Source organism: Sphingomonas sp. NFR15 (assembly GCF_900103265.1).
Taxonomy (GTDB): Bacteria; Pseudomonadota; Alphaproteobacteria; order Sphingomonadales; family Sphingomonadaceae; genus Sphingomonas; species Sphingomonas pollutisoli.
The window spans coordinates 229688-286001 of sequence record NZ_FMWX01000001.1 but is presented as its reverse complement, the minus strand read 5'-3'; the positions used below and the strand labels follow the sequence as shown (position 1 = coordinate 286001).

At 67.1% G+C, this 56314-nt stretch carries 53 protein-coding genes (2 of these 53 cut by a window edge); 26 read left to right on the top strand and 27 right to left on the bottom strand.

From position 1 onward, the window contains the following. The 7 genes from BLS81_RS01260 to BLS81_RS01230 all read right to left on the bottom strand — a co-directional run. On the bottom strand, window positions 1–700 hold the 5' portion of the coding sequence (locus tag BLS81_RS01260) for a glucokinase (protein ID WP_093221674.1). Its footprint begins 269 nt before the window's first position; only the first 700 of its 969 coding nucleotides appear in the window; it begins with the start codon at window positions 698–700; the stop codon falls past the left edge of the window. Further along, window positions 700–2514 carry a phosphogluconate dehydratase gene (edd, locus tag BLS81_RS01255; protein ID WP_093219719.1) on the bottom strand — a complete coding sequence of 605 codons (1815 nt, stop codon included), beginning with the start codon at window positions 2512–2514 and terminating at the stop codon, window positions 700–702. The genes BLS81_RS01260 and edd overlap by 1 nt, the downstream gene beginning before the upstream one ends. 212 nt (window positions 2515–2726) lie before the next feature. Next, window positions 2727–3434 (bottom strand): 6-phosphogluconolactonase, encoded by a 708-nt coding sequence (gene pgl / locus BLS81_RS01250; RefSeq protein ID WP_093219716.1) that lies wholly within the window; start codon window positions 3432–3434, stop codon window positions 2727–2729. A 108-nt stretch (window positions 3435–3542) separates the two neighbouring features. Continuing rightward, complete coding sequence (gene zwf, locus BLS81_RS01245; protein ID WP_093219714.1) at window positions 3543–5012, bottom strand: glucose-6-phosphate dehydrogenase; 1470 nt, start codon at window positions 5010–5012, stop codon at window positions 3543–3545. Between the two features lie 46 nt (window positions 5013–5058). Beyond that, entirely contained in the window at window positions 5059–5988 is a 930-nt protein-coding gene (gene argC, locus BLS81_RS01240) for an N-acetyl-gamma-glutamyl-phosphate reductase (RefSeq protein WP_093219711.1), read from the bottom strand. Then, window positions 5985–6224: an SH3 domain-containing protein gene (locus tag BLS81_RS01235; protein ID WP_256326015.1), complete on the bottom strand. Its 240-nt coding sequence runs from the start codon at window positions 6222–6224 to the stop codon at window positions 5985–5987. The genes argC and BLS81_RS01235 overlap by 4 nt, the downstream gene beginning before the upstream one ends. A 37-nt stretch (window positions 6225–6261) precedes the next feature. Then, window positions 6262–6618, bottom strand: a complete 357-nt coding sequence (locus BLS81_RS01230; protein WP_093221669.1) for a MarR family transcriptional regulator — start codon at window positions 6616–6618, stop codon at window positions 6262–6264. 226 nt (window positions 6619–6844) lie between these two features. On the opposite strand from BLS81_RS01230, the gene secG reads away from it, so the two are divergent. Continuing rightward, complete coding sequence (gene secG, locus BLS81_RS01225; RefSeq protein WP_093221666.1) at window positions 6845–7243, top strand: preprotein translocase subunit SecG; 399 nt, start codon at window positions 6845–6847, stop codon at window positions 7241–7243. A 105-nt stretch (window positions 7244–7348) separates the two neighbouring features. Continuing rightward, the gene (locus BLS81_RS01220; protein ID WP_093219709.1) at window positions 7349–8983 is read left to right on the top strand and encodes a CTP synthase; all 1635 of its coding nucleotides are present in this window, start codon (window positions 7349–7351) and stop codon (window positions 8981–8983) included. 85 nt (window positions 8984–9068) lie between these two features. Here the strand turns inward: BLS81_RS01220 and BLS81_RS01215 are convergent, their stop codons facing one another. Together BLS81_RS01215 and BLS81_RS01210 are read right to left on the bottom strand one after the other, a co-directional pair. After that, window positions 9069–10454: an RNB domain-containing ribonuclease gene (locus BLS81_RS01215; RefSeq protein WP_093219706.1), complete on the bottom strand. Its 1386-nt coding sequence runs from the start codon at window positions 10452–10454 to the stop codon at window positions 9069–9071. Window positions 10455–10577: 123 nt separating this feature from the next. Further along, the gene (locus BLS81_RS01210) at window positions 10578–11051 is read right to left on the bottom strand and encodes an Hsp20 family protein (protein WP_093221664.1); all 474 of its coding nucleotides are present in this window, start codon (window positions 11049–11051) and stop codon (window positions 10578–10580) included. A 259-nt stretch (window positions 11052–11310) separates the two neighbouring features. On the opposite strand from BLS81_RS01210, the gene BLS81_RS01205 reads away from it, so the two are divergent. From BLS81_RS01205 to dnaE, 6 genes are all read left to right on the top strand, one after another. Next, window positions 11311–13752, top strand: a complete 2442-nt coding sequence (locus BLS81_RS01205; RefSeq protein ID WP_093219703.1) for a TonB-dependent receptor — start codon at window positions 11311–11313, stop codon at window positions 13750–13752. A gap of 507 nt (window positions 13753–14259) precedes the next feature. Next, complete coding sequence (locus tag BLS81_RS01200) at window positions 14260–15510, top strand: lipoprotein-releasing ABC transporter permease subunit (protein ID WP_093219701.1); 1251 nt, start codon at window positions 14260–14262, stop codon at window positions 15508–15510. Continuing rightward, the gene (locus BLS81_RS01195) at window positions 15503–16177 is read left to right on the top strand and encodes an ABC transporter ATP-binding protein (RefSeq protein ID WP_093219698.1); all 675 of its coding nucleotides are present in this window, start codon (window positions 15503–15505) and stop codon (window positions 16175–16177) included. Before BLS81_RS01200 ends, BLS81_RS01195 begins: the two co-directional genes overlap by 8 nt. Continuing rightward, window positions 16174–16767, top strand: a complete 594-nt coding sequence (locus BLS81_RS01190; RefSeq protein WP_093219697.1) for a GNAT family N-acetyltransferase — start codon at window positions 16174–16176, stop codon at window positions 16765–16767. Before BLS81_RS01195 ends, BLS81_RS01190 begins: the two co-directional genes overlap by 4 nt. Next, window positions 16764–17243, top strand: coding sequence for a glutathione peroxidase (locus tag BLS81_RS01185; RefSeq protein ID WP_093219694.1), 480 nt, complete (start codon window positions 16764–16766; stop codon window positions 17241–17243). Before BLS81_RS01190 ends, BLS81_RS01185 begins: the two co-directional genes overlap by 4 nt. A gap of 201 nt (window positions 17244–17444) precedes the next feature. Then, complete coding sequence (dnaE, locus tag BLS81_RS01180) at window positions 17445–20927, top strand: DNA polymerase III subunit alpha (RefSeq protein ID WP_093219692.1); 3483 nt, start codon at window positions 17445–17447, stop codon at window positions 20925–20927. Between the two features lie 55 nt (window positions 20928–20982). Here dnaE and BLS81_RS01175 read toward each other — a convergent pair whose 3' ends face one another. Beyond that, window positions 20983–21561 (bottom strand): FMN-dependent NADH-azoreductase, encoded by a 579-nt coding sequence (locus tag BLS81_RS01175; RefSeq protein ID WP_093219689.1) that lies wholly within the window; start codon window positions 21559–21561, stop codon window positions 20983–20985. A 95-nt stretch (window positions 21562–21656) separates the two neighbouring features. Between BLS81_RS01175 and BLS81_RS01170 the strand changes: the two genes are divergently transcribed. Continuing rightward, on the top strand, window positions 21657–22034 hold the full coding sequence (locus BLS81_RS01170) for a winged helix-turn-helix transcriptional regulator (RefSeq protein ID WP_093219688.1): 378 nt from the start codon (window positions 21657–21659) through the stop codon (window positions 22032–22034). A gap of 7 nt (window positions 22035–22041) precedes the next feature. Here BLS81_RS01170 and BLS81_RS01165 read toward each other — a convergent pair whose 3' ends face one another. Further along, entirely contained in the window at window positions 22042–23112 is a 1071-nt protein-coding gene (locus tag BLS81_RS01165; protein WP_093219685.1) for a PA0069 family radical SAM protein, read from the bottom strand. A 51-nt stretch (window positions 23113–23163) separates the two neighbouring features. Between BLS81_RS01165 and BLS81_RS01160 the strand changes: the two genes are divergently transcribed. From BLS81_RS01160 to BLS81_RS01120, 9 genes are all read left to right on the top strand, one after another. Continuing rightward, window positions 23164–23499 (top strand): VOC family protein, encoded by a 336-nt coding sequence (locus tag BLS81_RS01160; protein WP_093221661.1) that lies wholly within the window; start codon window positions 23164–23166, stop codon window positions 23497–23499. Between the two features lie 105 nt (window positions 23500–23604). Next, on the top strand, window positions 23605–24327 hold the full coding sequence (ccmC, locus tag BLS81_RS01155; protein ID WP_093219684.1) for a heme ABC transporter permease CcmC: 723 nt from the start codon (window positions 23605–23607) through the stop codon (window positions 24325–24327). Window positions 24328–24427: 100 nt separating this feature from the next. Beyond that, entirely contained in the window at window positions 24428–24862 is a 435-nt protein-coding gene (gene ccmE / locus BLS81_RS01150) for a cytochrome c maturation protein CcmE (RefSeq protein ID WP_093219682.1), read from the top strand. Window positions 24863–24977: 115 nt separating this feature from the next. Then, window positions 24978–26939, top strand: coding sequence for a heme lyase CcmF/NrfE family subunit (locus BLS81_RS01145; RefSeq protein ID WP_093219680.1), 1962 nt, complete (start codon window positions 24978–24980; stop codon window positions 26937–26939). After that, window positions 26936–27463, top strand: coding sequence for a redoxin family protein (locus tag BLS81_RS01140; protein WP_093219677.1), 528 nt, complete (start codon window positions 26936–26938; stop codon window positions 27461–27463). Before BLS81_RS01145 ends, BLS81_RS01140 begins: the two co-directional genes overlap by 4 nt. Next, the gene (locus BLS81_RS01135) at window positions 27460–27867 is read left to right on the top strand and encodes a cytochrome c-type biogenesis protein (protein WP_093219674.1); all 408 of its coding nucleotides are present in this window, start codon (window positions 27460–27462) and stop codon (window positions 27865–27867) included. The genes BLS81_RS01140 and BLS81_RS01135 overlap by 4 nt, the downstream gene beginning before the upstream one ends. Then, window positions 27867–28490: a tetratricopeptide repeat protein gene (locus BLS81_RS01130; RefSeq protein ID WP_093221659.1), complete on the top strand. Its 624-nt coding sequence runs from the start codon at window positions 27867–27869 to the stop codon at window positions 28488–28490. Before BLS81_RS01135 ends, BLS81_RS01130 begins: the two co-directional genes overlap by 1 nt. A gap of 25 nt (window positions 28491–28515) precedes the next feature. Then, window positions 28516–29880, top strand: a complete 1365-nt coding sequence (locus BLS81_RS01125; RefSeq protein ID WP_093219672.1) for a cryptochrome/photolyase family protein — start codon at window positions 28516–28518, stop codon at window positions 29878–29880. Window positions 29881–29922: 42 nt separating this feature from the next. After that, entirely contained in the window at window positions 29923–31215 is a 1293-nt protein-coding gene (locus BLS81_RS01120; RefSeq protein ID WP_093219669.1) for an SAM-dependent methyltransferase, read from the top strand. Between the two features lie 73 nt (window positions 31216–31288). On the opposite strand, the gene BLS81_RS01115 is transcribed toward BLS81_RS01120, so the two are convergent. Both BLS81_RS01115 and purF read right to left on the bottom strand, forming a co-directional pair. Then, window positions 31289–31999 (bottom strand): SDR family NAD(P)-dependent oxidoreductase, encoded by a 711-nt coding sequence (locus BLS81_RS01115; RefSeq protein WP_093219667.1) that lies wholly within the window; start codon window positions 31997–31999, stop codon window positions 31289–31291. Between the two features lie 104 nt (window positions 32000–32103). Next, window positions 32104–33582: an amidophosphoribosyltransferase gene (gene purF, locus BLS81_RS01110; RefSeq protein ID WP_093219664.1), complete on the bottom strand. Its 1479-nt coding sequence runs from the start codon at window positions 33580–33582 to the stop codon at window positions 32104–32106. A 235-nt stretch (window positions 33583–33817) separates the two neighbouring features. Between purF and hisI the strand changes: the two genes are divergently transcribed. Next, window positions 33818–34180, top strand: coding sequence for a phosphoribosyl-AMP cyclohydrolase (gene hisI / locus BLS81_RS01105; protein WP_093219662.1), 363 nt, complete (start codon window positions 33818–33820; stop codon window positions 34178–34180). Further along, window positions 34177–34683 carry a hypothetical protein gene (locus BLS81_RS01100; protein WP_093219660.1) on the top strand — a complete coding sequence of 169 codons (507 nt, stop codon included), beginning with the start codon at window positions 34177–34179 and terminating at the stop codon, window positions 34681–34683. Before hisI ends, BLS81_RS01100 begins: the two co-directional genes overlap by 4 nt. A gap of 65 nt (window positions 34684–34748) precedes the next feature. Here BLS81_RS01100 and BLS81_RS01095 read toward each other — a convergent pair whose 3' ends face one another. The 3 genes from BLS81_RS01095 to BLS81_RS01085 all read right to left on the bottom strand — a co-directional run bounded on the left by BLS81_RS01095 (window position 34749) and on the right by BLS81_RS01085 (window position 38599). Further along, complete coding sequence (locus BLS81_RS01095; protein WP_093221656.1) at window positions 34749–36029, bottom strand: cell wall hydrolase; 1281 nt, start codon at window positions 36027–36029, stop codon at window positions 34749–34751. A 351-nt stretch (window positions 36030–36380) separates the two neighbouring features. Continuing rightward, window positions 36381–37301, bottom strand: a complete 921-nt coding sequence (gene cysK, locus BLS81_RS01090; RefSeq protein ID WP_093219657.1) for a cysteine synthase A — start codon at window positions 37299–37301, stop codon at window positions 36381–36383. Next, entirely contained in the window at window positions 37298–38599 is a 1302-nt protein-coding gene (locus tag BLS81_RS01085) for an MFS transporter (protein WP_093219655.1), read from the bottom strand. Before BLS81_RS01085 ends, cysK begins: the two co-directional genes overlap by 4 nt. A gap of 153 nt (window positions 38600–38752) precedes the next feature. Here BLS81_RS01085 and pdhA point away from each other — a divergent pair, with 153 nt between their 5' ends. Further along, window positions 38753–39799: a pyruvate dehydrogenase (acetyl-transferring) E1 component subunit alpha gene (pdhA, locus tag BLS81_RS01080; RefSeq protein WP_093219652.1), complete on the top strand. Its 1047-nt coding sequence runs from the start codon at window positions 38753–38755 to the stop codon at window positions 39797–39799. A gap of 1 nt (window position 39800) precedes the next feature. Further along, on the top strand, window positions 39801–41213 hold the full coding sequence (locus BLS81_RS01075; RefSeq protein WP_093219649.1) for a pyruvate dehydrogenase complex E1 component subunit beta: 1413 nt from the start codon (window positions 39801–39803) through the stop codon (window positions 41211–41213). A 47-nt stretch (window positions 41214–41260) separates the two neighbouring features. Here BLS81_RS01075 and BLS81_RS01070 read toward each other — a convergent pair whose 3' ends face one another. The 3 genes from BLS81_RS01070 to BLS81_RS01060 are packed head-to-tail and all read right to left on the bottom strand — an operon-like array spanning window position 41261 to window position 44582. Beyond that, window positions 41261–41998 (bottom strand): TadE/TadG family type IV pilus assembly protein, encoded by a 738-nt coding sequence (locus BLS81_RS01070; RefSeq protein WP_093219647.1) that lies wholly within the window; start codon window positions 41996–41998, stop codon window positions 41261–41263. 2 nt (window positions 41999–42000) lie between these two features. Further along, a complete protein-coding gene (locus tag BLS81_RS01065; protein ID WP_093219644.1) occupies window positions 42001–42621 on the bottom strand; it encodes a TadE/TadG family type IV pilus assembly protein in 621 nt (206 codons plus the stop codon). Beyond that, window positions 42618–44582 carry a TadE/TadG family type IV pilus assembly protein gene (locus BLS81_RS01060; protein WP_256326014.1) on the bottom strand — a complete coding sequence of 655 codons (1965 nt, stop codon included), beginning with the start codon at window positions 44580–44582 and terminating at the stop codon, window positions 42618–42620. The genes BLS81_RS01065 and BLS81_RS01060 overlap by 4 nt, the downstream gene beginning before the upstream one ends. A gap of 127 nt (window positions 44583–44709) precedes the next feature. Here BLS81_RS01060 and BLS81_RS01055 point away from each other — a divergent pair, with 127 nt between their 5' ends. The 3 genes from BLS81_RS01055 (at window position 44710) to BLS81_RS01045 (ending at window position 46848) form a co-directional block, all read left to right on the top strand. Then, window positions 44710–45372, top strand: coding sequence for a squalene/phytoene synthase family protein (locus BLS81_RS01055; protein WP_093219641.1), 663 nt, complete (start codon window positions 44710–44712; stop codon window positions 45370–45372). Window positions 45373–45435: 63 nt separating this feature from the next. After that, window positions 45436–45915, top strand: coding sequence for an EF-hand domain-containing protein (locus BLS81_RS01050; protein ID WP_093219639.1), 480 nt, complete (start codon window positions 45436–45438; stop codon window positions 45913–45915). Between the two features lie 90 nt (window positions 45916–46005). After that, on the top strand, window positions 46006–46848 hold the full coding sequence (locus tag BLS81_RS01045) for a PhzF family phenazine biosynthesis protein (RefSeq protein WP_093219636.1): 843 nt from the start codon (window positions 46006–46008) through the stop codon (window positions 46846–46848). Between the two features lie 2 nt (window positions 46849–46850). On the opposite strand, the gene trmFO is transcribed toward BLS81_RS01045, so the two are convergent. The 8 genes from trmFO to yaaA form a co-directional block, all read right to left on the bottom strand. After that, a complete protein-coding gene (gene trmFO / locus BLS81_RS01040; RefSeq protein WP_093219634.1) occupies window positions 46851–48170 on the bottom strand; it encodes a methylenetetrahydrofolate--tRNA-(uracil(54)-C(5))-methyltransferase (FADH(2)-oxidizing) TrmFO in 1320 nt (439 codons plus the stop codon). A 53-nt stretch (window positions 48171–48223) separates the two neighbouring features. Beyond that, window positions 48224–49057, bottom strand: a complete 834-nt coding sequence (locus BLS81_RS01035; protein ID WP_093219631.1) for a fatty acid desaturase — start codon at window positions 49055–49057, stop codon at window positions 48224–48226. Window positions 49058–49134: 77 nt separating this feature from the next. Then, the gene (locus BLS81_RS01030; RefSeq protein WP_093219629.1) at window positions 49135–49674 is read right to left on the bottom strand and encodes a GbsR/MarR family transcriptional regulator; all 540 of its coding nucleotides are present in this window, start codon (window positions 49672–49674) and stop codon (window positions 49135–49137) included. 187 nt (window positions 49675–49861) lie between these two features. Continuing rightward, entirely contained in the window at window positions 49862–50215 is a 354-nt protein-coding gene (locus BLS81_RS01025; protein WP_093219626.1) for a DUF952 domain-containing protein, read from the bottom strand. Next, window positions 50212–52977 (bottom strand): DNA gyrase subunit A, encoded by a 2766-nt coding sequence (gene gyrA, locus BLS81_RS01020; RefSeq protein WP_093219624.1) that lies wholly within the window; start codon window positions 52975–52977, stop codon window positions 50212–50214. Before gyrA ends, BLS81_RS01025 begins: the two co-directional genes overlap by 4 nt. 164 nt (window positions 52978–53141) lie before the next feature. Further along, on the bottom strand, window positions 53142–53381 hold the full coding sequence (locus BLS81_RS01015) for a hypothetical protein (protein WP_093221651.1): 240 nt from the start codon (window positions 53379–53381) through the stop codon (window positions 53142–53144). Between the two features lie 95 nt (window positions 53382–53476). Beyond that, a complete protein-coding gene (locus tag BLS81_RS01010; RefSeq protein ID WP_093219620.1) occupies window positions 53477–54172 on the bottom strand; it encodes an SDR family NAD(P)-dependent oxidoreductase in 696 nt (231 codons plus the stop codon). Continuing rightward, window positions 54169–54921 (bottom strand): peroxide stress protein YaaA, encoded by a 753-nt coding sequence (gene yaaA, locus BLS81_RS01005; RefSeq protein ID WP_093219614.1) that lies wholly within the window; start codon window positions 54919–54921, stop codon window positions 54169–54171. The genes BLS81_RS01010 and yaaA overlap by 4 nt, the downstream gene beginning before the upstream one ends. Before the next feature lie 175 nt (window positions 54922–55096). Here yaaA and BLS81_RS01000 point away from each other — a divergent pair, with 175 nt between their 5' ends. Further along, window positions 55097–56314, top strand: the 5' portion of a protein-coding gene (locus BLS81_RS01000) for a tetratricopeptide repeat protein (protein WP_093219611.1). 93 nt of this gene lie beyond the right edge of the window; only the first 1218 of its 1311 coding nucleotides appear in the window; it begins with the start codon at window positions 55097–55099; the stop codon falls past the right edge of the window.

Sequence of the window (56314 nt, the reverse complement as noted above, 5' to 3'; positions counted from 1 at the left end):
CTAGGCTGTCGCTGCCCTCAAGCGCCATTTGCCAGATCGCCTTGTCGTCGAGCCGCGGCACCGGACGCCCGTCGATCTCGGCGAGCGTCTCGTAGATCGCGACGATGCCGGGGCCGGACACGACTCGCTCCGAGGAGACTCGGCCGTGCAGCGCGCGCAGCCGCTTGAGCAAGGCATCCTCGAAACTGTCGAGCGGCGGGAAGTCGCTGTGGCCGCCTTCGGTTTCCAGCACGTGATAGCCGCGCTTCTCGCGCAACACCTGAGCTACACCGAGGCCCGTGCCGGGGCCGACGATCGAGATGATGCCATGATCGGGGAGCGGCACGTCAGGGCCGGTGATATGCTCGAACATGTCTGGGCCGACCTGCGCAACGGCATGGCCGACCGCGCCGAAATCGTTGACCAGCACGAACTCATCGACTTCGAGCCGCTCCTTCACCAGTCCGCGCCGAATGATCCACGGGTTGTTGGTGAGCTTGATGAGATCGCCATCCACCGGCGAGGCGACCGCGATCGCGGCGGCGCGCGGCATCGGTCGGTCCAGCGTCTTGCCAAACGCCTGCCACGCGGTCTGGAGCGAGGCGTGCTCGGCGGTCTTGAGCGTCACCGGTTCGCCGAGCGAGGCCACGTGACCGCCCTCGACCTCGGCAATGGCAAAGCGGGCATGCGTGCCCCCGATATCGACAGCGACGACCTGCATCATTCCATCCCTGCCAGCACGGCGCACGCGCCCTTTTCCGCCTCGTTGGCGAGGCCACGGAACATACCGAACAGCTCGCGCCCCATCCCCGTCGCCGGCGGCGGTCCCGCGACCGGCACGCGCGCGGCCCATTCGGCGGGATCGACCATCGCGACCAGCTCGTTGGTCTCCGCCGACATCCGCACCACGTCGCCGTCGCGCAGCAAGGCGAGCGGACCGCCGCCGAGCGCCTCGGGCGAACAGTGGATCGCGGCGGGCACCTTGCCGCTCGCGCCCGACATCCGCCCGTCCGTCACCAGCGCGACGCGGTAGCCGCGGTTCTGGAGCACGCCCAGCGTCGGCGTCAGCTTGTGGAGTTCGGGCATGCCGTTGGCGCGCGGGCCCTGGAAGCGCACCACGACCACGACATCGCGGTCGAGCTCGCCGGCCTGGAACGCCGCCTGCACCTCGGCCTGGGTCTGAAAGATCCGGCACGGCGCCTCGATCGTCCAGCGGTCGCGCTCGACCGCCGACACCTTGATGCACCCGCGACCCAGATTACCGGTGAGGATGCGGAACCCGCCTTCGTCCGAGAAGGGAGTCGCGGCCGGGCGCAGGATCGTCTCGTCGCCGCTCGCGCCGGGATCTTCCCAGACGAGACCATCGCCGGCCACGACCGGACGCTTGCCGTAGTCGGTCATGTCGCCGTGGCCGATCGTGAGCAGATCGCGGTGGAGCAATCCGGCGTCGGCGAGTTCGCGGATTACGAACGGCATCCCGCCGGCGTCCTCGAACCCGTTCACGTCGGCCGCGCCGTTGGGATAGACGCGCGCGATCAGCGGTACGCTGCGCGACAGGCGATCGAAATCTTCCCAGTCGATCACGATCCCCGCCGAGGCGGCGATGGCGGGCAGGTGGATCAGATGGTTGGTCGATCCGCCGGTGGCGAGCAGTCCGATCGCGGCGTTGACGATCGCCTTCTCATCGACGCACAGCCCGATCGGGCGATAGTCGTCGCCATCCCAGCCGATCTCGGCGAGCCGGTGGACGGCGGCGCGAGTCAGTTCCTGGCGGAGTTTGGTGCCGGGATTGGCGAAGGCCGCGCCGGGGATGTGGAGACCCATCATCTCCATCATCATCTGGTTCGAATTGGCGGTGCCGTAGAAGGTGCAGGTGCCCTTCGAATGATAGGCGGCGATCTCGGCATCGAGCAGGTCGTCGCGGCCGACCTTGCCCTCGGCGAAGGCTTCGCGCACCGCCGCCTTCTGCTTGTTGGGGATGCCGGTCGGCATCGGGCCGCCGGGGATCAGCACCATCGGCAGATGGCCGAAGCGCAGCGCGCCGATCAGCAGGCCCGGCACGATCTTGTCACAGATGCCGAGCAGCGCCGCGCCTTCGAACAAGCCGTGGCTCAGCGCGATCGCGGTCGAGAGCGCGATCGTGTCGCGGCTGAACAGCGACAGCTCCATCCCGGCATAGCCCTGGGTCACGCCGTCGCACATCGCCGGCACGCCGCCCGCCACCTGCGCGGTCGCGCCCGCCTCGCGCGCCCACACCTTCATCTGCTCGGGATAGCGATAATAGGTCGCATGCGCCGAGAGCATGTCGTTGTACGAGGTGACGATGCCGATATTCATCGCCTTGGCGGTTCGCATCGTGTCGCGATCCTCCTCGGTGCCGGCATAGCCGTGCGCGAGGTTGGCGCAGCTCAGCGCAGGGCGAGCGATATGCTGGTCGCGCTCTCGTCGGATCAGTTCGAGATACGCGTCACGCGTGGGCCTCGAACGACTGATGATCCGGTCGGTAACGGCCGCGATCTCGGGATGGAGCGTCATGGTTTGGTTCCCTTGAGGCGGGTAGGGAGAGGCAGCCCTTATCGCCTTTCGCCTGTGCGAAGGACAAGGGGGAGCTGTCGGTTATACGCTTGTACTGAATACGGCGTTCTTACCCATCCGTTCGCACTGAGCGAAGTCGAAGTGCGTGCCCCAAACGGGCCGCTTGCGACACGTCCTTCGACTTCGCTCAGGACGAACGGGCGTATATCAGATCAGGGCGCCCAGTGGATGTCGGCGGGCAGCTCGGCATCGGCGAGCACGCGTCCGATCGGATAGGTCGAGGCCGGCCCCTGTTTGATCGCGGTCTCGATCACCTTGCGCTTGGCGTCGCCGGTCACCGCGAGCATCAGCGCGCGCGCCGAGGTGATCGCCGACAGGCTGAGCGTTACGCGCGGCACCGGTGCCTCGGCGGGCAGCGGATCGGGCATCACGCCGAGCGCGCGGCGCTCCTTGGGGCCGTTGACCGCCTCGTCGTAATCGGGTCCGGGGAAAATCGACGCGGTGTGCCCGTCGGCGCCGACGCCGAGCAGGCACAGATCGAGCGGCCAGTGCAGATCGCCGAGCCGCGCGTCGGCGGCCTTGCCCGCCGCTTTGTAATCCTTCGCCGCTTCGCTGATGAGCGGGATGACGCGCGCGCCCTTCGGGATGAAGATTTTGCCGATCGCGGTGACGTTCGACAGCGGATCACCCAGCGGCACGATCCGGTCGTCGCCCGGCACGATCGTCACGCGCTTCCAGTCGAGCTTGGTGGCCGCGAGCTTCTCGTAGATCGGCATCGGGGTCTTGCCGCCGGCGAGCGCGATGACGGCACCGCCGCGCGCGTCGATCGCGCTCTCGATGATGAAGGCGATGTCGCCGGCGACGGCAGCGGCCATTTCGGCTGCGTCGTCATAGTCCCACCATTCGACTTCGTCGGTCATGTCTTTGTCCTTAAATCTGAATTCCGTTCGTCCCGAGCGTAGTCGAGGGACAATGCCCGGACTACAGGTGCCTCGACTTTGCTCGGCACGAACGGGGAGGAAATCGGTTCAATCGTCCTGCCAGGTGACCCCGTCGCGCTCGGTGAGCGCGATCGCCGCGCTCGGGCCCCAGCTTCCCGACGGGTAGCTCTTGGGCTTGGTGTCGTTGGCGGTCCAGCCGGCGCGGATCGCGTCGATCCATTCCCATTGCGCCTCGACCTCGTCGCGGCGCACGAACAGCGTCTGATCGCCCTCGATCAGGTCGAGCCACAGCCGCTCGTACGCGATGCGGCGCGGCTTGCCTGCGAAGGCGGCATCGAGGCTGAGGTTGAGCGGCAGTTCGCGCAGCCGGATGCCCTCGCGGTCGAGGCCGGGTTCCTTGGCCATCATGAGGATCTGGATATATTCCTCGGGTTGCAGGCGAATGATCAGTGCGTTGGGCTGGAGCAGTCCGCCACGGTTGCGGAACATCGAGTGCGGCACCGGCTTGAACTGGATCGCGATCTCGCTCCGACGGGTCGCCATGCGCTTGCCGGTACGCAGGTAAAAGGGCACGCCCTGCCAGCGCCAATTGTCGACATGCGCCTTGATCGCGACGAAGGTCTCGGTGGTGGAGGGCTTGCCGAGTTCGTCGATATAGCCCTTGACGATCTCACCCTTGACCGCGCCCGAGCCATATTGGCCGGTGACGGTGTGCGAGGGCACGTCCTCGGGCGCGATCGGGCGCAGCGAGCGGAACACTTTGGCCTTTTCGTCGCGGATCGCGGCGCCGTCGAACTTTGCGGGCGCCTCCATCGCGACGAGCGCGAGCAACTGGAGCATGTGGTTGGCGACCATGTCGCGAAGCGCGCCCGCCCCGTCATAATAGGATGCGCGATCCTCCAGCCCGACCGTCTCGGCGATGGTGATCTGGATGTTGTCGATGCCTTGCGCGTTCCAGATCGGCTCGAAGAACGAATTGCCGAAGCGCAGCGCCATGATGTTCTGGACGGTCTCCTTGCCCAGATAATGGTCGATGCGGAACGTGCGATCCTCGCTGAACGCGGTGGCGACCGTGTCGTTGATCTCGCGGCTGGAGGCGAGATCGTAGCCGAGCGGCTTTTCAAGCCCGATCCGCACCGTCTCGCCGGCGAGGCCGGCCGAGGCGAGGCCCTTGATGACCGGCTCGAACAGCGAAGGCGCGGTCGACAGGAAGATGGCGAGCCCGCCCGACACGTCGCCGACCTTCTCGGCGAGCGTCTTGTAGCCCTCGACGTCCGATGCGTCGTGCGGCTGATAGCCGAGCCGGCGGAGGAAGCTCTTGATCTTGTCGGCGTCCTTGCGGTCGGCGGGCAGGAACTGGTTGAGCGCCTTCTCGGCGAACGCCTGATAGTCCGCGTCATCATGCTCGGCGCGCGCGGTGCCGGTGATGGTCAGCGCCTCCGGGAGCAAGCCGTCGGCGTGCAGCCCGTAGAGCGACGGCAGCAGCATGCGCTGGGCGAGATCGCCCGTCGCCCCGAAAAGCAGAAGCTTGCCGACTGGCTGGCGAGTTCCCGGCATTAAGACGATCTCCCTTGTCCGCGTGGCGAAACGAATCGGTGGCCGCTTAAAGCGTCAGCCCGGCGACCGGGTCTAGCCCCGCCATCAAATTGAGGTTCTGCACGGCGGCGCCGGCGGCGCCCTTGCCGAGATTGTCGAGCGTCGCGATCAGCCGCGCCTGGCCGGTCTCGGCATTGCCGCAGACGCGCAGCGTGAGCCGGTCAGTGCCGGCATCGTCCTCGATCGCGACGGTCGCGGCATCGCCATCGACGACGCGGACGATCGGCGAGGTCTTGTACGCCTCGCGCAACGCGGCCTCGCACGCGGCGAGCGATGGGCGGCGCGGGAAGATGTGGAGCGGCAGCGGCACTTCGACGAGCATGCCGCGATAGGTGTTGACCACCGCGGGGGTGAAGATCGGCGGATGCTCGACGCGCGCGTGCTTCTGCATCTCGCCGACGTGCTTGTGCGCGAGCGCGAGCGCATACGCGCGCGCGGCGGGGGCCTGCGCGCCGCTCTCATACTCGGCGATCATCGCCTTGCCGCCGCCCGAATAGCCCGACAGCGCGTTGACGGTCAGCGGCCAGTCGGCGGGGATGAGGCCCGCGCGGACGAGCGGCCGGACGAGCGCGAGGAAGCCGGTCGGGTAGCAGCCGGGGTTGCTTACGCGAGGCGCGGAGGCGACCGCATCGGCCGCGCCGGGTTCGAGTTCGGGGAAGCCGTAGGTCCAGCCTTCCGCCGTGCGGAACGCGGTCGATGCGTCGATCACGCGGGTGCGATCGTTTTCGATCAGCGACACCGCCTCGCGCGAGGCCGCATCGGGCAGGCACAGGATGACGAAGTCGGCGGCGTTCAGCGCCTCGGCACGCGCTCTGGCGTCCTTGCGGCGTTCGTCGTCGAGGACGATCTGCTCGATATCGGCACGCCCGGCGAGCCGCTCGCGGATTTCCAGCCCGGTCGTGCCGGCCGCGCCGTCGATGAAAACGCGTGTGCTCATGACGAAGCCCTCACCAATGCGGTCTCATCGAGATATCCGACCAGTCCGCAGCCGGGCGCCTTGCCCCAGGCGTTGCCGCCGGCGAGTTCGAACACTTCGAACACGTCGCCGGGCACCAGCCCGGTCCGGACGTCCGAATCGCTCTCGCGCGCCGCGCGGAGCGCGGTCGCGCGGCTGACCACCATCAGCACCGGCGCCGCATAATGCGGCGCGAACACGCGGTCCGCCAGCCGCACGTCGGCGAGATCGCGGCGTACCGCGTTGAAACGGGGATCAATCTCGACCGAGTGCCCCAGCAGCGCGAAGCTCCGGCGTGGGGCTGCGGCGGGGTGTTGGCTGCTCTGTATCGCCGATAAACTGGCCGAACTCTTCAAGAAAATCTGCCCCCTCGGACGTTTGCGCGATGAAGATATTGCGCTTGTCGGTATCGTCGCGCTGGCGCCGCAGATAGCCGAGGGACCCAAGTCTATTCAAGGCGCGCGTGACGACCGGCTTGGAAACGTTCAGAACGCGCGCCAGCCCGCGCACCGTATGCGGCCCGGGCGTGAGATATACGAACAGGAGAAGCGCCATCTGCCGGTTGGTGAGATCGGGCTCGCCCGACCTGACATAATCGACCAGCGCTTGCATCCAGCTATCGAGCGAACGATTGAACACAGAGGCCACGGCGAGTCTTTCTGTTAAGCAACTCGACATCCCGCGGTCCGGGATGCTCGCGAGTTGTAACGATCCGCATTCGCTCTGGTTTCAGACCGCTCCCGAAATGTCCTGCGCCGGCGCCACGGCGGTTGATCGACGGTGATTGCGCGCCTATGTGCGCCGCTTGAATTTCCCCGCAGGGTAGCCCGATTTCATGCTGTTCCAGTTCCTCCTCGTCGTTCACGCCATCATCGCCGCCATGCTGGTGGGGGTGATTCTCGTGCAGAAGTCCGAAGGCGGCGGTCTGGGCATGGGGGGCAGCCCGTCCGGGCTGATGTCGGCGCGCGGCGCGGCGGACTTCCTCACCCGCGCGACGACGGTGCTGGCGACGCTGTTCGTGGCGCTCAGCATCGGCCTCGCCGTGCTGGCGGCGCGCGGCCACACCGCCAAGATCGACACGACGCTGGCGACGGGCAAGCCGGCGGCACCGGCGGCGCAATTGCCGGTACCCCAGGCGCCGGCCGATGACGCGGCGCCCTTCTCCTCGGCGGCCAAGCAGGCGATCGGCAATGACGCCGCGCCGGCGGGCAACAACAGCGTTCCGCTCGCCCGGTAAGCGGAACCGCATCGCGCGGGGGCCGGCGGCTCCCGCTTTTCTTTGATGGTCGCCGGAGTCGCGCGCTTGTCGCGCCACGGCGTTTGACGTTAGGCGTTTCCTCCCATGGCGCGGTTCATTTTCATCACCGGCGGCGTGGTTTCCTCGCTCGGCAAGGGTCTCATGGCGGCGAGCCTCGCCGCATTGCTGCAAGCGCGCGGCTATCGCGTGCGAATCCGCAAGTTCGATCCGTATCTGAACGTCGATCCCGGCACGATGTCGCCCTATCAGCACGGCGAAGTCTATGTGACAGACGACGGTGCCGAGACCGATCTCGATCTGGGCCATTATGAACGTTTCACCGGCGTCGCCTCGCGCCAGTCGGATAACGTCACCTCGGGCCGGATCTATCAGCAGATCATCACGCGCGAACGGCGCGGCGATTATCTCGGCGCGACGGTGCAGGTGATCCCGCACGTCACCGATGCGATCAAGGAGTTCGCGCAGGCCGAGACCGACGATCTCGATTTCGTGCTCTGCGAGATCGGCGGCACGGTTGGCGATATCGAATCGCTGCCGTTCATCGAGGCGCTGCGCCAGCTCAAGAACGATCTAGGGCGCGGCAATTCGATCAGCATCCATGTGACCTTGGTGCCGTACATCGCCGCGGCGGGCGAGTTGAAGACCAAGCCGACCCAGCATTCGGTGCGCGAACTCGCTGCTCTCGGCGTCCAGCCCGACGTCCTGGTGTGCCGCTGCGAACAGCCGCTGCCCGAGAGCGACCGTGCCAAGATCGCGTTGTTCTGCAACGTGCCCAAGGAGGCCGTGATCCCGGCGCTCGACGCGAGGAGCATCTACGCCGTGCCGGTGCAATATCACGAGGAGGGGCTGGACAGCGCGGTCCTCAACGCCTTCGGGATCGCGCCCGGCGCCGCGCCCGATCTGTCGCGCTGGACCGATATCATGGACCGGCTCACCAACCCGGAGGGGGAGGTGACGATCGGCGTGGTTGGCAAATATGTCGGCCTCCAGGACGCGTACAAGTCGCTCAACGAGGCGCTGGTGCATGGCGGCATCGCCAATCGCGTCAAGGTCAACGTCCAGTGGATCGACGCCGAACTGTTCGAGGCTGCGGACAGCGACATCGCCGCCAAGCTCGAACCGATGCACGCGATCCTCGTTCCCGGCGCGTTCGGGTCGCGCGGTGCCGAGGGCAAGATCGCCAGCGTCCGCTTCGCGCGCGAGCGGCGCGTGCCGTATCTCGGCATCTGCTTCGGCATGCAGATGGCCTGCGTGGAAGGCGCGCGCGATCTCGCCGGCATCGCCGAGGCGAGTTCGACCGAATTCGGCCCGACCAGCGAGCCGGTCGTCGGCATGATCACCGAATGGATGAGCGAAGCCGGTATCGAGAAGCGCGAGGAAGGCGGCGATCTCGGCGGGACGATGCGGCTCGGCGCATATGAGGCCAAGCTCGACGGCAACAGCGTCGTCGCCTCGATTTACGGCAGCGAGTCGATCTCCGAGCGCCATCGCCACCGCTACGAGGTCAACACCGCCTACCGCGAGGCGCTGGAAAAGGGCGGGCTCGTGTTCAGCGGCATGTCGCCCGACGGGATGCTTCCCGAGATCGTCGAGCGGCCCGACCATCCATGGTTCGTAGGCGTGCAGTTCCACCCGGAACTGAAGAGCAAGCCGTTCGATCCGCATCCGTTGTTCAAGAGCTTCATCGAAGCGGCGGTGCGGCAGAGCCGCCTGGTCTGAGGTCCGTGGAAGCGCGCGCTGGCCGAGGCCCGCGTCGCGTGATCGGGCCTTCGCCCGTGCGGCCGCCGATGCCCCTGACGGGCGATCAGCCGATCCGCTCGAACGTCACGCTGCGCTTGTCGACGTCGACCGTGCTCAACCGCACCCGCACCGCATCGCCGGGGGCGACGCCCGTCGCGGGCACCCGCACCACCACCGGCGCCTCGCACAACTGGATGCGCGCGCCCCGATCATTGGCATCGGTGACGACCGCGTCGAAGCGCTCGCCGATATCGCTCGACAGCATCACCGCCTCGGCCAGATCGATTACCGCACGGTCGATGTCGCCGCCGCGCGCTTCGGCCTTGGCCATCACCTTGGGCAATGTCTCGAACGCGGCGGCGACGGTATCCGGCACCGGCCGGCCGTTGGCGATGGCGAGGGTCGCCTCCACCACATAGCGATCCGCCAGGCGGCGCAGCGGCGCGGTGACGTGGGCGTAGGTCGCCGCCATCGCCGCATGCCAAGGCTTCACCCCGTCGCGATATGGTGTGTAGCTCGCGCCCTGACCGGCGCGGCGGATCGCGAGCATGAACGCCGCCTCGTGCGGATCGGCGGCATCCAGCGTGCGCGCGTAATCGTCGAGCGATTGCGCATCGGGCCAATAGAGCCGGTAAGCGCGCGCGGTGTTGCGGAGCCGGGCGATGGCGCGTGCGTCGGGCACGGCCATCACGCGGAACAGCCCCGTATGGTGCGAGACCAACGTATCGGCGACGGCCATGTTGGTGGCGAGCGAGAGCGCGGCGTTTTGGTCCTCGGCGGCGAGGCGCGGACGGAAGGCGAGTTGGTATGCGCCGCCGCCGGCCGCGCTCACTTCCTGGTCTGGCGGATCGCCACGAGCGGCGCCCCGCGCGGTCTCGGCGGCCGCGATCCGGCGCGACAGTTCGGTGAAGCCTGTTGGCAGGTCGGCTTCGCTCACGCTGTCATAGGCGAGTTTGGCACGGCTGCGGATCAGTGCGCGCTCGGCACCGTCGAGCGTGACCGCGCCATCGCCCGCGACGCGTACCGTGAAGATCACCGCGGGGCGTGGGCCGTCCGGCAGCAGGCTCGCGGCACCCTGGCTCAGAACCGGCGGATACAGCGGGGCCTTGCCATCGGGCAGGTACAGGGTCTCGCCACGCCGCCACGCCTCGGTATCGATCGGATCGCCGTCGCCGACGAACCAGGCGACATCGGCGATCGCATAGCGCAACAGCAGGTCGCCCCCCGCCGTCTGGATCGAGAACGCCTGGTCGAGATCGGTCGAACTCGCGGGATCGAGCGTGACGAACGGTTCGGCGGTGCGATCGAGATGCTCGGCGGGCGTGCGCCGCGCGGCGGCTTCGGCGGCGGCCAGTACCTCGGGCGGGAAGCTCTCGGGCACCTGATATTGCGTGCGGATGGCGAGCAGCCCGCGCGCGAGCGCGTGTCCGGGGTCGATGAGCGTCTTCATTCCCATCCGCTACACGCGATCGAACGCGCGGAAAAGGCATGCAAAAAGGGCGCCCGGAACGATCCGGGCGCCCTCCTGCGGCGCTCTCGATGGGGGAGGGGGGCGAGAGCGCCCGGCCGCGCGTTACGCGGCCTGTGCTTCGTTGGCCGACGCGTTCTCGACAGCGGCGAGGGGGGTGCCGGTCTTGATCGCGATGGTCTTGGGCTTGGCCGCTTCCGGCACTTCGCGGACGAGGTCGATCACGAGCAGGCCATCGGTGAGGCGGGCATCATCGACGCGCACGAAATCGGCGAGTTCGAAGCGGCGCTCGAAGCTGCGATTGGCGATGCCGAGATGCAGGAAGGTGTTCTGGCCTTCCTTCTCATCCTTCTTGCCCTTCACCTGCAGCAGATTCTGCTGGGCGACGATCTCGATCTCGTCACGGCTGAAGCCGGCGACGGCGAGGGTGATCCGGTAGCGGTCGTCGGCGACGCGCTCCAGGTTGAACGGAGGATAATTGTCCGCCGCCTGCTGGCGCGCGCTGGCTTCGAGCATGTCGAAGAGCCGGTCGAAACCAATCGCGGAACGGCGGAAGGGGGTGAAATCGAACTGACGCATGTGCATGCCTCCTGTGAGCGAATGAACGGTGCTGAAGAGTGCCCGCACACGGCGCGGCACCCGGTTTCGTGCGGCCCGGTCGGCGCCGCACGCCGCAGATTTGGGGCGTTCGGTTTCGCGTTCAAGAGCCTTTGATGTGGATTTTTGCGTGGGCCGCGAAGCCAAACTTTAGCGGTGTGAAGAACGAACGGGATGAAATCCTAGTGCGACGGTGGGTATTGAAGGGCGACTCGAATAAGAAAGTCTCAAGGGGGATATGATGTTCGCTCATCTCACGTCGATTTTGCTGGCTTCGTCGGCCGCTGTGCCCGAGGCGCCGGCCGCGCAGCCGTCTCCCGCGCAGGCCCAGGCGCAGTCCGGCGGCGATGGCGACGTGGTGGTGACGGCGCGCCGCCGCGAGGAGCGCGCGCAGGACGTGCCGATCGCGATGTCGGTGATCGGCAGCGACCAGATCGACCGGACCGGCGCGTTCAACGTCAACCGCCTCCAGCAGCAACAACCCGCGCTGCAATTCTATTCGAGCAACCCGCGCAACTCGTCGATCAACATCCGCGGTCTCGGCACGCCGTTCGGCCTCACCAACGACGGGATCGAGCAGGGCGTCGGCTTCTATCTCGACGGCGTTTACGTCGGCCGGGTCGGCGCCTCGACCTTCGATTTCGTTGATGTCGACCGGGTCGAGGTGTTGCGCGGCCCGCAGGGCACGCTCTACGGCAAGAACACCACCGCCGGCGCGGTCAACATCACGACGCGCGCGCCGAGCTTCACGCCCGACGCCCGCTTCGAGGTGAGCGGCGGCGATTATGCCTATTGGCAGGCCAAGGCTTCGGTGTCGGACAAGGTGGTCGGCGATACGCTGGCGGCGCGTCTGTCGGCCTCCGTCACCAAGCGCGGCGGCACGATCTACGATCGCACCAGCAACCAGTATCTGCAGAAGCTCGACAATTTCAGCGTGCGTGGCCAGTTGCTGTGGAAGCCGCGCAACGACATGGATTTCCGCCTGACCGGTGACTTCAACTTCCAAAACCCGTTGTGCTGCGTGCAATATTACGCGCGGCTCGCGCCGACGCAGCGCGCCACCAATCGCCAGTACACCGCGCTCGCTGCGGCGCTCGGCTACGCACCGCCGAGCACCAACGCGTTCGACCGCGTGACCGATCTCGACGCGAGCATCAATTCGAAGCAGGAAATGGGCGGCGCCTCGCTGGTCGGCAATTGGGATATCGGCCCGGCGACGATCACCTCGGTCTCGGCGTGGCGCTATTGGGACTGGAAACCGGCGAACGACCGCGATTACGTCGGCTTGCCGATCACCACCGTTTCGCAGAACCCGTCGCAGCAGAAGCAATGGTCGCAGGAACTGCGGATCGCCTCGAACGGCAAGAACACGCTCGATTACACGGCGGGCGTGTTCTACTTCCATCAGACGATCAACACGCAAGGATCGCAGGTGCAGGGAAGCGCGGCGAGCCGCTGGCTTCTGTCGGGCACGGACGCGTCGAACCCGAATGTGCTCAACGGCTTGACCTCGACCAACACGATCAACTTTAAGAATGACAGCTTCGCGGTGTTCGGCAAGCTCAATTGGCAGCCCGTTTCCGGGCTCCATCTCGCACCCGGTCTGCGCGTGAATTACGACAAGAAATCCGGCTATTACGACTCGGTGGTGAGCATCCACAACAGCCAGTACGACTTTGTTGCGACCGCCGACAATGTCGCGACGATGCTCAACTCGAAGACCGGCGCAGCGCGGACGACCTTCGCCAACCAGATCAACACGCTCGCGCCCCAGCGTTACAGCCCGCGGTTCAGCGCGTGGAACGTGTCGGGCGATTTCACGCTCTCCTACGATGTGACGGCGGATGTCCACGCTTATGCGACCTATGCGCGCAGCTTCAAATCGGGCGGCATCAACCTGTCGGGCCTGCCGCTGGATACGACCAACACCATCGCCGATCTGACCAAGCAAACGGTGAAGCCCGAGAGCGAGGATCATTTCGAGATCGGGCTCAAGACGCAGTTCCTCGATCGCAAGCTGACGCTCAACCTCGCCGGCTTCTGGACCGACGTGCATGATTATCAGGCGACGGTGAACAACGGCCAGACCACGGTGATCCGGGGCTATCTCGCCAACGCGGGGCTGGTGCGGGTGCGCGGCGCCGAGTTCGATGCATCGTATCGGCCGAGCGCACGCGTCAATCTCTACACCAACGGCGCCTATACCGACGCCAAGTATCTGCGCTTCACCAACGCGCCCTGCGCGCCCGAACTGGCCGGCGGCAACCCGGCGCTGAACGGCGCCACGCCAGAACCGGCGGGCACGCCGGGCCTCAGCCCGCTGACGTGCGACATCTCGGGGACGGTGCTGCCGGGCATCTCGAAATGGTCGTTCTCGTTCGGCGGTGAGGTCAACGTGCCGGTCGGCAACGGTCAGGTCTATGCCGGCTATGACGGCAGCTATCGCTCGCGTTTCTCGTCCAACCCGTCGGTGTCGCGCTACATGTGGATCGACGGCTATTCGCTGTCGAACTTCCGGCTCGGCTACCGGCAGGACAGCTTCAACGTGTTCGGCTGGGTGCGCAACGCGTTCAACCAGAACTATTATGAGCTGCTGTCGGCGCAATCGGGCAGCACGGGCCTGATCGTCGGCCAGCCGGGCGATCCGCGCACGATCGGCGCTACCATCTCCAAGTCGTTCTAAGGGTGTGGGGCGGCGGGGCATCGCTCCGCCGCCGGACATATCGCGGACATATCGGCTTGCTTATTGGCGAGCGGGTGGAAGGGGCTGCCGCGGCCGGCGGCAAAGCCGCCGTCGGTCGGGCTCGCTAAAGCGACCCGCCGACCGGTTCAGGCGATGCGAGCTTTGCCCGCAGCGGCGCGCGAGCGCGCCTCTGCCTGAACGCCAAACGCCCGGGCCGTTTCCAGCCCGAGCGCCTGCGTGACGATCGCTCGTCAGCCCCCAAATCGTCTCCGCCCACACGCCTTTTGGCGGGACTGGAAACTCTCCCCGAACCACGGCCATTGCCTGTGTCTCAGTGATTGTGTTGCTAGGGCGACAACCCCTTTTTGTCACCGTTATAGTGACACGGTTGCGGCGATTGCGGCGGGGCTGTGGCGTATGCGCAACAGGGTATGCAGGTTGCCAGCGGCGCACGCGCGACCTAGAGCGGCGATGACTTACCTCCCGGGGGCCGGGCAGACACCGCATATGATCCTTTCCCGTTACGAACGCATGATCGCCAAGCGCTATTTGCTGCCGGGGCGTGGCGAAGCGTTCATCTTCCTCGTCGCCGGCATCAGCCTGGTCGCGGTGATGCTCGGCGTCGCCGCGCTCATCATCGTGATGAGCGTGATGAACGGCTTCCGCGCCGAGCTGTTCGACAAGATCGTCGGGCTCAACGGCCATGCCGTGATCCAGGGGATCGGCAACGATCTGCCCGACTGGCGCAATATCGCCAAGATCACCATCAAGACGCCGGGCGTAACCAGTGCGGTGCCGCTGATCGAGCAGCCGCTCGCCGTGACCTATTCGGGCCGCTCCGAGGGCATCCTGGTGCGCGGCATGCGCGTGGAGGATATCCGCTCGAACGCGACGATCGGCAGCAAGGTCGTGATGGGGTCGCTCGACAGCATCACCGCCGGCAGCGGCCGCGTCGCGATCGGCAGCCGGCTCGCCGAGGCGCTGGGCGCGCAGGTCGGCAGCCAGATTTCGATCTTCAACCCGCTCGGGCAATCGACCCCGTTCGGCACGGTACCGCGCGTAGTCAGCTACACGGTCGGCGCGATCTTCGAAGTCGGCGTGTACGATTACGACATCAAATACATCATCATGCCGATCGAGGACGCGCAGACCTTGCTGCTGATGGGCGATTCGGTCGGCATGATCGAGGTCAACACGGTCAATCCGGACCGCGTCAACGCGATCCTCAAGCCGGTCGAGAACCAGATCGCGGGCCGCGCCGTCATCACCACCTGGCAGCAGATGAACGCGCAGCTCTTCCAGGCGCTCGCGGTCGAGCGGGTGGCGATGTTCACGGTGCTGTCGATCATCATCCTCGTCGCGGTGTTCAACATCCTGTCCTCGCTCATCATGCTCGTGCGCGCCAAGACGCGCGACATCGCGATCCTGAGGACGATGGGCGCGTCGCGGTTCGGGCTGATGAAGATCTTCATGGTGGTCGGCACGACGATCGGTGCGCTCGGCGTGGTGGCCGGTCTGGCGCTGGGGTTCGTGTTCCTGTTCTTCCGCCAGTCGATCGTCGATTTCGTGCAGTTGGTGACCGGGCAGAACCTGTGGGATCCCTCGATCCGCTTCCTGACCGAATTGCCCTCCAAGACCGATCCGGTCGAGGTCACCGGCATCGCGGTGATGGCGCTGGTGTTCAGCTTCCTCGCCACCTTGTACCCCGCGTTCAAAGCGGCGAGTACCGATCCCGTGCAGGTGTTGCGTTATGAGTGAACCGGTTCTCGCCGTCAGCGGCCTCGCGCGCAGCTTCGAACAGGGCGGGGTGCGGATCGACGTTCTGCGCGGTGTCGAAATGACCGTCGGGCAGGGCGAGATCGTCGCGCTGCTCGGCCCATCGGGATCGGGCAAGTCGACCTTGTTGCAGGCGGTCGGCTTGCTCGAAGGCGGGTTCGAAGGATCGATCCGCATCGCCGGCGCCGAAGCCGCCGAACTCGATTCGGACGGGCGCACGCGCGTCCGGCGCGAATCGCTCGGTTTCGTCTATCAGTTCCACCATTTGCTGCCCGATTTCAGCGCGGCCGAGAATGTCGTGCTGCCGCAGATGATCCGCGGCGCCGACCGCGCCGCCGCCGATGCGCGCGCCGAGGCGCTGCTCACCGCGCTCGGGCTCGGCCACCGGCTGACGCACCGGCCCAGCCAATTGTCGGGCGGCGAGCAGCAACGTGTCGCGGTGGCGCGCGCGCTCGCCAATCGGCCGGCGCTCGTCCTCGCTGACGAGCCGACCGGCAATCTCGATGAAGCCACGGCGGATGTCGTGCTGGCCGAATTCCTCCGGCTGGTGCGCGGCGAAGGCTCGGCGGCGCTGGTCGCGACGCATAATGAGCGGCTCGCGCAGAAGATGGACCGCGTGGTGCGCCTTCACGAAGGCACGCTCGGATGAGCCTGTGGCGCTCGGTGCCGACGCTCAAGGGCCAGCACGTCACGCTGCGGCCGCTGACCCGTGATGACGGCCCGGCGCTGGTCGAGGTCGCCCGCACCGATGGGCTGTGGGATCTGTTCTACGCGAGCGTCGCCAAGCTCAAGAATGTCGATGCCTTCATGGGCGAGACCTTCGCCGAGCAGGATTATGGCCGGGTGATCCCGTTCGCGGTGCTAGCCGGGGGCCGGGTGGTCGGCACGACGCGCTATTTGCGCGTGGCCGAGAAGCACCGGCGGCTCGAGATTGGCGGCACCTTTTACGCGACCGCCGTCCAGCGGACCGGCGTCAACACCGAGGCGAAGTTGCTGCTGCTGGGCCATGCTTTCGATGTGCTCGGCTGCCAGTGCGTGCAGATCCGCACGGATACGCTCAACAAGCGCAGCCAGGCGGCGATCGAACGGCTGGGCGCCAAACGCGACGGCGTGCTGCGCGGGCATCAGATCATGGCGGACGGGCGGCTGCGCGATTCGGTGGTCTATTCGATCCTCGACCGTGAATGGCCGGGCGTGCGCCAGAACCTGGAATATCTGCTGGCGAGGCATGCGAGATGACCGCGATCACCGATTTCGTCGTGACGGCATCGAGCGGCGCGCGGGCTGACCTGTCGGTCTATGCCGGCGAGGTGCTGTTGATCGTGAACACCGCCTCGAAATGCGGCTTCACCCCGCAATATGAGGGGCTGGAGGAACTCTATCAGCGCTACGCCGCGCGCGGCTTCACGGTGCTGGCGTTCCCCTGCAACCAGTTCGGCGCGCAGGAGCCGGGTGACGCCGCCGAAATCGCGACCTTCTGCTCGCTGACCTATGACGTGACCTTCCCGGTCTTCGCCAAGATCGACGTGAACGGTCCCGCCGCCGATCCGCTGTTCACCGCGCTGAAGGCGGCGGCGCCGGGGCTGCTCGGCACCAAATCGATCAAGTGGAACTTCACGAAGTTCCTCGTCGATCGCAGCGGCAAGGCGGTCGCGCGTTTCGGGCCGAGAACGGTGCCCGAGGCGATCGCGGCGGATATCGAGCGGCTGCTGTAAGGACGTTCGTCACCCCAGCGCACGCTGGGGTCTCGCGCCGCTTTCGCGACCCGCCTGATCCGGGCGGCGCCCCGCTTGGCGGGCGTTCCGCGCTTCACGACGAGATGCCAGCGTGCGCTGGCACGACGCGTGGGGCCGCGGATGCGCCCGATCCGCCACATGACGGTTTCGCGAATCGCGTGAGGCGCGCATAGACGGGCGATGGCCCATTCCGCGTTCGTTCCGCTTCGTATCTTCTCGTGTTTCACCATGCTCGACGGCGCGATCGATCCCAAGGCGATCGCCAAGCGCGCGCAGGAACTGGGCTTTCCCGCCGCCGCGCTGACCGATCGCAATGGCCTCTATGCGGCGATGGCCTATTCCGACGCCGCGAGGAAAGCCGGCGTGCAGCCGGTGATCGGCACGATGCTCGGGCTGGCCCGGCCCGACATGCCCGACGGCGTCGAGCCGGTGCTCGACTGGCTGGCGCTCTACGCGCAGGACGAGACCGGCTATCGCAACCTGTGCGAACTGGTGTCGCAGGCGCATCTGGACCGGCCGCTCGAACACGCGCCGCATGTGTCGTTCCAGACGCTGGCCAAGCACACGGACGGGCTGATCGCGCTCACCGCCGGGCGGGAAGGGGGGCTCACGCGGCTGTTCGCCGAAGATCAGCCGGCGCGCGCGCGCGCCTATGCCGATCGCTTGCAGGCGCTGTTCCCCGATCGGCTGTATATCGAACTGACGCGGCGGCTCGATCCGATCGAGGGCAAGGCGGAAGCGCCGCTCGTCGATCTCGCCTATGACCGCAATCTGCCGCTGGTCGCGACCAATCCCTGCTGTTTCGCCGAGGCCGATTTCGTCGAGGCGCATGATGCGATGCTGTGCATCGCCAGCTCGTCGTATCTCGCCAGCGAGGATCGCCCGCGCAGCTCGCCCGATGCCTGGATGAAGCCGGCGGACGAGATGCGGACCTTGTTCGCCGATCTGCCCGAGGCGATCGCCAACACGCTCGTCGTCGCGCAGCGGTGCGCGGTGGCGGCGCCTTATCGCAAGCCGATCCTGCCGAGCCTCGCGGGCGACCGCGAGGGCGAGGCGGAGGCGCTGCGGGTCACCTCGCGCGCGGGGCTGGAGGCGCGGCTCGCCAAGGCGAAGATCACCGACCCGGCGCTGCGCGACACCTATGCGAAGCGGCTCGAGTTCGAGCTCGACGTCATCATCTCGATGGGCTTCCCCGGCTATTTCCTGATCGTCGGCGACTTCATCAAATGGGCTAAGGATCACGACATTCCGGTCGGGCCGGGGCGCGGATCGGGCGCGGGCTCGGTGGTGGCGTGGGCGCTGACCATCACCGATCTCGATCCGATCAAGCTCGGGCTGCTGTTCGAGCGCTTCCTCAACCCGGAACGCGTGTCGATGCCCGACTTCGACATCGACTTCTGCGAAACCCGGCGTGGCGAGGTGATCCGCTACGTGCAGGAGAAATACGGCCGCGATCAGGTCGCGCAGATCATCACCTTCGGGAAGCTCAAGGCGCGCGCGGTGCTCAAGGACACCGGCCGCGTGCTCCAGATGAGCTACGGCCAGGTCGATCGGCTCGCCAAGCTGGTGCCAAACCTGCCCGCGGACCCGTGGACGCTCGACCGCGCGCTCAACGGCGTCTCCGAACTCGCCGCGGAGTATAAAGGCGATGCGGGCGTCAAGCATCTGCTCGATCTCGCGATGAAGCTGGAAGGCTTGCCCCGCCATTCCTCCACCCACGCCGCCGGCGTGGTGATCGGCGATCGGCCGCTCGCCGAACTCGTGCCGCTCTACCGCGATCCGCGCTCGGACATGCCGGTCACCCAATTCGACATGAAATATGTCGAGGGCGCGGGGCTCGTGAAGTTCGACTTCCTCGGCCTCAAGACGCTGTCGGTGTTGCAGAAGGCGGTGCAGATGCTCGCCGATCGCGGCGTTTCGATCGACCTGTCGGCGCTCGAATGGGATGACGAGGGCGTCTACAAATTGCTCCAGAAGGGCGACACGGTCGGCGTGTTCCAGCTCGAATCGGAAGGGATGCGGCGCACGCTGGCGGCGGTGAAGCCGTCCAACTTCGGCGACATCATCGCGCTCGTCTCGTTGTACCGGCCCGGGCCGATGGACAACATCCCGAGCTTCGGCCGCCGCAAGAACGGTCAGGAGCCGATCGAATATCCGCACGCGCTGCTCGAACCGATCCTCGCCGAGACTTATGGCATCTTCGTCTATCAGGAACAGGTGATGCAGGCGACGCAGATCCTCGCCGGCTATTCGCTGGGGGGCGCCGATCTGCTGCGCCGCGCGATGGGCAAGAAGATCAAGGCGGAGATGGACGCGCAGCGCGCCATCTTCGTGAAGGGCTGCGCCGAGCACAACCAGATCCCCGCCGCCAAGGCGAACGAGCTGTTCGACTTGATCGACAAGTTCGCCGGCTACGGCTTCAACAAGTCGCACGCGGCGGCCTATGCGTTGCTCGCCTATCAGACGGCGTGGCTCAAGGCGCATCATCCGCACGAATTCTTCGCCGCCTCGATGTGCTACGACATGGCGCTCACCGACAAGCTGAGCATCTTCGTGGACGATATGCGGCGGCTGGGCGTCGCGATCCTGCCGCCCGACATCAACCGCAGCGAGGCCGAGTTCTCGGTCGAGGACGTGGGAGACGGTCTGGCGGTGCGCTACGCGCTCGGCGCGCTCAAGAGCGTCGGCGAGGCGGCGATGGAGAAGCTCGTCGCCGAACGCGAGGCCAATGGCAAGTTCGCCACGCTCGACGATCTCGCGCACCGCGTCGATCCGCGCCTGCTCAACAAGCGCCAGTTGGAGACGCTGGCCGGCGCGGGCGCGTTCGATGCGTTCACCCCCAATCGCGCCGGCATCCACGCCGCCGCCGAGACGATCCTCGCGACGGCTTCGCGTGTGCAATCGATGCGCGCGAGCGGGCAGGGTGGGCTGTTCGGCGGCGTTGATGCCGCCGAGCCGCCAATCCGCCTGCCCAACGCGCACTGGCCGCTCGCCGAGCGGATGGAGGCGGAGAAGGAGGCGTTCGGCTTCTATTTCTCGGCACACCCGGTCGACCGCCACGGCCATCTCGCGCGGATGCACGGCGCGCGCAGCTATGCGACGCTGGGTGAACTCGACATCCCCGACGACGGCAAATCGCGCGCCGGCGCGATGATGGCGGTGCTGGTCGAGGACGCGCGCTGGCGTACTTCGGCACGCGGGCGGCGCTATCTGATGGCGACGCTCTCCGATCCATCCGGGCAGTTCATCGCGACCTGTTTCGACGATGCCGTCGCGGCCGATCTGGAGGAAGCCGCGCGCGAGGGTGCGTGCGGTCTTTTGACGGTGGAGCTCGACCGGCGGCCCGGCGAGGAGACGCCACGCGTCTCGGTCAAACGGTTGCAGCGGTTCGATTCGCTGGCGACCGCCGCGCGCTTCATGCTCGACCTCACGGTCGAGACCCCGGCGGCGATGCAGACGCTCGCCGGCGTGCTCGCGGACCATCGCGGCGCGCGCGGTGAGGTGTGGGCGAAGGCGGCGATGCCCGAGGGCGGCTTCGCGCGGCTGCTGCTCGGGCGTGACTTCCTGCTCGATCAGGAACTTGCGACGCGGATCGAGGGACTACCGGGGATCAGCGGCGTCGTGCTGAAGACGTCGGAAGCGCGGCTGGCGCTCGTCGGGTAGCCCGCTCGGCGGGAAACGCCGGCAGGTGACGTTCGCCACCCGCCAGCGCCCACGATCAGGCGGCGAGCCGGTCGATCGCCTGGTGCGCGCTTTCGAGCGCGGCGGTGAGATGATCCGGGCCGGCCCGCACCCCTTCCGCGATGACGAACTCCGTGGTCGCGCCCAGAAAGCCGAACAGGCCGCCCAGCAATGTTTCGAGATGCTCGAAGGCGGCCGCCGGCGCGCCCGGCCCATAGAAGTTGCCACGCGACACCACGACGATGATGCGCTTGCCCGCGACCAGCCCCGTCACGCCCTCGGGGCCATAACGGAAGGTACGGCCGGGAATGACGATGCGGTCGATCCATGCCTTGAGCTGGCTCGGGACCGTGAAATTGTACATCGGCGCGCCGATCACGACGACATCGGCGGCGAGGAATTCCGCGAGGATCGCTTCGCTGGCGGCGGAGGCGTCGCCCTCGCCGCCCGGGAACGATGCCAGATCGAGGTGCGGCAACGGCGCGGCGGCGAGATCGCGTTTGATGACCTCGGCGCCCGGATCGGCGGCGACCAGTTTCGCGACGACCTTTTCCGTGAGCGGTCGCGACACCGAGCTCTCGCCGGTGATGCTCGAATCGATCTGAAGCAGTTTCATTATGCAGGGTCTCCGGTATAGAAACGTAACCGGGGCGGGATATGTTACCGTAGGCAAGCGACGCGCAAGGAGGCACTATTTTGTTACCTGGTCACATGGATGTGACTGATCTTGACCCGGCCGACATCCACGCCGGCTGCAAGAACGTCACGCCGGTACTCGCCCGCATCGGCGACAAATGGAGCATCCTGGTGGTGATGGTGCTCTCCGTCGGGCCGCGTCGTTTCAATGAACTCAAGCGGTTGATCGACGGCATCTCGCAGCGGATGCTCACACACACGCTGCGCAGCCTCGAACGCGACGGGCTGGTTCGCCGCACCGTTTTCCCCACGATCCCGCCGCGCGTGGATTATGAACTGACCCCGCTCGGTCATTCGCTGCGTGTGCCGGTCAAGGCGCTCGGGCTTTGGGTGATGGATAATATGGACGAGATCACGCGCTCCCGCATGGCGTTCGACAGCCGAGAGGATTGAGACGCCGCTAGAACAACTCCCCCTGCGGCCCGGCCGGAGCCCGGAACAGGTCCGTCCGCAGCACCAGTTTCTCGCGCGTCAGCCCATGTTTGCGGCAGGCGATCTGAACGCGGGTGCGAAGCAGGTCCGCCCACGGCCCTTGGCCGCGCATGCGCGTGCCGAAATTGGGGTCGTTGTCGCGTCCCCCGCGCAGCGCCTGGATCGTCGCCATCACCTTGGCGGCGCGGTCCGGGAAATGCTCGTCGAGCCAGGCGCGGAACAGCGGCGCGACTTCGTGCGGCAGGCGCACCGGGATGAAATTGACGTTGCGCGCGCCTGCCTGCGCCGCGCGCGCGATGAGATGCTCGATCTCATGATCGGTGATCGCCGGGATGACCGGCGACACGGAGACATAGGTCGGCACCCCCGCCTCGCTCAGCGCCTTCACCGCCGTCAGCCGCCGCTCGGGCGTGGGCGCGCGCGGCTCGACGGTCATCGCGGTGCGCCGGTCGAGCGAGGTGACCGAAATCATCACCGCGATCAGCCCGCGCTTCGCCATCGGCGCGATAAGATCGAGATCGCGCAGGATTCGGTCGGACTTGGTGGTGATGAACAGTGGGTGGCCCGTCTCGGCGAGCACTTCGAGGCAGCCGCGCATGATGCGCCATTCGGCCTCGATCGGCTGATACGGATCGGTGTTGGTGCCGAACGCGATCGGCTGGACGACATAGCCGCGTTTGCCGAGTTCGGCGCGCAGCAACGCGGGCGCGTCGGGCTTGGCGAACAGCCGGCTTTCGAAATCGAGCCCCGGCGACAGATCGAGATAGGCGTGGGTTGGCCGTGCGAAGCAATAGATGCAGCCGTGCTCGCAACCGCGATAGGGATTGATCGAGCGGTCGAAGCTGATGTCGGGCGAGCTGTTGCGCGTGATGATCGTGCGCGGCGTCTCGACCGTGACCGTCGTGCGAAGCGGCGCCGGGCCGTCATCGACGATCGCGCGCGCGTCGAGCCAATCGCCATCGGCCTCGCGCTCGGGCAGGTTGAAGCGCGTGCTCTCACGATTGACGGTCGCGCCGCGCGCTGGGCGAGTCTTTGCCATTGCCCGATGCTACGCCCGCCTATAGAACAATACAAGAACATGGAGGGCGAGATGGCGCGAATCAACTATGTCGAACTGCCGGTCGCGGACACCGCGCGGGCGAAGGCGTTTTACGGGTCGGCATTCGGCTGGGTCTTCACCGATTTCGGGCCAAGCTATGCCGCGACCACCAGCGGCGACACCGATCTCGGCCTTCAGGCCGATCCGGCGGAGAAGACCGCGGCGGCGCTGCCGGTGATCGACGTGGCCGATGTGGATGCGGCATTTGCGTCGGTCGAGGCGGCGGGCGGCGCGATCACGCTGCCGATCGTCGCCTATCCGGACGGACGGCGCTTCCACTTTCGCGATCCCGACGGGCACGAAATGGCGGTATCGCAATCCGACTGATCTTCGCTCAGGCTCAGGTGAGGCGCTTGGCCGGGTGCGTCGGCCTTCACCGCATCGACGAGTTTGGTTGAGTGTCTTCGCGCAATTGCCTAGACGCTGGAGATCGTGGCTTCCCTTCATGCCCTTGCCAATCCTGCGCGCTTCCTCAAGCTGGCGCGGCCGCTGACGCCGGCGTTGTTCTGGACGGGCGTCGTGCTGGTCGCGATCGGCGCTTGGGCGGGGCTGATGCTGACGCCGGCGGACTATCTGCAGGGCGAGACGGTGCGCATCCTCTACATCCATGTGCCCGCCGCGTGGCTGGGGATGGGCGGCTGGAGCGGCATCGCGCTGTGTTCGCTCGCCTATCTGGTGTGGCGGCACCCTTTGGCGATGGTCGCGGCGCGCGCGCTCGCGCTGCCCGGCGCGGTGTTCGCCGCGCTGTGCCTCGTCACCGGTTCGATCTGGGGGCGGCCGACCTGGGGCACCTGGTGGGAGTGGGACGGGCGGCTGACCTCGATGCTGCTGCTGCTGTTCGTCTATCTCGGTTTCATGGCGTTGCTGCGCGCCGATGCCGATCGGGGCGGGGACGGCCGCATTCCCGCGCTGTACGGGGTGGCGGGATCGGTGCTGCTGCCGATCATCCGCTATTCGGTGGTGTGGTGGAACACGCTCCACCAGGGCGAGAGCATCGGCCTCACCCGTTCGAGCATCGACGCGAGCATGTTGTGGCCGCTGTGGTTCACGCTCGGCGGCTTTTCGCTGTTCTTCGCGAGCGTGGTGCTGATGCGGATGCGCACGATCCTCGCGATCACCAAGGCCGAAGCGCGGCTGCGGCGGATGGCACGATGAATCCCTGGCCGTTCGTCATCGCGGCTTATGCGATCACCGGCGTCGGCGCGGCTGTGCTCGCGGCGTGGAGCTATCTCGCGATGCGGGGCAGCGAACGGCGGTGAAGGCGAAGCAGCAACGCATGATGCTCGCCGGCCTCGGGCTGGCGGCGGTGGCGGCGGCGGCGCTGCTCGCCCTGTCCGCGCTCAAGGATCAGGCGTCGTTCTTCTACGCGCCGAGCGACGTGCAGCGCCGGGGTCTGCCGCTCGGGCGCGCGGTGCGGCTCGGCGGCATGGTCGAGGCCGGCTCGATCAAACGCCAGGCGGACGGCGTCTCGATCCATTTTGTCGTCGGCGATGGCGTCGCGCGCGTGCCGGTCCGCTTTCGCGGCATCGCGCCCGATCTGTTCCGCGAGCGCTCCGGCGTGGTGGCGGAGGGATCGTTCAACCCCGACGGTAGCTTCACCGCGACCAACCTGCTTGCCAAGCACGACGAAAAGTACATGCCGCCGCAGCTTGCGGGCAAGATGCACGAAACGAAGACGTTGCGCGAATGAGCGCGCGTGCATCCCGTTCTCCCGCGAAGGCGGGAGTCCAGAGCAACGGGCGTTGCGCGTGCGACTCTGGACTCCCGCGCTCGCGGGAGAACGGTTGTGCTTGGGGTCAGGCGAAATGATCGCCGAAGCTGGCCTCGCCGCTCTGTGGCTTGCCGCCGCGCTGGCGGCGATGCAGGTCGTGCTCGCCGCGATCGGCGTGCGGCGTGTGCTCGCCGCGCCGGATGACGAGAGCGCGCTCACCACCGACCTGATCGGCGCGGTGCGGCCGGTCGCGATCGTGCAGGGCGCGCTGGCGGCGCTGGCGATGGCGATGCTGATCGCGGTTTTCCTGCGCAGCGACATGTCGGTGCTGCTCGTCGCCGAGAACAGCCATTCCGAAAAGCCGTGGCTCTATAAATTCGCCGGCGCCTGGGGGAACCACGAAGGCTCGATGCTGCTGTGGGTGACGATCCTCGGGCTGGCGGGCGGCGCGGTGGCGATCTTCGAGCGCAGCCTCGCGCGCGCGACGCTGACCGCGACGCTCGGCGCGCAGGCGCTGATCGCGCTCGGCTTCTACGCCTTCCTGCTGTTCGCCTCGAACCCGTTCGCGCGGATCGAGCCCGCGCCGGCGGACGGGCAGGGGCTCAACCCGTTGCTGCAAGACCCAGGCTTGGCCTTCCATCCGCCGACGCTCTACATCGGCTATGTCGGCATTTCGGTGGCGTTCTCCTTCGCGGTCGGCGCGCTGGTCGCGCGCGATGTCGGGCCGGCGTTCGCGCGCGCGATGCGGCCGTGGGTGCTCGGCTCGTGGATCTTCCTGACCCTCGGCATCACCGCGGGCAGCTATTGGGCCTATTACGAGCTCGGCTGGGGCGGCTGGTGGTTCTGGGACCCGGTCGAGAATGCCTCGCTGATGCCGTGGCTGGCGGCGACCGCGCTGCTCCATTCGGTGACGGTGCTGGCGACGCGCGACGGCCTGCGCGCCTGGACGGTGATGCTGGCGGTGGTCGCCTTCTCGATGTCGATGATCGGCACCTTCCTGGTGCGCTCGGGCATCCTCACCAGCGTCCATGCCTTCGCGGTCGATCCGACGCGGGGCAGCTTCATCCTCGCGTTGTTGGTGCTCTATATCGGCGGCGCGCTCGCGCTGTTTGCGACGCGCGTCGGCACGGTGCGGGTGGGCAATACGTTCGATCCGGTCAGCCGCGAGGGCGCTTTGGTCGCCAACAATCTGCTGCTGTCGGTGATCTTGGGTGTCGTGCTGATCGGCACGCTGTACCCGATCATCGCGGCCGGCTTCGGCGTGCAATTGTCGGTCGGGCCGCCGTTCTTTGATAAGGCGGCGGGGCCGGTCGCGCTGCTGCTGGTGGTGGTGATGGCGGCGGGGCCGCTGCTGCGTTGGCGGCGTGATGGCTGGCGCGCACTGACGTCGCGGATGGCGGTGCCGGGCGCCGCGTTCGCGATCGGGCTGGTCGCGTTGCTGGCGTTCGGGCGCGGCGTGGCGCTGTTGCCGCTGCTCGGGTTGGCGCTGGCGGCCGGCCTGGCGGTGGCGAGTGTCGCGCCGCTGTGGCGACGCAATCTGCTGCGCACACCGCTGTTCACCTGGGGAATGGTGGTCGCGCATCTCGGCATCGCGGTGAGCCTTGCGGGCATGGCCGCGGAGAGCGCGTTCACCAAACAGACGCTGGTCGCGGCGCGCGTCGGCGAGCCGCTGCAAGTCGGGCCGTACACCGTGACGCTGAAGGGGATTTCGCCGGTAATTGGCCCCAACTGGTCGGCGCTGGAGGCGCATCTGGTGGCGCGGCGCGGCGATGCGCCGGCGATCGTGCTGCGCCCGCAATCGCGCTTCTTCACCAACCCGGTGACGGTGACGAGCGAATCGGCGATCGCGACGCGCTGGGACGGGCAGGTGTACACGGTGCTCGGCCAGATCGATCCGTCTGGCCGTGTCCAGTTGCGCTTGTGGTGGAAGCCCTTCGTGACGCTGATCTGGCTCGGCGGCGCACTGGTCGCGTTGGGCGGCGCACTCTCTCTGTTCGGGCGGCTTCTGCGCGAACGACGCGCGCGGCGGCGTGTCGAAGCGGAGGCCTGGGCGTGAAGGGCCTGAAACTGTGGCTGCCGCTGGTCGCATTCGTCGCGGTGTTGGGGATCATCGCCAGCGCGTTGTATCGGCCGGCGGACCGCACGGTCTATTCGGCGATGGTCGGCAAGCCGCTGCCGGCGTTCGAGACGCCGCCGTTGCTGCCCGGCAAGCCCGGCCTGGCCAGCGCGGCGTTCCACGACGGCAAGCCCAAATTGCTCAACATTTTCGCGAGCTGGTGCGTGCCCTGCGTCGCCGAGGCGCCGCAACTGATGGCGCTCAAGGCGGCGGGGGTCACGATCGAAGGCGTCGCGATCCGCGATACCCCGCAGGCGATGCGCGACTTCCTCGCGCGTGTCGGCGATCCTTATGCGGCGATCGGCGACGACACGGCGAGCGCGGTGCAGCTTTCGCTCGGCTCGTCGGGCGTGCCGGAGAGCTTCCTGATCGACGGCAACGGCACAATCCTGCTCCAGCACGTCGGCGATATCCGCGCCGACGAGGTGCCGGGTATTGTCGCCAAGCTGCGGGCCGCACGATGAGGCGGGCCGCACTCGCGCTGTCGCTGCTCGCGGCCGCGCCCGCCTTCGCCGACAGCACTCTGCCGGCCGCGCCGCTCGCCAATACGCAATTGCCCGATCCGGTGCTGGAGGCGAAGGCGCAGGCGCTGATGGTGACCTTGCGATGCCTCGTCTGCCAGGGCCAGTCGATCGCCGACAGCGACGCCGAGATGGCGGGCGACATGCGCGCGCTGGTGCGCCAGCGCATCCAGGCGGGGGAACAGCCCGCACAGATCCGTGACTGGCTGGTCGCGCGCTATGGCGATTACGTCACCTATGATCCGCCGTTCAGCCTGCTCACCGCGCCGCTCTGGATCGCGCCGCTCGCGCTGATCGCGATCGGCCTGTGGCTGGCGCGCGCGTGCTTCCGGAGGCGCCGCCGGTGATGGGGTGGATCGCGCTCGGGCTGATCGGTGTGGCCGTGGCAGCGGCGCTGTGGCTGCTTGGCCTCGCGCGGCCGCTGTGGAGCTTCGTCGGCGCCGGGCTGATGCTCGGCGCGACCGGCTATGCGGTGCAGGGCAGGCCGGGGCTGCCCGGTCACCCGGTCGAGCCGTTCGCGCGGCCGATCCCGGTTGATCCCGGTTTGATTGAACTGCGCGGCGATATGCTCGGCCGCTATACTGGCGAGGCCGCCTATATGGTGATGGCCGACGGGCTCACCCGTGCGGGCAACCCGCGTGCGGCGGTGCAGATCATGCGCGGCGGGGTCGGGAATGCGCCCGACAATTTCGCTTTGTGGACGTGGCTCGGCATGGCCTATGTCCAGCATGACGGCGCGGTGTCGCCGGCGGCGCGGCTGGCGTTCACGCGCGCGATGCAGCTTGCCCCTAACCATCCAGCACCGCCGTTCTTCCTCGGTGTCGCGCTGATCCAGAGCGGGGACTTCGCCGCCGCGCGGCCCTATTGGGCACGCGCGCTGGCGCTTGCTCCCAAGACGATCTCGTACCGGCCTGCGATCGCCGAGCGGCTCGCGATTCTTGATAAATATCTAGCCGCGACGAAGCCGTAAGCGCGCTGCGGCGTTACGCCTTGCGATGACATCCCCAACACTCCTGTGGCTCCGGCGCGATCTGCGCCTCGCCGATCAAGCCGCACTTGCCGCCGCCGCGCACGATGGCGCGGTGATCCCGATCTATATCCTCGACGACGAGACGCCGCAGCAGTTCGCGATGGGCGGCGCCTCGCGCTGGTGGTTACATCACAGCCTCGCCGCGCTTGACACAGCATTGCGCGCCAAGGGTTCGCGGCTGATCCTGCGACGCGGTGGTAGCGCCGCGACGCTCGCCGCGCTCGCCGAGGAGACCGGCGCGACGCGAGTCCACTGCCTGCGCCATTACGAACCTTGGTGGCGCGCGGCCGAGCGCGCGGTCGCAGAGCGGCTCGATCTGATCTGCCACGACGGCAATTACCTCGCCCCGCCGGGATCGATCACCACCGGCAGCGGCGTGCCGTACAAGATCTACACGCCGTTCTGGCGCGCGATCCAGCAGCATATGCCGCCGCCCGCGCCCCACCCGGCGCCGCGCGCGATCCCCGCGCCGGCGCACTGGCCCAAGAGCGAAACGCTCGCCGATTGGGCGCTGCTGCCGACCAAGCCTGATTGGGCCAAGGCGTTCGCAGCCGACTGGACCCCCGGGGAGGCCGGCGCGCACGAGCGGCTCGCCGATTTCCGGGATGAGGCGGATGGCTATCCCGAGGCGCGCAACCTGCCCTCGGTCGAGGGCAGTTCGCGGTTGTCGCCGCATCTGCACTTCGGCGAGATCTCGCCCGCACAGGTGTGGCACGGCGTCGGCACGAAGGCGACCATCTTCCTGAGCGAGATCGGCTGGCGGGATTACGCGCAGACCGTCATCCTGCAACGGCCCGATTATGCGGTGAAGAACGGCCGTACCGCGTTCGATGCGATGCCGTGGCGCGACGACCGCGCGGCGCACGCCGATCTACGCGCGTGGCAGCAGGGCCGCACCGGCTATCCAATCGTCGACGCTGGCATGCGCCAGCTCTGGACGACGGGGTGGATGCATAACCGCGTGCGGATGATCACCGCTTCGTTCCTCATCAAGCACCTGCTGATTGACTGGCGCGCGGGTGAACGCTGGTTCTGGGACTGTCTGGTCGATGCCGATTACGGCAACAATTCGGTCAATTGGCAGTGGACGGCAGGCAGCGGGATCGATTCGAACATGTTCCCGCGGATCATGGCGCCGCTCACCCAATCGGCCAAGTTCGACGCGGGCGACTATATCCGCGAGTGGGTGCCCGAACTCGCCGGGGTCGGCGATGCCGCGATCCACGACCCCGAAGCCGCTGGCTGCCGCCCCCGCGATTATCCGGCCAAGCGGATTGGCCACCGAGAGGCCCGCGAGCGCGCGCTGGCGGCTTATCGTCGGACGAAATGACCTCTTGTGGCGGCGCGGGGCCTCGGTGCATGGGCTGACGCCATGAACGCAATCGCGCCAGCTTCCGGGCGCCAGCACGGCGCCACCCCCTCGCGCCGGCCCTCCGCGCTCGATCCGGTGTTCGGGCTGTTCGCGGGTGTGTTCCAGAAGCTCCTCGACCGGATAGATGCGGGTCTGGCCGCCGGCTCGATCGAGACGGTTCTGCCGAACGGGCGGGTGCGGCGGCTCGGCGGGCGTGCCGAAGGGCCGGCGGCGTCGGTCACGCTGGCGAGTTGGCGCGCGCTGCTCCGGCTGGCGACGCGCGGTTCGGTGGGCTGGTATGTCGCATGGTCGCTCGGCGAATGGTCGAGCCCCGATCCGGTCGCGCTGTTCGAGCTGTTCGTGCTCAACCGCGCGACGCTCGGCAATGCCGGGCGTGCGTCGGGCATGACGCGCCGGCTCCAGCGCGGCTGGCATCGGCTCCGCGCGAACAGCCGGCGGGGCGCGCGCCGCAACATCGAATTCCACTACGATCTCGGCAACGATTTCTATAGCTTATGGCTCGATCCTACGATGAGCTATTCGAGCGCGCTGTTCGCCGAGCCGATCTCCACGGCGCAGAGTCTCGAGGACGCGCAGCGCGCCAAACTTGCCGCGATCCTCGATCGCACCGCCACCGCGCCGGGCGATACGATCCTCGAAATCGGCTGCGGCTGGGGATCGTTCATCGAAGTGGCGGCACGCGCCGGGCGCAGTGTCCACGGCATCACACTCTCGGCCGAGCAGAAGCGCGCGGTCGAGGCGCGTGCCGAGCGTCTCGCGCTGACCGGCGTATCGGTGTCGCTGACCGATTATCGTGACGTCTCCGGCACCTACGATGCCGTCGCGAGCATCGAGATGGTCGAGGCGGTCGGGCAGGCTTATTGGCCGGACTATCTCGCCGCGATCGCGCGCGCGCTCAAGCCGGGTGGCCGGGCGGCGCTCCAATATATCGCGATCGACGATGCGATCTTCCCGTCCTATGCCGCCAACGTCGATTTCATCCAGCGTTACGTGTTCCCCGGCGGGATGCTGATCTCGGAAAGCCGCTTCCGCGCAATCGCGGCGGAGCATGGCCTGACCTGGACCGATCGGCGCGGCTTCGGGTTGCACTATGCCGAAACGCTGCGACGCTGGCGCGAGGCGTTCGACCGGGTGGTCTCAGAAGGCCGCCTGCCGGAGCGTTTCGACAGCGATTTCATCGGGTTGTGGCGCTATTATCTGATGTACTGCGAGGGCGGCTTTCGCGGCGGCGGGATTGATGTCGCGCAGGTGACTTTGGTGAAAAGCGTGGGCGTTTCAACCCGTTCGCCCTGAGCCTGTCGAAGGGCGTGTCTCAATCGCAGCGCTTTGAAACACGTGCTTCTACAAGCTCAGCACGAACGGGGGATTACCCCACCCGCTCGACATGCCCAGTCGCGAAATCGTTGATCACCAGCGCGGCGATTCGCTCGCCCACCACCTCGGGGGGCTTGACCGTCTCCGGCGCCTCGCCGGGATAGGCCCGCGCGCGCATGGCGGTGCGGGTCGCGCCGGGATCGATGATCGCGGTGCGAAGCGAACTGATCTGTTCCATCTCGTCGCCATAGGCGCCGATCAGCGTCTCGAACCCCGCCTTGGAGGCGCCGTACAGCCCCCAATAAGCGCGCGGGGTACGCGCGACGCTCGAGGTGATGCCGATCACGCGGGCGCGCGGCGAGCGGCGCAGCATCGGGTCGAACGCGCCGATCAGCGCGGCCTGCGCGCTGACGTTGAGCGTCAGCACACGCGCGAGTTCCTTGGGATCGATCGCGGGCACCGAGCCGAGCGTGCCGAGCATCGCCGCGTTGAGCACGAGTATGTCGAGCGTCTGCCAGCGTTCGCCGACCGCCGCCGCCAGCCGCGCGATACTGTCGGTCTCGGTGAGGTCGAGCGGCGCGATCGTGGCCGAGCCGCCGGCAGCGAAGATCGCCTCCTCGACCTGCTCGAGCGCGTGGGCGGTACGCGCGGTCAGCACCACATGCGCGCCCGCCGCCGCCAGCGCCTTCGCGGTCGCGGCGCCGATCCCCCGGCTCGCGCCCGTGACGAGGGCGATCTGGTTGGCGAGTGGCGTGTCGGTCAATTATCCCTCCGTTCGCCCTGAGCTTGTCGAAGGGCGTATCTTCCAACCCGCGTAGAGGGAAAGCACGTGCTTCGACAAGCTCAGCACGAACGGTATTCGGGTCTTTAGACCACCCGCTCCGCCAGCAGCGCGAACTGGTCGACCGAGGCGACCTCGTCTTGGTCGGTCAGCGTCGTCGGGTAATCGCCCGTGAAGCAGGCGTCGCAGTGGCTCGGGCGGATGTCGGCGCGGCATGGCTCGCCGAGTGCCTTGTAGAGACCATCAATCGAGACGAAGGCGAGGCTGTCGGCGTGGATGTACGCGTTCATCTCGGCGACGTTCTTGCTGTGCGCGAGCAGCTTGGCGCGCTCGGGCGTATCGACGCCGTAATAGCAGCTATGCCGGGTCGGCGGGCTGGCGATCCGCATATGGACTTCGGCGGCACCGGCATCGCGCATCATCTGCACGATCTTCAACGAGGTGGTGCCGCGCACGATCGAATCGTCGATCAGGATGATGCGCTTGCCCTCGATCAGCGCGCGGTTGGCGTTGTGCTTGAGCTTGACGCCGAGATGGCGAACCTCGTTGGTCGGCTGGATGAAGGTACGCCCGACATAATGCGAGCGGATAATGCCGAGCTCGAACGGAATGCCCGATTGCTGGGCATAGCCGATCGCGGCGGGCGTGCCCGAATCGGGGACGGGGATGACCAGATCGGCATCGACCGGGCTTTCGATCGCGAGCTGCGCGCCGATTTCCTTGCGCACCGTATAGATGCTGCGCCCGCTGGAGATCGAATCGGGGCGCGAGAAATACACATGCTCGAAGATGCACGGGCGCGGCGACACCGGCGCGAACGGGCGGTGCGAGCTGATCTCGCCGCCCTTGACGATCACCAGTTCGCCCGGCTCGATCTCGCGCACGAAGCGCGCGCCGACCACGTCGAGCGCCACCGTTTCGGATGCAAAGATGATCGCCCCATCGTCCTCGGGGCCGACCTTGCCCATCACCAGCGGGCGGATGCCGAGCGGGTCGCGGCAGGCGATCATCCCCTCGGGCGTCATCACGATCAGCGAATAGGCGCCCTCGACCCGCTTGAGCGCATCGATGAACTTGTCGAGGAACGTCCGGTATTTGGACATCGCGACGAGGTGGATGATGGTCTCGGTATCGCTCGTCGACTGGAAGATCGATCCGTTGCGGACCAGATCGCGCCGCAACCGCATCGCATTTGAGATATTACCGTTATGCGCGATCGCGAATCCACCTGAGGCGAGATCGGCATAGAGCGGCTGGACGTTGCGCAGCGCCGTCTCGCCGGTGGTCGAGTAGCGCACATGGCCGCAGGCGACGTTGCCGCGCAGCGGGACCATCACGTCCTCGCGGTCGAAATTGCCGGCGACATGGCCCATCGCACGATGCGTGTGGAAATCGGCGCCATCGAAGCTGGTGATGCCGGCCGCCTCCTGGCCGCGATGCTGGAGCGCATGCAGGCCGAGCGCGACGAGTCGCGCCGCGTCCGCCGCACCGGCGACACCGAAAACACCACACTCCTCACGGAGCTTGTCGCCATCGGCGACCTCGAACGGATTGGTTGTGAACATGGCGCCCTTCGCGGGGGGTGAGCGTGTCCGCGCCATATAGGGGCGCCGCGCGGATTTGTCGCGCTTTTGTCACATCGAAAGCGAAGCCGGCCATCGCAATGGCGGAAAACCAAGGTTTCCGCGTGTGCTTTTTGCGGTCGGCGCGTTCCGAAAATGCGGGCGGAGCGGGCGAGCCACGCTCAACGCCGAGTCGCGGGCGCTATCGCTCGGGCGGCGGCGCCACTATGGAGTCCGCATGACCGACGACCGCGACACCACGCTCGCCCTCAATCCCAAATATGGCGCCGACGGCCTCATCACCGCCGTGGCGACCGATCGCGCGTCGGGGGATGTGCTGATGCTCGCGCATATGAATGCCGAAGCGCTCGCCGCCACGCTTGCGACGCGCGAGGCGCATTTCTGGTCCCGCAGCCGCGCGAAGCTCTGGAAGAAGGGCGAGACCTCGGGCCATGTGCTTCACGTCCACGATATCCGCATCGATTGCGATCAGGATGCGGTGTGGCTGATCGTCGATCCGGTCGGCCCGGCGTGCCACACCGGCGCGCGCTCCTGTTTCTTCCGCCGCATCGACGGCGACCGGCTGATCCCGGCCGAATGAGGCTCGCGTTCGCGCTGGGCGTGCTGCTCGTCGCAGGCTGTTCGCGCGCCGAACCGCCCCCCGAAGGCAACGCCGCCGCGCCGACCGACCTCGAGGCGGCGGCGATCGCGGCGGGGGTGATCGCCGATCCGAAGAGTGCCGACATCACCGGCCTGTACGCGCGCGAGACCGATCGGGTGTGCATCGTGCCGACCCCCAAGGCATACCAGATCGGCGTGTTCGTCGATTATGGCGATCAGCAGCATTGCAGCGGAATCGGGTCCGTCGCGCGCGACGGGGAGACGCTGCACATCGGCTTCGGCGATGCGGAGGGCTGCGCTTTCGATGCACGCTTCGAGGGCGACCGCATCGTCTTTCCCGGCAGTGTGCCCGATGCGTGCCGCAAGTTCTGTTCCGAACGCGCGTCCATCGCGGGGCTCGCCGTCGATCAGTTGAGCGACGCCGCCTCCGAAGCGGCGACGCTGCGCGACTCGCGTGGACAGCTCTTGTGTTCGAGCGGGTGAGGGGCTTCCACGCAGGGCACGCGCTTCGGCTGGGCCCGGCGGGAAGGGCGTAACGTCGCGATCGGCTACCGGCTTTCCGCCGTCAGCGGGGAGTCCGGCGCGGCGGGCGTGGCGAGCGCAGTCGGCGTGGCGCCGGTCGCGGGTTTGCGCCGCACCCCCGGCAAGACCTCCGCCGCCGGCGGAACCGGCGTGGGCGCTGCCTTCGTCGCCACCTCGCGCGCCGGGATCAGCACCTGCGTCTTCATGCACTCGGCGGGATCGGGGCGTTTGAAGGTGGCGCAGTTCCACAGCGTCTTGTCATAGTGGAAGGTGCGATCGCGCATATAGCTGAATGCCATCGCGTCGATCTGCCCGGCGTCGAGCGGCATCGCGGTGGGGGTGCGCGCGCGGTCGGTCCAGGCCATCAGCTTGCAGCGCGGCCGCTCGCCGCAGGCCCGTGCCGCCAGCAGCGCGAAGGATTCGGGCGGCAGGTGCGGATCGATCGTGATGAGGAACGTCTCCGAATCGCTCGCGAGCGGCACCGGCAGCGCTTCGGGCGCGAGCGCGGCGACCGTCAGTTCGGCCGCCGCGGTCTGGGCGGCCGCCAGGGCGGCACCGGTCTTGTGCGCATCCGAATAGAGCGCGAGCGCGCGTACGATCGGTTCGTCGGAGGAGACGGTGCGGTTGAACGCGGGCGGGGTGCCCCACCAGCCGGTCCAGCGGAAGAACAGATGCGAATGCACCGCCGCGACCTTGTCGAGGCTCGATTGCCAGTATGGCACCACCCAGTCGGTATGATAATGCGTCGAATAGCCGACCGGCGCGTACACCTGCCCGCCGAGCGACAGCGCCGCCTGCGTGCGGGCGCGCGCCCATTGTTCGGCTCGCCAGGCGTGGCGGATCAGCGCGCCGTCGCAGGTGAAGGTGAATTGGCAGCCCGTGCTGCGCTCGGAGCCCTGGAACACCACGCCGCAGATCGTCTTTGGGAAGGCCGGGTGGCGCACCCGGTTGATGACGACCTGGCCGACCGCGCGCTGGCCCTCGCCATCGTCGCCCGCCTCGTAGAGCATCGCTGCGGCCATACAGTCGGTCGCGCGCGCGCGTTGCTCGGGCGTGCCGTCGAGGTGGAACGGCCGCGCGGCGGGGTTGGGGCCGGTCGAGAACGGAACCGTGGCGTTGAACGCGCGCGCATCGGCGGGGGCGAGATCCTGGAACGCGACCGGCTCGACCGGCGGCAACTCGGCCTTGGGCACGACGCGGTGGCGCGGCACGCGAATGAGGCGGTTGTGGACGACGACTACGTGCGGGCCGTAATGGACCAGCAGCGCCGGCGCGACGATCGCCACCACCGCCACGAACGCGAGCAGGCAGCGCAGCCCGAGATCGTCCGGGCGACGGAAGGCCGGCAGGCGCCGCCAGAACGGCCGCCTGCGACGCGAGGAAAAGTGACTATAGGGCACGGGAGACGGGGCGGGCGGGTGGACGCATCGGCGCCCGATGCGCCAAGCTGCCGCGCCGGGTCAACCTTCGTGCCTCCTCCCGGTCGTGCTGGCTCGCAATACCCGTTCGTGCTGAGCTTGTCGAAGCACGTATCCTAGGCGTTTCGCTCGGGACAAATGGGTGAAGGTCCAAGCTCCCAAACCGTTCGTCCCGAGCGAAATCGAGGGACCAGCTCCAAGCGCAAGTGTCTCGACTGCGCTCGACACGAACGGCTGGAGTCAGGACTCCGGCAGGAAATCCGGCACCGAAAGATAGCGCTCGCCCGTATCATAGTTGAACCCGAGCACCCGCACGCCGTCCGGCAGGTCCGGCAGCTTCTGCAAGATCGCGGCCAGCGTCGCGCCAGAGGAAATACCGACGAGAATACCTTCCTCGCTCGCCGAGCGCCGCGCCATGTCCTTCGCCACGGCGGCATCGACCTTGATCGCCCCGTCGATCGCCTGCGTATGCAGGTTCGCCGGAACGAACCCCGCGCCGATCCCCTGGATCGGATGCGGCCCCGGCTGCCCGCCCGAGATCACCGGCGAGGCCTCGGGCTCGACCGCATAGACCTTGAGGTGCGGCCATTCCTTCTTGAGCGTCTCGGCGACCCCGGTGATATGCCCGCCGGTGCCGACCCCGGTGATGATGACGTCGATCGGCGAATCGGCGAAGTCGGTTAGGATTTCCTGCGCGGTGGTGCGGACATGCACGTCGATGTTGGCGGGATTGTCGAACTGCTGCGGCATCCACGAACCCGGCGTCTGCGAGACCAGCTCCAGCGCCCGTTCGATCGCGCCCTTCATGCCCTTTTCGCGCGGGGTCAGGTCGAAGCTTGCGCCATAAGCGAGCATCAGCCGGCGCCGCTCGATCGACATGCTCTCGGGCATGACGAGGATCAGCTTGTAGCCTTTCACCGCCGCGACCATCGCGAGGCCGACGCCGGTGTTGCCGCTGGTCGGCTCGATGATCGTGCCGCCGGGCTGGAGCAGCCCGTCGCGCTCGGCCGCCTCGACCATCGCCAGCGCGATCCGGTCCTTGATCGACCCGCCGGGGTTCGAACGCTCGGACTTGATCCAGACTTCCTGGCCGGGAAACAGCTTGTGCAGACGGATATGCGGCGTGTTGCCGATCGTATCGAGGATCGTATTGGCTTTCATGGCATTGCCTCCATCTCAAGATCTGCCGCGTCGCGTTGTGACTGCGGTGGTTCGAACGTCCGGGCGTTGCGGATGCTGGGGAAGAGATAGGCCCACAGCAGCGTAACGACAATCGCGCCGCCGCCGCCGACGAGCACCGCGCCGACCGGCCCCAGCGCGGCGGCGAGGAAGCCCGACTCCGCCTCGCCGAGTTCGTTCGAGGCCGAAATGGTGAGCTGTGACACCGCGCCGACCCGCCCGCGCTTGTCATCGGGCGTGTAGAGCTGGATCAGCGACGAGCGGATATAGACCGAGAACATGTCGGCCGCGCCCGCCAGCGCGAGCGCGCCGAGGCTGAGCGGCATCCACGTCGATACGCCGAAGGTCACCGTCGCGGTGCCATACACCAGCACTGCGGCGAGCATCTTGACGCCGACATTGGTCTTGATCGGCCGGAACGAGAAGAAGATCGCGACCACCGCCGCGCCGATCGCGGGCGCACCGACCAACAGGCTCAGTCCTTGCGGCCCGACCTTGAGGATGTCGTGTGCGTAGATCGGCAGCAGCGCGCTGGTGCCCGCCAGGAACACCGCGAACAGATCGAGCGTGATCGCGCCGAGCACGAGCTTGTTCTGCCCGACATAGGCGAGGCCCTCGGCGATCTGCTTGAGCGGCGATCCCCTGGCGATGGCGATCGTGCGCGGCACCGGGCCGATCAGCAGCATGCAGCCGAGCGCGAGGCCGAAGAGGGCGGTCGCGAGGAAATAGGCGCCCGAGGGCGTGATCGAATAGGCGAAGCCGCCGATCGCGGGGCCGACGATGGCGCCGACCTGCCACGATGTCGAGCTGAGCGCGATCGCGGTCGGCAGCGACTCGCGCGGGACGAGATTGGGGGCGAGCGCGCCGAACGCCGGCCCGGCGAACGCTCGGCCGATGCCGAGCAACACCGCGACCGAGAAGATCACCGGCAGCGAGATCCAGCCCTCGACCGTTGATATCGCCAGCACGGCGGCGCAGAACACCTGCAGGCTGAGCGTCAGGCGGGTAATCATCCGCCGGTCGAAGCGGTCCGCCACCCATCCGGTGATCGGCGTCGAGATGAACAGCGGCAGGAACTGCAGCAACCCGATCAGCCCGAGCTGCGCCGCCGAGGCGCTCGGCGGCATCGTCGCCCGCGCGATCGTATAGGTCTGCCAGCCGATCACCACGATCATGCCGTTTTGGGCGAGCGTCATGCAGAAGCGCGCCGCCCAATAGGCGCGGAAGTTCGCGATGCGCAGTGGATGGGGCGGGCGGAGCGGGTCGGGCGATCTGGCCATTGCATCTGGCCTTAAGACGAGCCGCCGCGCGCGGGCAATCGGCGATTGCATTTGATGAGGAAAACTCGTCTAGCCACGGGCCGTTGATGTTTTGGCCGCATCCCGCCTATAGCGGCCACCTTCCTCCCCAAGGACAGATGAGGTTTCGATCACGTGGCCAAAGCCCCAGCGACCAGAACAGCCGAACCGCCAGTGCCCAATCGCGAGCGCCCCAACGAGCCGACTCCGTACCAGGCTTCGAAGGACGAGCTGCTCGCGCTCTACAAGCAGATGCTGCTGATCCGGCGGTTCGAGGAGAAGGCGGGCCAGCTCTACGGCCTCGGCTTCATCGGTGGCTTCTGCCACCTCTATATCGGCCAGGAAGCGGTCGCGGTGGGGCTCCAGTCGGCGCTTGATGGCGAGAAGGACTCGGTCATCACCGGCTATCGCGATCACGGCCACATGCTTGCTTACGGCATCGACCCCAAGGTCATCATGGCCGAGCTGACCGGCCGCGCTGCCGGCATCTCGAAGGGCAAGGGCGGCTCGATGCACATGTTCTCGACTGAGAAGAAATTCTACGGCGGGCATGGCATCGTCGGCGCGCAGGTCAGCCTCGGCACCGGCCTCGCGTTCAAGCACAAGTATAGCGGCGACGGCGGTGTCGCGATGGCTTATTTCGGCGACGGCGCGGCCAACCAGGGTCAGGTCTATGAATCGTTCAACATGGCCGAGCTGTGGAAGCTGCCGATCATCTATGTGATCGAGAACAACCAATATGCGATGGGCACGAGCGTCAACCGCTCGTCCTCGGAGGACCAGCTCTACAAGCGCGGCGAGAGCTTCCGCATTCCCGGCATCCAGGTCGATGGCATGGACGTGCTGGCCTGCCGTGGCGCCGCCGAAGAAGCGCTCGCCTGGGTGCGCGCCGGCAAGGGTCCGATCATCCTCGAGATGAAGACCTATCGCTATCGCGGCCATTCGATGTCCGACCCCGCCAAATATCGCAGCCGCGAGGAAGTCCAGGCGGTGCGCGACAAGTCGGACCCGATCGAACATGCGAAGAAATTGCTCGAGGAACTGGGCGTGCAGGAAGACGAACTGAAGACCGTGGAGCAGGCGATCCGCAAGCAGGTCAACGAGGCCGCCGACTTCGCCGAGCAGACGCCCGAGCCGGACGCTGCCGAACTGTACACCGACGTTCTGGTGGAGCGCTACTGAGATGGCGATCGAGATCAAGATGCCCGCGCTTTCCCCGACGATGGAGGAAGGCACGCTCGCCAAATGGCTCATCAAGGAAGGCGACACCGTCAAGTCCGGCGACATCATGGCCGAGATCGAGACCGACAAGGCGACGATGGAATTCGAAGCGGTTGATGAAGGCACCGTCGGCAAGATCCTCGTCGCCGAGGGCACCGAGGGCGTGAAGGTCGGCACCGTCATCGCGACGTTGCTGGCTGAGGGCGAGGAAGCCGGCGCGGAACCGGCCCCCGCCGCCAACGAACAGCCCGCCGCGAGCGCGCCCAAGGCCGAATCGACCGAAACCGGCGCGAGCCCCGCGCAGGAGAAGGTCGAGACCGGCGCGCGCCAGTTGTTCGAAGCCGCCAAGCACGATTCCGAGGTCGCCGATCCCGCGCTGCCCGAGGGCACCGAGATGGTCCGCATCACGTTGCGCGAGGCGCTGCGCGACGCGATGGCGGAGGAAATGCGTGCCGACGACCGCGTGTTCGTGATGGGCGAGGAAGTCGCGCAATATCAGGGCGCGTACAAGGTCACCCAGGGCCTCCTCGACGAGTTCGGCGAGCGCCGCGTGATCGACACGCCGATCACCGAATATGGCTTTGCCGGCATCGGCACCGGCGCGGCGATGGGCGGTCTCAAGCCGATCGTCGAGTTCATGACCTTCAACTTCGCGATGCAGGCGATCGACCACATCATCAACTCGGCCGCCAAGACCAACTATATGTCGGGCGGCCAGATGCGCTGCCCGATCGTGTTCCGCGGCCCCAACGGCGCGGCCAGCCGCGTCGCCGCCCAGCATTCGCAGAACTACGGCCCGTGGTATGCGAGCGTTCCCGGCCTGATCGTGATCGCACCCTATGACGCGGCCGACGCCAAGGGTCTGCTCAAGGCCGCGATCCGCAGCGAAGACCCGGTCGTGTTCCTCGAGAACGAACTGCTCTACGGTCGCTCGTTCGACGTGCCCAAGCTCGACGATTACGTCCTGCCGATCGGCAAGGCCCGCACGATGCGTGCCGGCAAGGACGTGACGATCGTCAGCTATTCGATCGGCGTCGGCCTGGCGCTCGAAGCCGCCGAAACGCTCGCCGCCGAGGGGATCGACGCCGAGGTGATCGATCTGCGCACGCTCCGTCCGCTCGATACGGCGGCGGTGCTCAAGAGCGTCAAGAAGACCAACCGCCTCGTCGTCGTCGAGGAGGGCTGGGCGACCTGCTCGATCGCCTCGGAAATCAGCGCGGTGGTGATGGAACAGGGCTTCGACGATCTCGACGCGCCGGTGCTGCGCGTCGCCAACGAGGACGTGCCGCTGCCTTACGCGGCCAACCTCGAGAAGCTCGCGCTCGTCAACGCCGACAAGATCGTCGCGGCGGTGAAGAAGGTAACCTACCGCTGACAGGGAGGGGCGGGGCGCCGATGCGCTCCGCCCCGTTTGCCGTTGGCTCAGGCCGAATAGAGGTCGCAGGTCGATCGCGGCGTTTGTGGCGTCGCCGCCGGATTGTAGATTTGGGCATAGTCGCGCTTGTCGCGCACGATGAACGACGCCGTGTAATGAATGCGCTGCGGCGGGACGAGCCAGGCCCCGAACAGCGGCTTGGTCAGATAGTTGATCTCGACATACATCAGCCCCGACCCGCCAGGCGGGCTGATCGCCGCGCCGCCATTGTCGCTGATCCCGCCGGGCAGGTCGTAACCCTTGTTGGCCTGGCTGGCGTCGCTGCCGGCGGCGACCGCCACGTTGGCCTTGAACTGCGAATCATACCCCGCGCCCTTCTTGGCGCCGAGGCAACGCTGCCAGTGGATGCGCTGGACGATCGCGCCCTTGTCATAGCTCTGTGAGACGTTTTCCAGGCTCGACAGCGTGATGCGCCCGTTCTTTGTCAGCCCAATGCTGGCACCCTGATAGCGCGCCGCCTGGAGGATGTCGTTGATGTCGACCTCGCGCAATTGCTGAGTGGTCAGCCCGCTATACGCGCCCACGCGCGAGGCGTTGTCGGCGAGGTTGAGCGCGATCTGGCTGATCCGCATGTTGACGAGCGCGAGGTTCGCCAGTTCGGTGCCGTAGCAGCCGATCCCGAGCACGATCGGCGCGCTGAGCGCGAACTCGATCATGGCGAGGCCGCTTCGGTCCGCGCGGAGCCGCCGCGCGAAGGGCGCGACGGCGCGGAGGGGCGTGGGCATCGTCACAGGCAAACCGAGGCGTTGGTGTTGGTCTGCGACGCGTAAGGCTGGTTCTTGAGCAGCGTCGTCGCGGTGATGGTCTGCGTCTTCGGCCATCTGAACAGCCCCGCGACCGGGAAGATGCGCGGGTAGGTGATGCTCATCGTGTAGAGCGTCACCGCGCTCGCGCCGCCCTGTCCGTTCACGAAGGGATCGAGGTCGTATTTGCCGTTGCCATTCTGGTCAGTGAAACACTCGCCTTTATCGAGAACGCCGTTCTTGTTGCTGTCGGTGAACGGCTCCGGGGTACCGACCTCGCTGAACGAATCATACGTTTTGCGGCTCGAACACCATGTCGCGGCGGTCCCCGTCGGGGTGCAGGTGTTGACCGGATTCTTGATGATGATCTTCACCATGTCGACGACCCTGCCGTCGATCGCGGCGGTGGTCGCGGCGCCGCCCTCGATCCCTGAATCGCGCGCCGCTTTCTGCACCGCGCCGCTCAGGATCGACTGGGCATATTCCTGATAGAGCAGGTCGCCGAGCCCCATCATCGTCAGCAGCATGACGGGTAACACGATCGCGAATTCCACGATCGTCACGCCGCGCCGGTCGCGCGCGAGCCCGTGCGGCGTGCGTATCATTTGCTGATCCGCAACATCGCGAGATGTTGGGCGATCGAGGTGAAGGCGGCGGAGAGGCCGTCGCCGGTGGTGGTGTAGAGCGCCTGGTTCACCGTCGTCGCGCAGGTCTGGAGTTGCGTCGAGGCACTGCTGGCGATCGCCACCGTCCATACGTCGATGTTGCGTGCCTTGGCGGCAGCGCAGGCGGCGAGGAAGCGGTAATTGTGGTAATTGGTGAGATTGCTGGTGTCGCCGTTCGCGACGCGTTTGTCATAGTCCTCATAGCCATACATCGAATAGGAATTGCTATTCGGCGCCATGACGCCGTCGGTCATGAACACGATCACACGGTTGGGGGCGGGGCGGCCCGGCCAAGCGGTGGTATCGTCGGCCCAGGGACCGCTCGGCGAGATCAGCCGCGAACCCCAGATCATGCCGACATCGTGATACGTGCCGCCCTGAGGAACGAAATCGGTCGCGTAGACGTAATTGTATACATCCGAACGCGCCATCACGCCGAGCCGTTTGGCCGGTTTGCCGCATGCGACGTAGCCGCTCTGCAAGAGGCTGCTGGACCCCATGCTATAATGGTCGGTGTCGTCGCCGTTTCTGGTATCAGGCGTGGCGGTACGGCGATATTCGATGTCCTGAAGGTGTGGCCACCACCGCGCCGCGCCGCTAGGCTTGAGATCTGGATTGAGTTCGGAGGGCAGGTTTGTCGTCGTGAATGTGGTTTGGCCAGGATTGTCCACCGGCGTCTCGATGCAGCCCAGCCACTGCGTCTTCGTGCCCGGCACCGCTTCCGTCGTGTCGGGCATCGACGTGCCGCCATTGACCAGGGCACTCACATCGAATGGGAGTTTTTTATATTCCCACACTGGCCCAAAGGTGCCTTTTGCGCGCGTGTAGCAAGCCGACGTCGTATTCCAGTACCCGCCGGTCGTGACCCAGACGTCGTAATTGACCTTTGTCGCACGTCCGCTGGAGTCGTAGGTCAGCGCCGCAGAGGGGGTACGTGTCCCCGGAGCTGTGCAATTGGCTTGCGACTTGTTATTGGGCGTATCGCTGCCGGTGTTGCTAATCTCATAGTCTCGGATCGGTCGTCGCGACTGATAGGACGCCGGGTCTGATGGACCGAGCGACCCCACCAGATAGCTCCGTGATTTGTCGAGGATCGCCTGTCCAACGTTCGTCGAAGAACTGTAGGTGACAAAGCCATAGCGGACGTGTGTCGACGGATCGGCATTGGCGGCGAACGTATCATAGAAGCTCAACACGGCCTTTCGCAGCGCGTCGATGCGCGAAACGTTGCTGCCGTTCGAGGTCAGTTCGTTCGTGGCATAGGCGGTGGTGCCGGCATATCCTGGAACGCCGCCGCTCGTGGCCGGGCGCTTGTAGCTGTATGTTCCGGTCCCGCAGCTATCCGCGCCGCCGGGCAGGCACGCCATCGACGCGGTCGTGTCGAGCACGAACATCACGTCGGTATCCGCCACGTCATAGCGCGCCTGGCACGTCACGGTGATCGTGCTGTCGGCCATCGCGAACATCTTCATGATCGTCATCGGCACGGTGATCGCGGCGGTGCCGGCGACCTGGCTGCCGCTCGTCTTGGTCGCGGTGAAGGGGAATGGGCCGGAGGTGGCGGAAAACGCCTTGGTGCCCATCCAGCCGCTCGGGAAGTTGTTCGCGAAGAACGCCTTGGCCTGTTTGACCGAGGTGGCGTCGAGCGGGGTGGACGGGTTCGAGTCGGTCATGAACTTGCGCCCGGCGAGCACGCCGGCGTCGCATGCCTGCTGCAACCGCACCTTGACGACGTAGAGCCGCGCGATGTCCACCGCCGAGCCGGCGAGCGCCGACAGCGGGATCAGGAAGGCCGCCATCATCGCGAGGGTGTTGCCGCGCCGGTCCCGCGCGAGCCGTGTGAGCAGCCCGGCGCGTGCCGTGTTCCGGCCGGGGTTCGACTTCGCCTTGATCCGCCCCACGCTCTGCCCCGATCCCCGTTCCGAGCGCGGCGTCTAGCGGCGTGTTGGATAATCCAGGCTCAAGCGATATGGTGAATGCCGTGATAACCTCTGGACCGCGCGGGCGCCCCGGCGCTAGGCGCGGGGCATGCAAGCCGATCCGGAGAGCGCGCTCGCGCTCGATTACGCCCCCGCCGAAATCCGCCCGGCACTCCACGCACTGTTCGCGCTGGACGATACGTTCGGGCAGGTGCTGCGCACCACCACTGAACCGATGATCGGCCAGATGCGGCTCGCGTGGTGGCACGATGCCCTGCGGCGGCTGGACGAGGCGGCGCCGCCCGCGCAGCCTGTGTTGCAGGACTTGGCCGAGGCGGTCTTGCCGCGCGGCGTGTCGGGCGCCGCGCTCGCCGAACTCGTCACCGGCTGGGAGGCGCTGATTGAGGCCGAGACGATCGACGAGGCGGTGATGCGCGCCCATGCGGAGGCGCGTGGCGGCGGCGTGTTCGCGGCTGCGGCGGCGCTGCTGGGGCGGTCTGACGCGCGCGTCGCGGCGGCCGGTCGCGGTTGGGCGCTGGCCGATCTGTCGCGCCACCTGCGCGCGGCCGGGGCCGCCGGTCAGGCGCGGGCGATGGCGGAAGCGGCGCTGGCAGAGGCGCTGTCCGGCGCATGGCCGGCGCGGCTGCGGCCGCTCGGCGCGCTCGCGCTCGTCGCGCGGATGAACCTCGCGGTGCCGGCCGATGCGCCGATCCCGGCCGGCGCGCCGCGTCGCGTCGCCCGGCTGATGGTGCATCGAATGACCGGACGCTGACCCTTTCGTTGCGTGCGCGTATCGTGTAAACAAAAGAGGAACAAGAGCGGGGGGATTCGCTTGATGTGGCGGTATCTGGCGGGCGGACTGGCGGCGTTGCTGTTGCTGGCGGCGGGGTTCATTTATTACACCGGGCGCGGCGCGAACGGCATCGGCCTGCCGCTGGCGGCCGTGCAGGCGGCGTCGCCCACACGAAGCGACGATCCGCTGCCCGATACGGTGCCGGAAGCGAGCGACAAGACACGCGAGCAAAAGCGCCTCGCGCGGTATGACAAGAATGACGACGGCAACGTCACGCGTGAGGAATATCTCGCGCCGCGCCGCAAGGCATTCGCCAAGCTCGACGCGAATCACGACGGGACGCTGTCGTTCGACGAATGGGCGGCGAAGACCGAGGCCAAGTTCGCCGGCGCCGACGCCGACAAATCGGGCGCGCTGAACGCGGCCGAATTCGCCGCGACCGCGCCCAAGCGCAAATCGCGGGTCCGCGCGCGCTGCCCCGAAAACCAACAGACCGCGCCGGCCCGCGACGAAGACAGTTGACCACGGCCCACGCGCCGAATTTTAGCCGCGCATCGACGAAAATACGGAAATTCGGTCCCGCGCGAGGGCGGGTCGGCGGAAGGATCAGGCATGGATCACGCGTTCAAGCTCGTCGATGTGTTCGGCACCGCGCCGTTCACGGGCAATCCGCTCGCCGTGGTGGCGGGCGCCGAGGATCTCGATACCGAGGCGATGCAGCGCATCACGCGCTGGCTCAACCTCTCCGAAACCACCTTCCTGCTGCCGCCGCCGACGCCCGAGGCGGATTACCGCGTCCGCATCTTCACGCTGACCCACGAACTGCCTTTCGCCGGGCATCCGACGCTCGGCACCTGTCACGCTTGGCTCGAGGCGGGCGGGAGTCCCAAGCGCGACGGCGTGATCGTGCAGGAGTGCGGCGCCGGGCTGATCGCCGTGCGGCAGGAGAGCGGCACGCTTGCCTTCGCGGCCCCGCCGCTGATCCGCGGCGGCATGCCAAGCGAGGATGAGATCGCCGAGGTCGCGACGGTGCTGCGCATCGCCCCCGCCGCGATCATCGACGCGCGATGGGCCGATAACGGGCCGGGCTGGATCGCGGTGCTGCTCGAATCGGCAGAGGCGGTGCTCGCGATCGAGCCGCTCGCGCAGCCCGATCGCCGCGTCGACATCGGCGTGGTCGGGCCGCATGCGCCTGGCGGGACGGCGGCGTTCGAACTGCGCGCACTGTTCACCGGGCCCGGCGGCGGCATCATCGAAGACCCCGTTACCGGCAGCCTCAACGCATCCGTCGGTCAGTGGCTGTTCGACAGCGGACGCGTGACGAACGCCTATGTCGCCGCACAAGGCACGCGGTTAGGGCGCACCGGGCGCGTGCGCGTGTCCCGCGACGACGAGGGGCAGGTGTGGGTCGGCGGCCGTACGCTGACCCTGGTCTCCGGGCAGACCCGCGGCTGATGTCAGGCGGGCGCCAGCCACGCCTGCATCGCCGCCCGCGCCCGATCGGTGTACATCCTCTTGCGGTCGGCCTTTTTGGTCCGGCCCGGGATCGGCGGCATCAGCCCGAAATTGACGTTCATCGGCTGATACGTCTCCGCCACCGCCGCGCCGGTGATGTGATGAAGGAGCGCGCCCAGCGCGGTCTCGACCGGTGGCGGCGCAAGCGTCTGTCCGCGCAGTTCGGCGATCGCGAAGCAGCCCGCCATCAGCCCGATCGCGGCGCTCTCGACATAGCCTTCGCAGCCGGTGATCTGCCCGGCGAAGCGGATGTTCGGGCGATTACGCAGCCGCAACGTCGGATCGAGCAGTTCGGGCGAGCGGATGAAGGTGTTGCGGTGCAGCCCGCCCAGCCGCGCGAACTCGGCGTTTTCGAGGCCCGGAATCGTGCGGAACAGCCGAATCTGCTCGGCGTGCTTGAGCTTGGTCTGGAACCCGACGATGTTCCAGAGCGTGCCCTGCGCATTGTCCTGCCGCAACTGAACCACGGCATGCGGCCACCGCCCGGTGCGCGGGTCGTCGAGCCCGACCGGCTTCATCGGCCCGAAGCGGAGTGTGTCGATACCGCGCTCGGCCATCACCTCGATCGGCATGCAGCCTTCGAAATAGGGCGTGTCGCGCTCCCAGTCCTTGAACTCGGTCTTTTCGCCCGCGATCAATCCGGCGTGAAAAGCCTCATACTGTTCGCGGTTCAGCGCGCAGTTGATGTAATCCTTCCCATCGCCCTTGTTCCAGCGCGATTGGAACCAGGCCGTTTCCATGTCGATGCTGTCGAAATGGACGATCGGCGCGATCGCATCGAAGAAGGCGAGCGCGTCAGCGCCAGTCGCGCCGGCGATGCTCGCGGCGAGGCCCGGCGCGGTGAGCGGGCCGGTGGCGATGATCGCTGGCCCGTCCGCAGGCAGCGCGTCGACACGTTCGCGGACGATCGTGATGTTGGGATGCGCTTCCAGCGCCGCCGTCACGCCCGCCGAAAAGCCGTCGCGATCGACCGCCAGCGCCGATCCGGCCGGCACCTTGTGCGCGTCGGCTTCGCGCAGGATCAGCGAGCCCAAGCCGCGCATCTCGGCATGAAGCAGCCCGACCGCGTTGCTCTCGGCGTCGTCCGAGCGGAAGCTGTTCGAGCAGACCAGTTCGGCAAGCCCATCGGTATGGTGCGCAGGCGTCGCTTCGCCGGAGCCGCGCATTTCGGAAAGCTTGACGCGGAAACCGGCCTCGGCAAGCTGCCATGCCGCCTCGGACCCGGCGAGACCGCCGCCGATGATATGAATGTCGTGAGTCATTCGGGGCCGATAGCGCGTTCGGACGTGGCTGACAAAGCCCGGTGCGCCATGCATCAGGATGGCATAGCGCGCACGCGGCCGCGAAAACGTGGCTCGGGGACGACCAGTGCCGCACGGCGCTCCATATCGGGCACCGCTTCGGCGATCCGTGCGGCGAGGATGCCGAGCCTACGCACTGGCACGCCGGGGAACAGGTGATGCTCGCGATGCAGGAACATGTTGTAGCTGATATAATTGAGGATCGCGGAGCGCTGCGTGCGCGCGACGTCATCAGGCGCGCAATCGTGGTGCGTCACCCACACCGCGAAGAAGGCGGTGAGGCATTGCGCGACGCTCATCGCCGCGACGTGATACAGCAGCACCGGGGACCAACTCGCGACGGCCGCGCCGACCACCGCGGCGTTGAGCCCGAAGTCGATCGTCATCCTCCGGCGCAACGCCGCGTCGCCGTCGCGCCAAGCAGCGCGGTGCATTTCGATCGGGAAGCAGGGGCCGTGCCGGATCACCGCCCACAGCCGCATCCGCCCGCAGGCGCCCTCGAGATCGTCGGGCGTACCGAGGTAGCGGTGATGGCGCACATGATTGAACGCAACCGCACTGTTGGAGCCAAGCATCACGGCGCTCAGCGCATGCAACACGCGGCGATCCGTTCGCGGGCGGAAGCCGAGATTGCCGTGGATCGCCTCATGGTTGAGCCGCAATGCCGTAAGGAAAAACATGAAGGTGCAGACGATCGCCACTGGCCATGCCGCCAGCGCTGCGGCCGTCCAACTCGCCGCGAGCCACGGCAGCGGATGTGCGCATTCAAGCAGACTGTCGCGGCGGCGCATTGGGGTCAGGTCACGCCAATGGACCACCGCTCGGAGCTGGGCAAAAGGGGCTTGCATGAGGCTTTCCTTTCTTCCTGGTGTTTCGGTAAAATCTGAAATAAGGTGGCATGAGGACACGCGGAATCGCGTCGATCCTAGCCGCTCTTGCCCTTGGGGATGAACCGCGCGACCTTGCCGCCGAGCTTCATCAGCGTGACGAGCGTCGGCTTGGGCAGCACGCGCACCTGCTCGTACCAGGTGCCGAGCGTGCCGATGAACTCGTGCATCCGCACCACCCGCTCGCGGACCTGGGCGGGGGCGGTCGTGTCGCCTCGCAGCCGCTCCGCCAGTTCGCCGAGCAGCGCAATCGTGGGGTCGATCTCCCGCTTCTTGCGCTCCTGGACGATCCGCATCAGCATCTCCCACAGGTCGGTCTCGGCGACGAAATGGTCGCGGCGATCGCCTTCGACATGGACGCGCCGGACGATGCCATAGCCTTGCAGTTCCTTCAGCGCGGTCGAGACGTTCGAGCGGGCGAGGCCGAGCGCGTCGACGATCGCCTCGGCGTCGATCGGGCGGTCGGAAAGGTAGAGAAGCGCATGCACCTGCGCGACCGAGCGGCTCACGCCCCATTGCGTGCCCATCTCGCCCCAATGGAGGATGAAGGCCTTGGCTTCGGGATGGTCGGTGATCATCGCGCACCCGTCATTTCTGTAAATTCAGAAATAACAGGCGCGGGCTACGTTGGCAAGTCGAGCGTCGTCATGCCAGCGCAAGCTGGCATCTCCCTGCGAGGCTCGGAGCGAACGCCCACGGGGCGAGAGGCTCCAGCTTGAGCTGTAGTGACGTTGAGGCGGTGGGGCGATGGGCTGAGCTGACCTATTACCCCGCCACCGGCAGCGCGACGCCACCGTCTTCGTTCCGTGTCAGCGGGCCGTTAGCGACCACCGTTTCGAGCAGCAGCGGGCCGCCGTAGAGGTGCGGGAAGAGCTGGCCGCCGCGCGACTCCTCCCACTTCACCGCGTCTCCGAGCGCGTCGAGGTCCACCGCCGCGACGTGCAGATCGCTCTGCCCGGCGAAATGCTTGTCGACCGTTTCGGTCAACTGCGCGGCGGTGGAGAGGTGGATATAGCCGTCGGCCAGATCGATCGGCGCGCCGGCGAAGCTACCGTGTTCGAGCGTCGCCATCTGCTCAGCCGTCAGCACCTTGTAGGCGGTGGTGGGACGCTCGCTCATTCGCCGTCCTCCGGCCCCGCAGCCGAATCGTCGGCGGTGTTGGCGCCGTCGTCGGGCGCGGTTTCGAGCGGTGCGAGCGGATCGCGCACGTCCGCCTCGGCCTCGCCCTCGGTCTCCTCGATCCGCGCCGCCGATACGACATGCTCGTTGTTGGCGACATCGAACAGCCGCACGCCGGCCGAGCCGCGCCCGATCACGCGCAGCGAGCCGAGCGACATGCGGATCAGCTTGGCCTGATCGGTCACCAGCATCAACTGATGCCCCTTCGAGGCGGGGAAGCTCGCCACCACCGGGCCGTTGCGGCCGATATTGTCGATGTTGGTGATGCCCTGACCGCCGCGCCCGGTGCGGCGATAGTCATAGGCGCTCGACAGCTTGCCGTAACCGTTGGCGCAGACGGTGAGGATGAACTGCTCGCGCTCCATCAGTTCGGCAAAGCGCGCGTCCTCCATCCGGCGCGGCTGGCGATCGGGGTCTTCGCCCTTCCACGGCGCATGGCGCAGGTAGTCCTCGCGCTCGTCCGGCGTCGCTCCGACGCGGTGGAGGATCGAGAGCGAGATCACGTGATCGCCCGCGCCGAGCCGCATGCCGCGCACGCCGGTCGAGTTGCGACTCTGGAATTCGCGCACCTCGTCGCCGGCGAAGCGGATCGCCTTGCCCTGGCGCGTGGCGAGCAGCACGTCGTCATTCTCATCGAGCAGCGCGACGCCGATCAGCCGATCGTCCTCATCCTCGCCTTCGAATTTCATCGCGATCTTGCCGGCGGTCGGAACGTTGGTGAAGGCGTCCATCGAATTGCGGCGGACGTTGCCCTTCGCCGTCGCGAACATGACGTGGAGCTTGCCCCATTCGTCCTCGTTCTCGGGCAGTGGCAGCACGGTCGAGATCGTCTCGCCCTCGGCCAGCGGCAGCAGGTTTATCATCGGCCGGCCGCGCGTGGCGGCGCCGCCCTCGGGCAGCTTCCACACCTTGAGGCGATAGACCTTGCCGGCGGTCGAGAAGAACAGGACGGGCGTGTGCGTCGAGGTGACGAACAAATTGGTGACGACATCCTCGTCCTTGGTCGCCATGCCGGCGCGGCCCTTGCCGCCGCGCGCCTGCGCGCGGAAGGTGTCGAGCGTGGTGCGCTTGATATAGCCCTGCATCGTCACGGTGACGACCATGTCCTCGCGCTCGATGAGATCTTCGTCGTCGATCCCGTCGGCGGCGGCGGCGATCTCGGTGCGGCGCGGCGTGGCGAACTCGTCGCGTACCGCGACCAGCTCCTCGCGCATCACTTCGTAAAGCCGCGCGCGGTTGGCGAGAATTTCGAGAAGCTCGGCGATCGAATCGGCGAGGCCCTTCAGTTCGTCGCCGATCTCGTCGCGGCCCAGCGCGGTGAGGCGGTGGAGGCGCAGATCGAGGATCGCGCGGACCTGAATTTCGGACAGGCGGTAGCTGTCGCCGGTCGCTTCGACGTCGAACGCCTCGACCAGCTTGAGGTACGGCGCGATCTCGGCGATCGGCCACTCACGCGCGAGCAACGCGGCGCGCGCATCGGCGGGTGAGGCCGAGCCGCGGATGATCCGCACCACCTCGTCGAGGTTAGTGACGGCGATGACGAGGCCGAGCAAGATGTGCGCGCGGTCCCGCGCCTTGGCCAGTTCGAACTTCGAGCGGCGGGTGATGACCTGCTCGCGGAACTGGATGAACGCCTGGATGAAGTCGCGCAGGTTGAGCAGTTCGGGGCGACCGCCGCGAATCGCGAGCATGTTGGCCGGGAAAGAGCCTTGCGCGGGCGTGTGCCGCCAGAGTTGGTTGAGCACGACATCGGGGGTGGCGTCGCGCTTGAGGTCGATGACGATGCGCACGCCTTCGCGGTTCGATTCGTCGCGAATGTCGCTGACGCCTTCGATCCGCTTGTCCTTGGCGGCTTCGGCGATCTTCTCGACCAGCGCGTTCTTGCCCTGCTGGAACGGGATTTCAGTGAGCACGATCGAGCGCCGGTCCCCGCGCCCTTCCTCGATCACGTAGCGCGAGCGCACGATGATCGAGCCGCGCCCGCTTTCATAGGCCGAGCGGCAGCCAGCGCGGCCGAGGATGATCGCGCCGGTCGGGAAGTCCGGCCCCGGCACGATTTCCATCAGTTGCTCGGTGCTGATCGCGCCGTCGTCCATATAGGCGAGGCAGGCGGTGATGACCTCGCCGAGATTGTGCGGCGGGATGTTGGTCGCCATGCCGACCGCGATGCCGCCGGCGCCGTTGACGAGCAGGTTGGGGAAGCGGGCGGGCAGCACCGATGGCTCGCTCTCCGAGCCGTCGTAGTTGGGCACGAAATCGACCGTATCCTTGTCGAGATCCTGCATGAGGAAGCTCGCCGCCTTGGCGAGGCGCGCTTCGGTATAACGCATCGCGGCGGGCGGATCGGGGTCCATCGAGCCGAAATTGCCCTGGCCGTCGATCAGCGGCAGCCGCATCGCCCAATCCTGGGTCATGCGCGCCAAGGCTTCGTAGATCGAGCTGTCGCCGTGCGGGTGGTATTTACCGATCACGTCACCGACGATGCGGGCGGATTTGCGGTAGGGGCGGTTGTAGTGGAAGCCGCTTTCCTGCGCCGAATAGAGGATACGGCGGTGGACCGGCTTCAGGCCGTCGCGCACGTCGGGCAGGGCGCGCGATACGATCACGCTCATCGCGTAATCGAGGTACGAGGTCTTCATTTCCTCGACGATCGAGATCGGGGAAATATCCGAAGGGTCGGCGAGCAGCGTCTCGTCGGTCAAAGCGTCAGGTCTTTCGGGTTTGTTTCGTTTGGGTGACGGCGGTTCTAGCCGAGCGCGCCACCCATGTCACGCGCACACGCCCGCGCGAGGCCCGTCCGGTCGATCAGCGCTTGGGCCTGGACCCCCGCTCGCGCGGGTGCACAGGGAAGGCGGTCTGGCTTGGCTTATTTGCAGGCCTTCTTGTTGGCGTTGCCGGCCTTGGAGCAATTGTAGGTGATGGTCTTGCCGGTGGCGGTCTTGGTCGTGACCATGCGGCCGGCGGCCACCTTGGTCTTCGTGACCTTGGCCTTGGCCACGGGCGTGGCGGCGGGCGCGGGAGTGGCCTTGGCGGCGGGCGTCGCGGCCAGCGCGGCTTGCGTGCCGATCAGCGCGGCAACAGCGAACAGCGGCATCAATGGCTTCATCATGGCTCTCCTAACGTGACAGGACGCGATATACGTCGGGGGCCGGTCTGGACCCAATTTTCACAAGCCACAATGAAGCGCGCATGACATCTCTGTCACGGAGCGACTTCGGCGCCGTCCCAAGCGAACAGCTTGCCCGAATCGGGCGCCTTGAGCCCGTCGATCACATCGAGGAGCTGCAACGCGGCGCGGTCGGCATCGAACAATTGCCCAGGCGCGACGTTTCCCTGAAACGGTCGAGACAGTGCCGTGTCGACCGTGCCCGGATGCAGCGCCACCACGATCGAGCGGCCGTTGCGGCGCTTTTCCTCGATCGCGAGCGTGCGCACCAGCATGTTGAGCGCCGCCTTCGACGCGCGATATCCATACCAGCCGCCAAGGCGATTATCGGCGATGCTGCCGACCCGCGCCGACAGTACGCCGAACACGCAGCGGCCATCGCGCGGCATCAGCGGCAGGAAGTGCTTGGCGACGATCGCCGGCCCGATCGCGTTGACCGCGAAGTTGCGCGCGAGCCAGGCCGGATCGAGTTCGCCGATCGCCTTCTCGGGCCCGCGCTCGCCCGCGTGCAGCAGGCCGGTCGCGACGAGGATCAGCGTCGGCGCCGCGCCCTTGGCCACGATCGCGGCGGCGGCGGCGATGCTCGCCTCGTCCTCCAGATCGATACGGCCCGATCCGGCGAAACCGCGCGCGAAGGCGTGGACCGTGTCGAACGTGCCCTCTTCCTTCAGCGCCCGCACGAACGCCGCGCCGATTCCGCCCGAAGCGCCGATGACGACCGCGCTGCTCATGCGCGCGTGAACCGCCAGCGGTCCGCCTCGCTTTCGTGCGGATCGAAGCGATAGCCGTCGCTGTCGAATCCCTGCATCGCCTCGACGTCGGTGATGCGGTGTTCGCACAGCCAGCGCGCCATCATGCCGCGCGCGCGCTTGGCGTTGAAGCTGACGAAGCGCGGGCCGTCGGGGCCGGGCTCGCGGAAATCGACGTCGATCACGCGCAAGCCCTTCAATCGCCCGGCCACCGCGGCGAAATATTCCTGGCTGGCGAGGTTGAGGACGACGCCCGATCCCTCCTCGGCGATATCGTCGCGCAGCACAGCGGCGATCCGGTCGCCCCACCAGTCGGTCAGGCTCTTGCGGCGCGGTGCCCAGCGTGTGCCCATTTCGAGCCGATAGGGCCGCATCGCGTCGAGCGGGCGAAGCAGCCCGTACAGCCCCGACAGGATGCGGACATGGTCCTGCGCGAATGCGACCGCCGGTTCGTCGAGCGTCGGCGCCTCGAACCCCGTATAGACGTCGCCCGCGAACGCGAACAGCGCCGGCCGCTCGGGGCCGTCGGCGAAGCCCGCGAACCGATCGGCGTTGAGCTTGGCGAGCTTGGGCGAGATGTGCATCAATTCGCTCAGCTTTTTCTGGCTCAGCCGCGATGCGGCAGCGGCGAGGGTATCGGCCTCGTCCGCGAAGCGCGGCGTGGTCGGCGTGACGGCGGGAAGTGGCCGCTCGTAATCGAGCGTCTTGGCGGGCGAGAGCAGGGCGATCATTCGGCGCGGGTAGCGGCCATGCGCCGAAGCGTCAAAGGGAGCCGGGCGCGGGTTCAACCGTTGTTCACCCCGCGCCGGCCAGAAGCCGGCGCACGCGGCGTCGCTTGAACGCGGCGAGACGGATCGGTAGAGCGGCGCGGTGTTCGGCCAGCGCCGACTTTGGGAGACTTTCAAGATGCAGGGTGTTTCGAGGATTGCGATTGCCGGGGCGCTGATGCTCGGCCTGGGTGGCACCGTGATCGCGCTGCCGGCGAACGCGAAGAAGGAAAAGGCGGCCGAGGCGGCGCCCGCCGAAGGCTTCAACCCCAAGAACCTGTCGAACGAGGCGCGTCCCGCGCTCAGCGCGATCCAGACCGCGCTCGCCGCGACCCCGCCCGACTATGCGACCGCGAAGACGAAGCTGACCGAGGCGGACGGCCTCGCGAAGAACGCGACCGACAGCTACATCATCGCCAAGTTCCGCCTCCAGGTGGCGAGCGGCGAGATGAACGCTCTGCCCGAGGCGCAGCGCAACGACGTCGTGCTGGCGCAGCCGCTCGAGACGCTGATCGCCAACCCGATCACGCCCAAGGCCGAGAAGGCGCAGTACACCTATATCCGCGGCAACATCGCCTACAACCAGAAGGACTATGCCAAGGCGGCCCAGTTCATGGCGAGCGCCCGTGATCTCGGCTACCAGAACGCCGATCTGCCGCTCAACCTCGCGCGCGCGAAGGTCGAAGCGGGTGACGTGGCGGGCGGCGTCGCCGAGCTCGATACCGCGGTGAAGGCCGAGCAGGCCGCTGGCCGCAAGGCGCCCGAAGCCTGGTACAAATACGCCGTGTCGCACGCGATCAAGGCGAACCTGCCCGAGCAGACCAACACCTGGACCCAGGCGTGGCTGTCGAATTACGGCACCAAGGAGAATTGGCGCACCGCCATCTATACCTTCGGGTTCTCTGGCCCGGGTGCTGCGAAGCTGACCGATCGCAATCGGATCGATCTGTACCGCCTGATGCGCGTCACCAACTCGCTCGCCGGCGCGAAGGAATATATCGATTACGCCGATGCCGCGAACAAGACCGGCCTGCCGACCGAAGCCAAGGCGGTCATCAAAGAAGGTTTCGACACCAAGGTGATCCCGGCCGGCAACGCCACCGCGACCGACATGGCCAAGCAGGCCAGCGAATCGATCGCGTCGGACAAGCCGCTCGCCGCGCAGGAAAAGGCTGCGGCCGCCGCGCCGAAGGGCGATCTCGCCTCTCAGGCGGGTGACGCGTACCTCGGCGAGCGCAACTACGCGAAGGCCGCCGAACTGTACAAGCTCGCCGCGACCAAGGGGGTTGCCGATAACGACCGGCTCAACCTCCACCTCGGCATCGCGCAGGCGCTCGGTGGCGACAAGGAAGGCGCG

Excerpts from the sequence above, each read along its gene's own strand:
- BLS81_RS01195 (WP_093219698.1), top strand. The coding sequence starts at position 15,503 with ATGAGTGAACCGGTTCTCGCCGTCAGCGGCCTCGCGCGCAGCTTCGAA.
- BLS81_RS01050 (WP_093219639.1), top strand. The coding sequence starts at position 45,436 with ATGTGGCGGTATCTGGCGGGCGGACTGGCGGCGTTGCTGTTGCTGGCG.
- BLS81_RS01065 (WP_093219644.1), bottom strand. The coding sequence starts at position 42,621 with ATGATACGCACGCCGCACGGGCTCGCGCGCGACCGGCGCGGCGTGACG.
- BLS81_RS01100 (WP_093219660.1), top strand. The coding sequence starts at position 34,177 with ATGAGGCTCGCGTTCGCGCTGGGCGTGCTGCTCGTCGCAGGCTGTTCG.
- BLS81_RS01210 (WP_093221664.1), bottom strand. The coding sequence starts at position 11,051 with ATGCGTCAGTTCGATTTCACCCCCTTCCGCCGTTCCGCGATTGGTTTC.
- BLS81_RS01185 (WP_093219694.1), top strand. The coding sequence starts at position 16,764 with ATGACCGCGATCACCGATTTCGTCGTGACGGCATCGAGCGGCGCGCGG.
- hisI (WP_093219662.1), top strand. The coding sequence starts at position 33,818 with ATGACCGACGACCGCGACACCACGCTCGCCCTCAATCCCAAATATGGC.
- purF (WP_093219664.1), bottom strand. The coding sequence starts at position 33,582 with ATGTTCACAACCAATCCGTTCGAGGTCGCCGATGGCGACAAGCTCCGT.
- BLS81_RS01010 (WP_093219620.1), bottom strand. The coding sequence starts at position 54,172 with ATGAGCAGCGCGGTCGTCATCGGCGCTTCGGGCGGAATCGGCGCGGCG.
- BLS81_RS01135 (WP_093219674.1), top strand. The coding sequence starts at position 27,460 with ATGAGGCGGGCCGCACTCGCGCTGTCGCTGCTCGCGGCCGCGCCCGCC.
- BLS81_RS01075 (WP_093219649.1), top strand. The coding sequence starts at position 39,801 with ATGGCGATCGAGATCAAGATGCCCGCGCTTTCCCCGACGATGGAGGAA.
- yaaA (WP_093219614.1), bottom strand. The coding sequence starts at position 54,921 with ATGATCGCCCTGCTCTCGCCCGCCAAGACGCTCGATTACGAGCGGCCA.
- BLS81_RS01045 (WP_093219636.1), top strand. The coding sequence starts at position 46,006 with ATGGATCACGCGTTCAAGCTCGTCGATGTGTTCGGCACCGCGCCGTTC.
- dnaE (WP_093219692.1), top strand. The coding sequence starts at position 17,445 with ATGGCCCATTCCGCGTTCGTTCCGCTTCGTATCTTCTCGTGTTTCACC.
- BLS81_RS01030 (WP_093219629.1), bottom strand. The coding sequence starts at position 49,674 with ATGATCACCGACCATCCCGAAGCCAAGGCCTTCATCCTCCATTGGGGC.
- BLS81_RS01130 (WP_093221659.1), top strand. The coding sequence starts at position 27,867 with ATGGGGTGGATCGCGCTCGGGCTGATCGGTGTGGCCGTGGCAGCGGCG.
- BLS81_RS01025 (WP_093219626.1), bottom strand. The coding sequence starts at position 50,215 with ATGAGCGAGCGTCCCACCACCGCCTACAAGGTGCTGACGGCTGAGCAG.
- BLS81_RS01145 (WP_093219680.1), top strand. The coding sequence starts at position 24,978 with ATGATCGCCGAAGCTGGCCTCGCCGCTCTGTGGCTTGCCGCCGCGCTG.
- trmFO (WP_093219634.1), bottom strand. The coding sequence starts at position 48,170 with ATGACTCACGACATTCATATCATCGGCGGCGGTCTCGCCGGGTCCGAG.
- edd (WP_093219719.1), bottom strand. The coding sequence starts at position 2,514 with ATGACGCTCCATCCCGAGATCGCGGCCGTTACCGACCGGATCATCAGT.
- BLS81_RS01085 (WP_093219655.1), bottom strand. The coding sequence starts at position 38,599 with ATGGCCAGATCGCCCGACCCGCTCCGCCCGCCCCATCCACTGCGCATC.
- BLS81_RS01170 (WP_093219688.1), top strand. The coding sequence starts at position 21,657 with ATGGATGTGACTGATCTTGACCCGGCCGACATCCACGCCGGCTGCAAG.
- BLS81_RS01175 (WP_093219689.1), bottom strand. The coding sequence starts at position 21,561 with ATGAAACTGCTTCAGATCGATTCGAGCATCACCGGCGAGAGCTCGGTG.
- BLS81_RS01120 (WP_093219669.1), top strand. The coding sequence starts at position 29,923 with ATGAACGCAATCGCGCCAGCTTCCGGGCGCCAGCACGGCGCCACCCCC.
- BLS81_RS01160 (WP_093221661.1), top strand. The coding sequence starts at position 23,164 with ATGGCGCGAATCAACTATGTCGAACTGCCGGTCGCGGACACCGCGCGG.
- BLS81_RS01215 (WP_093219706.1), bottom strand. The coding sequence starts at position 10,454 with ATGAAGACGCTCATCGACCCCGGACACGCGCTCGCGCGCGGGCTGCTC.
- BLS81_RS01015 (WP_093221651.1), bottom strand. The coding sequence starts at position 53,381 with ATGAAGCCATTGATGCCGCTGTTCGCTGTTGCCGCGCTGATCGGCACG.
- BLS81_RS01205 (WP_093219703.1), top strand. The coding sequence starts at position 11,311 with ATGTTCGCTCATCTCACGTCGATTTTGCTGGCTTCGTCGGCCGCTGTG.
- BLS81_RS01125 (WP_093219672.1), top strand. The coding sequence starts at position 28,516 with ATGACATCCCCAACACTCCTGTGGCTCCGGCGCGATCTGCGCCTCGCC.
- BLS81_RS01035 (WP_093219631.1), bottom strand. The coding sequence starts at position 49,057 with ATGCAAGCCCCTTTTGCCCAGCTCCGAGCGGTGGTCCATTGGCGTGAC.
- BLS81_RS01165 (WP_093219685.1), bottom strand. The coding sequence starts at position 23,112 with ATGGCAAAGACTCGCCCAGCGCGCGGCGCGACCGTCAATCGTGAGAGC.
- BLS81_RS01070 (WP_093219647.1), bottom strand. The coding sequence starts at position 41,998 with ATGCCCACGCCCCTCCGCGCCGTCGCGCCCTTCGCGCGGCGGCTCCGC.
- pgl (WP_093219716.1), bottom strand. The coding sequence starts at position 3,434 with ATGACCGACGAAGTCGAATGGTGGGACTATGACGACGCAGCCGAAATG.
- argC (WP_093219711.1), bottom strand. The coding sequence starts at position 5,988 with ATGAGCACACGCGTTTTCATCGACGGCGCGGCCGGCACGACCGGGCTG.
- BLS81_RS01200 (WP_093219701.1), top strand. The coding sequence starts at position 14,260 with ATGATCCTTTCCCGTTACGAACGCATGATCGCCAAGCGCTATTTGCTG.
- BLS81_RS01220 (WP_093219709.1), top strand. The coding sequence starts at position 7,349 with ATGGCGCGGTTCATTTTCATCACCGGCGGCGTGGTTTCCTCGCTCGGC.
- BLS81_RS01230 (WP_093221669.1), bottom strand. The coding sequence starts at position 6,618 with ATGCAAGCGCTGGTCGATTATGTCAGGTCGGGCGAGCCCGATCTCACC.
- zwf (WP_093219714.1), bottom strand. The coding sequence starts at position 5,012 with ATGCCGGGAACTCGCCAGCCAGTCGGCAAGCTTCTGCTTTTCGGGGCG.
- BLS81_RS01055 (WP_093219641.1), top strand. The coding sequence starts at position 44,710 with ATGCAAGCCGATCCGGAGAGCGCGCTCGCGCTCGATTACGCCCCCGCC.
- cysK (WP_093219657.1), bottom strand. The coding sequence starts at position 37,301 with ATGAAAGCCAATACGATCCTCGATACGATCGGCAACACGCCGCATATC.
- BLS81_RS01190 (WP_093219697.1), top strand. The coding sequence starts at position 16,174 with ATGAGCCTGTGGCGCTCGGTGCCGACGCTCAAGGGCCAGCACGTCACG.